At 72.4% G+C, this 57,671-nt stretch carries 47 protein-coding genes, 1 rRNA gene and 4 pseudogenes (1 of these 52 running past the window's edge); 13 read left to right on the top strand and 39 right to left on the bottom strand.

Going from position 1 to position 57,671, the window contains the following annotated elements; translation table 11 throughout:
- From ACFY2B_RS15335 to ACFY2B_RS15320, 4 genes are all read right to left on the bottom strand, one after another.
- On the bottom strand, positions 1–964 hold the 5' portion of the coding sequence (locus ACFY2B_RS15335; protein ID WP_390763611.1) for an LLM class flavin-dependent oxidoreductase. It extends 161 nt beyond the left edge of the window; only the first 964 of its 1,125 coding nucleotides appear in the window; it begins with the start codon at positions 962–964; its stop codon lies off the left edge, out of view.
- Between the two features lie 100 nt (positions 965–1,064).
- Positions 1,065–1,826 carry an amino acid ABC transporter ATP-binding protein gene (locus ACFY2B_RS15330; RefSeq protein ID WP_390763610.1) on the bottom strand — a complete coding sequence of 254 codons (762 nt, stop codon included), beginning with the start codon at positions 1,824–1,826 and terminating at the stop codon, positions 1,065–1,067.
- Positions 1,827–1,902: 76 nt separating this feature from the next.
- Positions 1,903–3,696: an FAD/NAD(P)-binding protein gene (locus tag ACFY2B_RS15325; RefSeq protein WP_390763609.1), complete on the bottom strand. Its 1,794-nt coding sequence runs from the start codon at positions 3,694–3,696 to the stop codon at positions 1,903–1,905.
- Positions 3,693–4,550, bottom strand: coding sequence for an amino acid ABC transporter permease (locus ACFY2B_RS15320; RefSeq protein WP_390763608.1), 858 nt, complete (start codon positions 4,548–4,550; stop codon positions 3,693–3,695). The genes ACFY2B_RS15325 and ACFY2B_RS15320 overlap by 4 nt, the downstream gene beginning before the upstream one ends.
- 517 nt (positions 4,551–5,067) lie before the next feature.
- Between ACFY2B_RS15320 and ACFY2B_RS15315 the strand changes: the two genes are divergently transcribed.
- The gene (locus ACFY2B_RS15315) at positions 5,068–6,024 is read left to right on the top strand and encodes an ABC transporter substrate-binding protein (protein WP_390763607.1); all 957 of its coding nucleotides are present in this window, start codon (positions 5,068–5,070) and stop codon (positions 6,022–6,024) included.
- Positions 6,025–6,048: 24 nt separating this feature from the next.
- Here the strand turns inward: ACFY2B_RS15315 and ACFY2B_RS15310 are convergent, their stop codons facing one another.
- A complete protein-coding gene (locus tag ACFY2B_RS15310) occupies positions 6,049–7,302 on the bottom strand; it encodes a DUF5685 family protein (protein ID WP_390763606.1) in 1,254 nt (417 codons plus the stop codon).
- A gap of 335 nt (positions 7,303–7,637) precedes the next feature.
- Between ACFY2B_RS15310 and ACFY2B_RS15305 the strand changes: the two genes are divergently transcribed.
- Positions 7,638–8,075 (top strand): cell division protein SepF, encoded by a 438-nt coding sequence (locus ACFY2B_RS15305; protein ID WP_390763605.1) that lies wholly within the window; start codon positions 7,638–7,640, stop codon positions 8,073–8,075.
- Between the two features lie 42 nt (positions 8,076–8,117).
- Here the strand turns inward: ACFY2B_RS15305 and ACFY2B_RS15300 are convergent, their stop codons facing one another.
- Positions 8,118–9,308 (bottom strand): acyl-CoA dehydrogenase family protein, encoded by a 1,191-nt coding sequence (locus ACFY2B_RS15300; protein WP_390763604.1) that lies wholly within the window; start codon positions 9,306–9,308, stop codon positions 8,118–8,120.
- A gap of 237 nt (positions 9,309–9,545) precedes the next feature.
- Positions 9,546–11,144, bottom strand: coding sequence for an MFS transporter (locus ACFY2B_RS15295; protein WP_390763603.1), 1,599 nt, complete (start codon positions 11,142–11,144; stop codon positions 9,546–9,548).
- A gap of 263 nt (positions 11,145–11,407) precedes the next feature.
- Here ACFY2B_RS15295 and ACFY2B_RS15290 point away from each other — a divergent pair, with 263 nt between their 5' ends.
- A complete protein-coding gene (locus tag ACFY2B_RS15290) occupies positions 11,408–12,685 on the top strand; it encodes a glycosyltransferase family 39 protein (protein WP_390763602.1) in 1,278 nt (425 codons plus the stop codon).
- Positions 12,686–12,923: 238 nt separating this feature from the next.
- The gene (locus ACFY2B_RS15285) at positions 12,924–13,928 is read left to right on the top strand and encodes a phosphatase PAP2 family protein (protein ID WP_390763601.1); all 1,005 of its coding nucleotides are present in this window, start codon (positions 12,924–12,926) and stop codon (positions 13,926–13,928) included.
- 51 nt (positions 13,929–13,979) lie between these two features.
- Here ACFY2B_RS15285 and ACFY2B_RS15280 read toward each other — a convergent pair whose 3' ends face one another.
- Entirely contained in the window at positions 13,980–14,195 is a 216-nt protein-coding gene (locus ACFY2B_RS15280) for an I78 family peptidase inhibitor (RefSeq protein WP_390763600.1), read from the bottom strand.
- Positions 14,196–14,603: 408 nt separating this feature from the next.
- Between ACFY2B_RS15280 and ctaD the strand changes: the two genes are divergently transcribed.
- The 3 genes from ctaD to ACFY2B_RS15265 all read left to right on the top strand — a co-directional run bounded on the left by ctaD (position 14,604) and on the right by ACFY2B_RS15265 (position 18,394).
- Positions 14,604–16,283: a cytochrome c oxidase subunit I gene (gene ctaD, locus ACFY2B_RS15275; protein WP_390763599.1), complete on the top strand. Its 1,680-nt coding sequence runs from the start codon at positions 14,604–14,606 to the stop codon at positions 16,281–16,283.
- A 704-nt stretch (positions 16,284–16,987) separates the two neighbouring features.
- Entirely contained in the window at positions 16,988–17,785 is a 798-nt protein-coding gene (locus tag ACFY2B_RS15270) for a hypothetical protein (protein WP_390763598.1), read from the top strand.
- Positions 17,786–17,932: 147 nt separating this feature from the next.
- Positions 17,933–18,394: a hypothetical protein gene (locus tag ACFY2B_RS15265; protein WP_390763597.1), complete on the top strand. Its 462-nt coding sequence runs from the start codon at positions 17,933–17,935 to the stop codon at positions 18,392–18,394.
- 113 nt (positions 18,395–18,507) lie between these two features.
- On the opposite strand, the gene der is transcribed toward ACFY2B_RS15265, so the two are convergent.
- The 6 genes from der to ACFY2B_RS15235 form a co-directional block, all read right to left on the bottom strand.
- Complete coding sequence (der, locus tag ACFY2B_RS15260; RefSeq protein ID WP_390763596.1) at positions 18,508–19,992, bottom strand: ribosome biogenesis GTPase Der; 1,485 nt, start codon at positions 19,990–19,992, stop codon at positions 18,508–18,510.
- A 57-nt stretch (positions 19,993–20,049) separates the two neighbouring features.
- On the bottom strand, positions 20,050–20,787 hold the full coding sequence (locus ACFY2B_RS15255) for a lysophospholipid acyltransferase family protein (protein WP_390763595.1): 738 nt from the start codon (positions 20,785–20,787) through the stop codon (positions 20,050–20,052).
- Positions 20,745–21,425: a (d)CMP kinase gene (gene cmk / locus ACFY2B_RS15250; protein WP_390763823.1), complete on the bottom strand. Its 681-nt coding sequence runs from the start codon at positions 21,423–21,425 to the stop codon at positions 20,745–20,747. The genes ACFY2B_RS15255 and cmk overlap by 43 nt, the downstream gene beginning before the upstream one ends.
- A gap of 89 nt (positions 21,426–21,514) precedes the next feature.
- The gene (locus tag ACFY2B_RS15245) at positions 21,515–22,609 is read right to left on the bottom strand and encodes a prephenate dehydrogenase (RefSeq protein WP_390763594.1); all 1,095 of its coding nucleotides are present in this window, start codon (positions 22,607–22,609) and stop codon (positions 21,515–21,517) included.
- Positions 22,606–22,968 (bottom strand): chorismate mutase, encoded by a 363-nt coding sequence (gene aroH / locus ACFY2B_RS15240; protein ID WP_390763593.1) that lies wholly within the window; start codon positions 22,966–22,968, stop codon positions 22,606–22,608. Before aroH ends, ACFY2B_RS15245 begins: the two co-directional genes overlap by 4 nt.
- A 57-nt stretch (positions 22,969–23,025) precedes the next feature.
- Positions 23,026–23,304, bottom strand: coding sequence for a hypothetical protein (locus tag ACFY2B_RS15235; protein WP_390763592.1), 279 nt, complete (start codon positions 23,302–23,304; stop codon positions 23,026–23,028).
- A gap of 302 nt (positions 23,305–23,606) precedes the next feature.
- Here ACFY2B_RS15235 and ACFY2B_RS15230 point away from each other — a divergent pair, with 302 nt between their 5' ends.
- Complete coding sequence (locus ACFY2B_RS15230) at positions 23,607–24,095, top strand: Rieske (2Fe-2S) protein (RefSeq protein ID WP_390763591.1); 489 nt, start codon at positions 23,607–23,609, stop codon at positions 24,093–24,095.
- Positions 24,096–24,117: 22 nt separating this feature from the next.
- Positions 24,118–24,840: pseudogene (locus ACFY2B_RS15225) on the top strand (DNA polymerase beta superfamily protein); the annotation flags it as partial.
- 54 nt (positions 24,841–24,894) lie between these two features.
- Here ACFY2B_RS15225 and ACFY2B_RS15220 read toward each other — a convergent pair.
- The 12 genes and pseudogenes from ACFY2B_RS15220 to ACFY2B_RS15165 all read right to left on the bottom strand — a co-directional run.
- Positions 24,895–25,080, bottom strand: a pseudogene (locus ACFY2B_RS15220) (nucleotidyltransferase domain-containing protein); the annotation flags it as partial.
- A gap of 90 nt (positions 25,081–25,170) precedes the next feature.
- Complete coding sequence (locus ACFY2B_RS15215; RefSeq protein ID WP_390763590.1) at positions 25,171–26,190, bottom strand: ADP-ribosylglycohydrolase family protein; 1,020 nt, start codon at positions 26,188–26,190, stop codon at positions 25,171–25,173.
- Positions 26,187–26,906 (bottom strand): NUDIX domain-containing protein, encoded by a 720-nt coding sequence (locus tag ACFY2B_RS15210; protein ID WP_390763589.1) that lies wholly within the window; start codon positions 26,904–26,906, stop codon positions 26,187–26,189. Before ACFY2B_RS15210 ends, ACFY2B_RS15215 begins: the two co-directional genes overlap by 4 nt.
- A gap of 90 nt (positions 26,907–26,996) precedes the next feature.
- Positions 26,997–28,064, bottom strand: a complete 1,068-nt coding sequence (locus ACFY2B_RS15205; RefSeq protein ID WP_390763588.1) for a pseudouridine synthase — start codon at positions 28,062–28,064, stop codon at positions 26,997–26,999.
- Positions 28,065–28,079: 15 nt separating this feature from the next.
- Positions 28,080–28,727, bottom strand: a pseudogene (scpB, locus tag ACFY2B_RS15200) (SMC-Scp complex subunit ScpB); the annotation flags it as partial.
- Positions 28,724–29,935, bottom strand: a complete 1,212-nt coding sequence (locus tag ACFY2B_RS15195) for a segregation and condensation protein A (RefSeq protein WP_390763587.1) — start codon at positions 29,933–29,935, stop codon at positions 28,724–28,726. The pseudogene scpB and the gene ACFY2B_RS15195, both read right to left, overlap by 4 nt.
- A 288-nt stretch (positions 29,936–30,223) precedes the next feature.
- Positions 30,224–30,826 (bottom strand): hypothetical protein, encoded by a 603-nt coding sequence (locus tag ACFY2B_RS15190; RefSeq protein WP_390763586.1) that lies wholly within the window; start codon positions 30,824–30,826, stop codon positions 30,224–30,226.
- Positions 30,811–31,947, bottom strand: coding sequence for a ParA family protein (locus ACFY2B_RS15185; RefSeq protein WP_390763585.1), 1,137 nt, complete (start codon positions 31,945–31,947; stop codon positions 30,811–30,813). The genes ACFY2B_RS15190 and ACFY2B_RS15185 overlap by 16 nt, the downstream gene beginning before the upstream one ends.
- A gap of 386 nt (positions 31,948–32,333) precedes the next feature.
- Positions 32,334–33,449 (bottom strand): alanine dehydrogenase, encoded by a 1,116-nt coding sequence (ald, locus tag ACFY2B_RS15180; RefSeq protein WP_390763822.1) that lies wholly within the window; start codon positions 33,447–33,449, stop codon positions 32,334–32,336.
- 144 nt (positions 33,450–33,593) lie between these two features.
- Complete coding sequence (locus ACFY2B_RS15175) at positions 33,594–35,669, bottom strand: tetratricopeptide repeat protein (RefSeq protein WP_390763584.1); 2,076 nt, start codon at positions 35,667–35,669, stop codon at positions 33,594–33,596.
- 373 nt (positions 35,670–36,042) lie between these two features.
- The gene (locus ACFY2B_RS15170; protein ID WP_390763583.1) at positions 36,043–36,669 is read right to left on the bottom strand and encodes an NUDIX domain-containing protein; all 627 of its coding nucleotides are present in this window, start codon (positions 36,667–36,669) and stop codon (positions 36,043–36,045) included.
- 82 nt (positions 36,670–36,751) lie between these two features.
- Positions 36,752–38,434, bottom strand: a complete 1,683-nt coding sequence (locus tag ACFY2B_RS15165) for a CTP synthase (protein WP_390763582.1) — start codon at positions 38,432–38,434, stop codon at positions 36,752–36,754.
- A 562-nt stretch (positions 38,435–38,996) separates the two neighbouring features.
- On the opposite strand from ACFY2B_RS15165, the gene ACFY2B_RS15160 reads away from it, so the two are divergent.
- A complete protein-coding gene (locus ACFY2B_RS15160) occupies positions 38,997–40,823 on the top strand; it encodes a glycoside hydrolase family 15 protein (protein ID WP_390763581.1) in 1,827 nt (608 codons plus the stop codon).
- A gap of 436 nt (positions 40,824–41,259) precedes the next feature.
- Positions 41,260–42,951, top strand: a complete 1,692-nt coding sequence (locus ACFY2B_RS15155) for a PucR family transcriptional regulator (RefSeq protein ID WP_390763580.1) — start codon at positions 41,260–41,262, stop codon at positions 42,949–42,951.
- Positions 42,952–42,957: 6 nt separating this feature from the next.
- Here ACFY2B_RS15155 and ACFY2B_RS15150 read toward each other — a convergent pair whose 3' ends face one another.
- The 6 genes from ACFY2B_RS15150 to ACFY2B_RS15125 all read right to left on the bottom strand — a co-directional run bounded on the left by ACFY2B_RS15150 (position 42,958) and on the right by ACFY2B_RS15125 (position 49,350).
- Complete coding sequence (locus ACFY2B_RS15150) at positions 42,958–44,094, bottom strand: glycosyltransferase family 4 protein (RefSeq protein WP_390763579.1); 1,137 nt, start codon at positions 44,092–44,094, stop codon at positions 42,958–42,960.
- 595 nt (positions 44,095–44,689) lie between these two features.
- On the bottom strand, positions 44,690–45,079 hold the full coding sequence (locus ACFY2B_RS15145) for a signal peptidase I (RefSeq protein ID WP_390763578.1): 390 nt from the start codon (positions 45,077–45,079) through the stop codon (positions 44,690–44,692).
- A 104-nt stretch (positions 45,080–45,183) separates the two neighbouring features.
- Entirely contained in the window at positions 45,184–46,935 is a 1,752-nt protein-coding gene (gene recN / locus ACFY2B_RS15140; RefSeq protein ID WP_390763577.1) for a DNA repair protein RecN, read from the bottom strand.
- A 231-nt stretch (positions 46,936–47,166) separates the two neighbouring features.
- On the bottom strand, positions 47,167–48,072 hold the full coding sequence (locus tag ACFY2B_RS15135) for an NAD kinase (protein ID WP_390763576.1): 906 nt from the start codon (positions 48,070–48,072) through the stop codon (positions 47,167–47,169).
- On the bottom strand, positions 48,069–48,884 hold the full coding sequence (locus ACFY2B_RS15130) for a TlyA family RNA methyltransferase (RefSeq protein ID WP_390763575.1): 816 nt from the start codon (positions 48,882–48,884) through the stop codon (positions 48,069–48,071). The genes ACFY2B_RS15135 and ACFY2B_RS15130 overlap by 4 nt, the downstream gene beginning before the upstream one ends.
- 7 nt (positions 48,885–48,891) lie before the next feature.
- Positions 48,892–49,350 (bottom strand): hypothetical protein, encoded by a 459-nt coding sequence (locus ACFY2B_RS15125; protein ID WP_390763574.1) that lies wholly within the window; start codon positions 49,348–49,350, stop codon positions 48,892–48,894.
- 42 nt (positions 49,351–49,392) lie between these two features.
- On the opposite strand from ACFY2B_RS15125, the gene ACFY2B_RS15120 reads away from it, so the two are divergent.
- Positions 49,393–49,740 (top strand): sterol-binding protein, encoded by a 348-nt coding sequence (locus ACFY2B_RS15120; RefSeq protein WP_390763573.1) that lies wholly within the window; start codon positions 49,393–49,395, stop codon positions 49,738–49,740.
- A 70-nt stretch (positions 49,741–49,810) separates the two neighbouring features.
- Here the strand turns inward: ACFY2B_RS15120 and ACFY2B_RS15115 are convergent, their stop codons facing one another.
- From ACFY2B_RS15115 to ACFY2B_RS15100, 4 genes are read right to left on the bottom strand one after another with little or no spacing between them, the layout of a single operon-like run.
- The gene (locus ACFY2B_RS15115) at positions 49,811–50,683 is read right to left on the bottom strand and encodes an ABC transporter ATP-binding protein (protein ID WP_390763572.1); all 873 of its coding nucleotides are present in this window, start codon (positions 50,681–50,683) and stop codon (positions 49,811–49,813) included.
- Positions 50,680–51,771, bottom strand: a complete 1,092-nt coding sequence (locus tag ACFY2B_RS15110; protein ID WP_390763571.1) for a FecCD family ABC transporter permease — start codon at positions 51,769–51,771, stop codon at positions 50,680–50,682. The genes ACFY2B_RS15115 and ACFY2B_RS15110 overlap by 4 nt, the downstream gene beginning before the upstream one ends.
- Before the next feature lie 11 nt (positions 51,772–51,782).
- Positions 51,783–52,829, bottom strand: coding sequence for a FecCD family ABC transporter permease (locus tag ACFY2B_RS15105; RefSeq protein ID WP_390763570.1), 1,047 nt, complete (start codon positions 52,827–52,829; stop codon positions 51,783–51,785).
- A 59-nt stretch (positions 52,830–52,888) separates the two neighbouring features.
- Entirely contained in the window at positions 52,889–53,917 is a 1,029-nt protein-coding gene (locus tag ACFY2B_RS15100; RefSeq protein ID WP_390763569.1) for an HAD hydrolase-like protein, read from the bottom strand.
- Between the two features lie 71 nt (positions 53,918–53,988).
- Here ACFY2B_RS15100 and ACFY2B_RS15095 point away from each other — a divergent pair, with 71 nt between their 5' ends.
- On the top strand, positions 53,989–55,272 hold the full coding sequence (locus ACFY2B_RS15095) for a DUF1015 domain-containing protein (protein WP_390763568.1): 1,284 nt from the start codon (positions 53,989–53,991) through the stop codon (positions 55,270–55,272).
- Positions 55,273–55,326: 54 nt separating this feature from the next.
- Here ACFY2B_RS15095 and ACFY2B_RS15090 read toward each other — a convergent pair whose 3' ends face one another.
- From ACFY2B_RS15090 to rrf, 3 genes and pseudogenes are all read right to left on the bottom strand, one after another.
- Positions 55,327–56,130: a hypothetical protein gene (locus tag ACFY2B_RS15090; protein WP_390763821.1), complete on the bottom strand. Its 804-nt coding sequence runs from the start codon at positions 56,128–56,130 to the stop codon at positions 55,327–55,329.
- 21 nt (positions 56,131–56,151) lie between these two features.
- Positions 56,152–57,450: pseudogene (locus ACFY2B_RS15085) on the bottom strand (hypothetical protein); the annotation flags it as partial.
- Between the two features lie 126 nt (positions 57,451–57,576).
- A 5S ribosomal RNA gene (gene rrf / locus ACFY2B_RS15080) occupies positions 57,577–57,671 on the bottom strand; the annotation flags it as partial.

Below are 57,671 nucleotides of genomic sequence, written 5' to 3'. Positions count from 1 at the left end.
CGGGGACCAGGTGGAAGCCGTCGACGGTGGACTCCGCGTGCCAGGCGGCGATCAGACGGGCCAGGTCGACGGGTCCGCCGCGGTACAGCGGACCCCGCGCGTCCGCCCCGGGTCCGGTGCCGGCCCGGCGCCCGGTCTCCCGGTCCCGGCCGGGCAGCGTGGACCCCCAGCCGGCCGCCACCGCGGGCTCGCCGCCGCCGAGGTCGACGACGAGGCTCGCCAGGATCCGCAGCGTGTCCGGGTCCCGTCCGTACCGGGCCGCGGCTGAACGGAGTTCCGCCCGTACGGCGGCCGCCCGTGCGCCGTCGGCCGCGCGCACCAGCGCCACGTCGGCGTACCGGGCCGCCGTCTGCCGGGCGGGCCGCTCGGTCGCGTCGACCACGCGCACCGGGTGGCCCTGGGGCGGGCGCGGCAGGACCGAGGGGCCACGGACCGAGAAGGTGGCGCCGGTGAAGTCGACGCGGTGCCGCCCGCCCCGGGCGCCCGGCCGGCCGGGTGCCGCGTCCGGTGGCCCGCCGCCGTCCGCCCAGCTGTCCCACAACCGCGCGGCCACGTCGGCGACTTCGCCCGCCTCCCGCCACAGCGCGTCGGCGCCCGCGGCGGGACGGCGGCCGAAGAGGCGGGCCTCGTCCTCGCCGGACGAGACGTCGAGCCACCAGCCGGCCCGGCCCCGGCTGACCCAGTCGAGAGTGGCGACGGCCGTCTGGACGTGGAAGGGCTCGGTGTGCGTGGTGGTCACCACGGGCACGAGTCCGATGCGCCCGGTCTCCGGCGCCACCCGGGCGAGGACCGCGAGCGCGTCGGGTCCGGGGCACCCGAAGCCGTCCCCGAGGGTGACGAAGTCCAGGCCGCCGCGCTCGGCGAGCCGCACCTGCTCGGTGTACGCGGCGGCGGCGGCGTACACCGACGGCTGGTCCACGGCGGCGGCCAGGTGCAGCAGCCCCCGGCTGGACGATGCGGTCATGTCCGGGACGACCTTTCTGGGGTGCGGCGGGCCTTTGGGCGACGCGGCGAGGACCGCACCGCGCCTCGGAACGGTCGCGCGGCGCCCCCGTGGAGCCGGCTCACAGCACCTTGGAGAGGAACGCCCGCGTCCGTTCGTGCCGCGGGGTGTCCAGCACCTCGGCGGGGCCGCCCTGCTCGACGATCCGCCCGTCGTCCATGAACACCACCGTGTCGGCGACCTCACGGGCGAAACCGATCTCATGGGTGACGACGATCATCGTGGTGCCCTGACCGGCCAGGTCCTTGATGACGTCGAGGACCTCGCCGACCAGTTCGGGGTCGAGGGCGGAGGTGGGTTCGTCGAAGAGGAGCAGCTTCGGTTCCAGGGCGAGGGCGCGCGCGATGGCGACCCGCTGCTGCTGCCCGCCGGAGAGCCGTTTCGGATAGGTGTCGGCGCGGTCGCCGAGTCCCACTCGCTCCAGCAGGGCGCGGGCGGTGGCCTCGGCCCGCGCACGGGGCCGCTTCAGTGCGGCCACGGGTGCCTCGACGACGTTCTCCAGCACGGTCAGGTGCGGGAAGAGGTTGAAGTTCTGGAAGACGAACCCGATCTGGGTGCGCTGCCGCAGCACCTCGCGTTCGGACAGCTCGTACAGCGTGTCGCCCGAGCGCCGGTAGCCGATCAGCGAGCCGTCCACGCTGATCGTGCCGCGGTCGATCTTCTCCAGGTGGTTGATGGTGCGCAGCAGCGTCGACTTGCCGGAGCCGGACGGGCCGAGGACGACGGCGACCTCACCGGTGCGCACGGTGAGGTCGATGCCCTTGAGGACGTCGAGCTGTCCGAAGCTCTTGTGCACGGACCTGATGTCGACCATGACGCTCATCGCGTGGATCCCTTGGTGGATGGGGGGTGAACGGGGCAATGGACGGGGCAATGGACGGGGCAATGGACGGGGTGGTTCACGCCGCGGCGCGCCAGGTCTTCTCGCGCAGCAGGACCAGGGCCGCGCGGGCGGTGGCGTCGTTCTGCCGGAACGCCGGGCCACCGGTGCGCGGCCGGGTGAAGGCGCCGGGGGTACGGCTGTCGGTGTAGGGCCCGAGCGCGAAGCGGCGGGGATGCGGCCGGCCGGCCCCGTCGAGGATCCGCCCGTCGGCGGAATCCACCCGCAGCAGCCCGTCGGGGCTCTCGGCGGCGCCGTCGGCGTGCAGTTCGCGCAGCAGTCCGTCGCGGGCGCGCCCGACGGTGGGTTCGGGCAGCCGCGCCTCGACCAGGGCGCGCGCCTCGACGTGGAAGCCGGGCACGGTGGGCGAGACCGCCCGAAACACCCCGTCCGCGGCGGTCACGGTCATGTCGGCGCCCATGAACCGGACGACGCCCGCCCGGGACAGGGCGAGCAACTGCCGCAGCCGGGGTCCGGGCGGTCCGGAGGCGAGGTAGCTGAAGAAGCCGTGCCACCACGGGCCGATGCCGCCGAGCCGGACCAGTTGCCCGTAGACCGACAGCAGAGCGAGGAACACCGCGAGGTCGGGGCTGTGCCGCGGGTCGTGCCGGCGGCCGAGGTCCGCCTCGACGTGGTCGCGCAGCCAGTCCTGGAACTCCTCGTGCGAGGCGAGGCGCACCCCGTCCAGGGGGTGGTCGAGGGCGTCGAGGTCGAGCCGGTCGGCGGGGTCGGGCACGGCGGCGGCGACCAGCGCCCGGATCTCGTCGGCGGTCTCGGCGGCGGCGTACTTCTCCTCGAAGTCGGCGCGGGCGACGGCCGTCCGCTCGGGGTGGGCGGTGAACAGCCGGTGATAGTGGGCAAAGCCCAGTTCCTTCGCCACCAGCGGCCACACGTCCCGCCGGAAGTCCACTCCTGCCCCGCTCCCGGTCCCGTCCGGTCGGAGAGCCCCCCGCCGCCGGGCGAGCAGCGCGTCGACCTCGGCGGGCCCGAAGAAACGGGGCAGCGGGAGGCGTTCGCCGCTCCAGTCGTAGCCGATCTTCGAGTGGTACGGCACTCCGCGGCGGGAGCCCACGTACAGCACCGGTTCACGCCCCGACGGTATGTACGCCTCGCCCTCGTACCGTCCGCCGCGGCCCTCGGTGAGCAGCACCATCAGGTCGACGAAGGCCAGCCCGAAGCCCCGTACCAGGACGGGTTCACCGGCCTTGAGCGGGGACAGGTCGCTGTCGGCGGTGAAGTCGGGCGGCAGGTGGAGCAGTCCGTGGGTGCGCGCGTACGCCGCCAACTCGGCCTGCTGGTCGTCGAGTTCGGCGTCGAGATGGCCGAGGGCGAGGACCACGGCATCGGCGAGCAGCGGACGCGGGCGGCCCTCCAGCCACACCTGCTGGCGCCCGTCGCGCGGGCCGCCGATCCGCAGGGCGCGCCGGGGGTGGTGGTGGACGGCGATGTCCGCGGGCAGGTCGGCGACGGCCCGGTCGTACACCATGCGCAGGTAGCCGCCCTGGGTCTGCCGGTCCGCGAAGGTACGGCCGTCGAGGCCCGCCCACTCGTGCAGGGTGGGCCCCTCCCGGACCGGGCCGGCCATCCGCACCGTCTCGTCGGTGAACATGGTGACGTCCTCGGCGTGCGAGTTCATCCACAGCAGCGGGGACTGTGCCGCGCGCCAGATGCGTCCGGCGCCCGGCGGGCAGGGGTCGACGAGGTGGATGTCGAGGCCCCCGCCGGCGTACAGCTCGGGCGCGTTGGCGGCGATGCGCTCCAGCAGACCGGTCCCCCGCGGACCGGCCCCGACGATCACCAGTTGCGGTCTCATCGGCGGGCCTCCGAGCCGCGGGCGTAGTACCGCTCCACGTAGTGCTGGCCGACGCCGAGCACCGAGGTGACCACGGTGTACCAGAGGGTAGCGACCATCAGCAGCGGGATGACCTGGTAGGTGCGGTGGTAGATCAGCTGCGCCGAGAACAGCAGGTCGCTCACCGCGATGACGCTCACGATGGAGGTGCCCTTGAGGGTGCCGATCAGCATGTTCCCGGCGGGCGGCACGATGGCGCGCATGGCCTGGGGCAGCACGATCCGCCGCCAGCGGCGTGCCCGGCTCAGGCCGAGTGCCTGGGCGGCCTCGATCTGGCCGCGGTCGACGGAGAGGATCCCGCCGCGCACCACCTCGGCGGCGTAGGCGGCCTCGTGCAGGGTCAGGCCGATGATCGCGACGGCGATCGGGGTGAGCAGGTTGACCGTCTTCACGCCGAGGATCTGCGGGTACAGGGCGCCGATGTTGAACCACAGCAGCAGCTGCACCAGGATCGGGATCGACCGGAACAGCCAGACGTAGCCCCAGCTCACCGCCCGCAGGACGGGGTTGGCGGAGAGCCGGAGCGCGGCGAGCAGGGTGCCCAGGGCGAAGCCGAGGGCCATCACCACCACGGTCAGCCAGAGCGTGAGCCACAGCCCGCGCAGTACCGAGTCCGAGGTGAAGTAGTCGGCGACGACGCCCCATTGGAACGCCTCGTTGCGCAGGACGGAGGTGAGGGCCAGGGCGAGCAGGACGAGGAGGGCGACGGCGGCGGTCCACTGCCCGAGCCGGCGTTGCGGGACGATCCGCAGGGTGTCCGCGTGCTCGGGAGTCTCCGGTGCCGCGGGGACTTTGGCGAGGGTGTCGGATGACATGCGAAGGCTCCGTGACATAGCTGGAACACGGTGGGCGTCTTCACACGCTTCGCCTCGCGGCGGCTGCGGCCGAGCCCCTCAGCAGGGCCGCCCGTCGAGAGTACGTGGGCGTTTCCGCCCGTTGTCAAGGGTGTCCATACTGTGAGCGGTACGTCTCAGGTCGGTTGACGCGGAACCGGGGACCTGTTCCACTTGGCCCATGCATCCACAGCAGTGGCTGGTCACCCGCTCCCACATCGACTTCGGTCGCGTGTGGTCCTCTTCCTGTTGAGCTGACCCACTGCGCGCCCGCCGTTCGGCAGGCGCCCGCGCGTTCTCCCCGCCGACCGGCGCACTTCCCGCTGTTCCGCGCGCTACCGCGCCCCCTTCCGGGTTCGCCTCCGCGTTCCCGTCCGGATTCACCTCCGCGTTCCCTTCCGGGTTCGCCTCCACCCTTCGCACCTCCGCCCCCGTCTTCACACGCGCACCCCCTCCCCTCGCGCTCCGCACTCTTCGGCTCACAGGAGACCGCTGCCCGATGCGCATATCCAGAAATGCCCGCCACACTCTTTTTGCACCGTTCCTGACCGTCGTCTCGGCCGCTCTGCTGCTCACCGGCTGCGGTTCGGGGTCCGACGGCTCGGCCGGATCCGGTGCCGCGGGCGTGGCCGCCGGGTCCGACGCGGTGCCCACCACGGACGTCGTCTCCGGCATCCCCAAGGACGGGGCCGCCGCCGCCCTGCTGCCCGCGGGCACCGGACGGCTGACCGTCGCGGTCAGCGTCGGCGGCACCCCGCCCAGCACCACCTACCTGGCCGACGGCAAGACCCTGACCGGCCAGGACGTCGACCTGACCAAGGCCGTCGGGAAGGTGCTCGGCATCGAGCTGTCGGTGGAACAGGCGTCCTTCGAGGCGATTCTGCCCGCCCTCGACAGCGGCAAGTACGACTTCGGCGCGAGCAACTTCGGCGTGACCGACGAACGCCGCAGGACGATCGACTTCGTCACCTACATCAACGACGGCCAGGGCTTCGCCGTCCGCGACGACAGCAAGCTGTCCAAGGTCACCGATCTGCGCCAGTTGTGCGGACTGAACGTCGCGACCGGCGCGGGCACCACCTTCGAGGCCACGCTGGAGGAGAACAAGCACGTCTGCACCGACGCCGGGAAGAAGGCGTACTCCGTGCAGACCTACAGCGAGCCCGGCGCGATCTGGTCCTCCCTCCAGCAGGGCCGCAGCGACATCGTGATGTCCACGATCAACGGCCTGCGGTACGCCGTGGCCCACCAGAGCGGGGTGAAGTTCCTCAACGAGTACCACCGCCTCGACGTCGGCTTCGCCTTCAAGAAGGGCTCGAAGCTCGCTCCGGCGTTCCAGGCGGCGGTGAACCGGCTCATCGCCGACGGCACGTACGACAAGATCCTCAAGAAGTGGGGCACGACCGGCTCGGCGATCACCAAGTCGCAGATCTCGCCGCCGGAATCGAAGGAGTAGCCGGTCGCGGGGTCAGGGCCGGCCCTAACAGTTGCAACCGCAGTCGCAGCCGTCACATCCGTCGCACCCGTCACAATTCCCGCAGCACTCACAGCAGTCACCGCAGCCGCCGCAGTCCCCGCAGTCGCACTTGGCGCAGCACCCCTCGCGCCGCTGCTGGGACCAGGGCCCCTCGAACTCGTCGGCGCAGCAGGCACGGCAGGTGCAGAACAGGCCGAGGGCCGCCGCACACCCCGCCCACATGCCCCGCCGGCCCCGGCGCGGCGGCTCGCCACCGGACGGGTCGCCTCCCGACGGGTCATCCGCGGACGGGTCGCCGTCCGGACCGTACGGACCGTCAGGTACCCGGGGTTCGTCCGGCGCCTGAGGGACGTGCGGGGTCCCGGGCGGTCCGGAGGCGGCTCCGGGCGCATGCCCGCAGGAGGCCGTCCCGAACGCCCGGTCCACCGAGCGGCGCAGTTCGTGCGCGAGCAACCGGTGCGCCAGCCTGCCGTCGGTGAACTCCACCTCGCGCAGCGCGAGCCGGATGCCGTGCAGCGCGTCGTCGGCCAGCCGGCGGGCCTCGGTGAGCGGGGTACCGGTGACGGTCAGCGGGTTCCAGGCATCTGACGCGGCGTCGGCTGCCTGGTCCTCCACGGCGTCCAGCAGATGCGCGAGCCGGCCGAAGAGCCGGCCGGCCTCGGCGAGCGGCGCCGCGTTGCCCGGCCGGCCGGCCAGCAGGGCCGTGTGCGCGAAGGCGGCGGCCGTCGCGGTCTCGGTCGGCTCGGTGACCGTGAGCACCGGTGTGCCCGGTCCGGCCAGCGCCTCGACGCCGGTCTGCCGGTCGACGGCGTCGACGAGGAGCGCGGTGTCGAATCCGACCAGCGACCCGCCGCGCGCTCCCGCCCGTCCCCAGTTCGCGGCGACCCGGCGCGCGGCGAGCGCCACCGGACGGCGTGCCAGCAGCCCGTCCCCGTCGGCGACATGGTCGCGCACCTTGGCCGAGGCGAGCACCAGCGAGACGGCCGCCGCGAGCCGCGCGCCCTCGCCCCGGGCGACGGACGCGGTACGCATGCCGCGCAGCGGACAGGGCCCCGCCGTGCGCCGCGCGTCCCCCGCCCGATCGGCCTGAGCCTCCGTCAGAACTGAGAGGAGCAGCCCGTCGTAGTTCGTCACGATCCGCGCGAACTGCCCGTGGTCCCCGCGCAGCGCGAGGCACAGCCCGCACAAGTGCGCCGTCCACTGCGCCCGAAGACCCGCACCGAGCCGGTGCGGACAGGGCCGTACGATCCCGAACACGACTTCCCCCCGCGCTGTCCTACGGCATTCGACCGTGCCGCAATACGACATTCAGCCGCGGCATCGTATCGGCCTACCGTCATCCCGGACCGGCCTCCGCGCTCACCCGGACGCACCACTTCTCACCCATACGCCGCGAAGAATCATATTTCACTCACAGTCAGCAGCCGTACGTGGCTGCACCCTTGGGGCGTCCGGGCTCTCGACGTCTGCGCTGTGCACCAGTAGCGTCACAAACCCCCCGCGCGGCGTCTGTCCACTTGGCGCGCCATCCGCATCATGGACGACCATAGGGGTGCGGAAAGCAAGAGGGACCGCTGTGAGAGGAGGCGTCCATGGGATCGGTACGCAAGGCGAGTGCCTGGCTTGGCCTCGTCGACGACAACGATGACGAGCGCTACTACGACGACGACTACTCCGAAGGGGCCGAGCCCGGGGAAGCCTGGGTCACCGACCCGCGGGTCAAGGTGGCCTCGGACACCGCCGAGGAGACGGGCCGCCGCATCGGCACGGTCACTCCGGACAGCTTCCGGGACGCCCGCGCGATCGGCGAGCTGTTCCGGGACGGGGTTCCGGTCATCGTGAACCTCACCGCCATGGAATCCACCGACGCCAAGCGCGTGGTCGACTTCGCGGCCGGTCTGATCTTCGGTCTGCGCGGTTCGATCGAGCGGGTCGCCACCCGGGTCTTCCTGCTGACGCCCGCGCACACCGAGATCGTCAGCGGTGAGCCGGCCGCGCACCGTTCGGACGGCTTCTTCAACCAGAGCTGAGGCAGGGCCGCTCGCCGGCCCCGCCCCGGCCCCTGGGCCGGATCAGCGGAAGGCGTCGAGTCCGGTGAGCGCCTTGCCCAGCACGAGCTGGTGCATCTCGACGGTGCCCTCGTAGGTGAGCACCGATTCGAGGTTGGTCGCGTGCCGCATCACGGGGTATTCCAGGGAGATCCCGTTGGCCCCGAGGATCGTCCGGGCCGTGCGGCAGATCTCGATCGCCTCCCGTACGTTGTTGAGCTTGCCGAAGCTGATCTGCTCGGGGCGCAGCCGGCCGGCGTCCATGCGCCGCCCCAGGTGATGGGCGAGCAGGATCCCCTTGTGCAGTTCCACCGCCATGTCGGCGAGTTTGGCCTGGGTGAGCTGGAAGCCTCCGATCGGCCGCCCGAACTGCTCCCGGGACTTCGCGTAGTCGACGGCGGTCTCGAAGCAGGTGCGGGCCGCGCCCATGGCGCCCCAGACGATGCCGTAGCGCGCGTGCGAGAGACAGCTCAGCGGGCCGCGCAGGCCGGTGACCTCGGGGAGCACGGCGTCGGCGGGCAGCCGTACGTCGTCCAGGACCAGTTCGCCGGTGACGCTGGCGCGCAGCGACCACTTGTGCTTGATCTCCGGGGCGGCGAAGCCGGGGGTGCCGGCCGGGACGAGGAAGCCGCGGATGCCGTTGTCGGTCTGCGCCCAGACGACGGCGACGCCGGCGACGGAGCCGTTGGTGATCCACATCTTGCGGCCGCTGAGCACCCAGCCCCCGCCGTCGCGCTTGGCGTACGTGCGCATCGAGGCGGGGTCGGAGCCGTGGTCGGGTTCGGTGAGCCCGAAGCAGCCGATGACCTCGCCGGCCGCCATCCGGGGCAGCCAGTGCCGCTTCTGCTCCTCGCTGCCGAACCGGTGGACGGCGTACATGGCCAGGGAGCCCTGTACGGAGACGAGCGAGCGGATGCCGGAGTCGGCGGCTTCCAGTTCGAGACAGGCGAGGCCGTACTGCACGGCGGAGGCACCCGCGCAGCCGTACCCGGTCAGGGACATGCCGAGGGCGCCGAGGGAACCGAGTTCGCGGGCGAGTTCCCGGATGCCGGGGAGTTCGCCGCTCTCGTACCAGTCGGCCACGTACGGCAGCACGCGGTCCGCGGCCCAGGTCCGCACGGTGTCCCGGACGGCCAGGTCCTCCGGGTCCAGCAGGTCGTCGATGCCGAGCGGGTCGGCCGGGTCGAACGGGGGCAACTTCGCGGACGCGGACATGGACACCCTCCGGGACACGGAACCAGCACCGCTGGTTGCACTTCGCCGTGACGCTACGACGCGGCGCGTGCGGCGTCCAGCCCACTCTCCCACCGGCCCGGCGGAGCACCCGGCCGACAGCCGGCACCGCCCGCCTTCACCCGCCGCCCGGCGACCGGCCGGGCCGTCCCCGCTGGGCGGGACCGCCCCTTGCCGGACCGGCGTCCACTGCCGGACGAGACCCCGGGCGTCGCCCCGTCACGCCGAGACGCGGGTCCGCTCGGCCTCCCTGGGCGCGGGGAGTTCCACCGGATCCGGTTCGCACTGCATGACCCGCGGCAGCCGCAGCGCCATCACCGCTCCGAGCAGCAGCAGGCCCGCGCTCACCAGCAGGGTCACGTGCAGACCGTGCACGAAGGAGTCCCTGGCCGCGCGGCGCAGCGCGGCTCCGGCCGGGCCGCCGATCCGCCCGGCCACGTCGTACGCCTCCCCCAGCGAATGCCCGGCCGCGGCGGAGGCCCGCGCCGGCACCCCGGGCACGGAGGCGAGGCCGGGCGCGTACGCCGCGTTCATCACGCTGCCGAGCAGCGCGATGCCCATCCCGGCCCCCAGTTGGTAGGAGGTCTCCCCGATCGCCGCGGCCCCGCCCGCCTGCCGGAGCGGAGCCTCGCTGAGCATGGACTCGTACGCGCCGAAGAGGGTGGTCTCCAGGCCGAAGCCCAGCAGGACGAAGCCGAACAGCAGCAGCCCGGGGTTGTCGCGCCCGCCCATCGCCGTCAGCGTCAGCACGGCGAGCGCGGTCAGGCAGAAGCCGGAGCACACCATGCGCCGTGGCCCGAAGCGGCGCAGCATCCTGGCCCCGGCCAGCCCCGCGGCCATCGCCGCGACCGTCAGCGGCAGCAGCCGCAGGCCCGTCTGGAGGGGCGACAGGCCGAGCACCAGTTGCAGATACTGCGCGGCGATCAGTTCGAGACCGACCAGCGCGAGCATCGCCAGCACGATGCACCCCACCGACGTACTGAACGCCGGCCGCGCGAACATGCTGAGGTCCACCAGCGGGCAGCGGCGCCGCCGCTGCCGGCGCACGAACCACACCACCAGCAGCACGCCCACCACCAGGGGCACCAGCGTGAGGGCGCTCGCCGGCTGCCCGCCGCCGAGCCGCTTCACACCGAAGACCAGTCCGAACAGGCCGGCCGCGGCCGTCAGTGCGCCGGCCACGTCCCAGGGTCCGTCCCGCTCCCCCTTCGACTCGGGCAGCAGCAGCCGCCCGACCGGCAGGCTGACCAGCATCAGCGGAATGTTGACGAGGAAGACCGAGCCCCACCAGAAGTGCTCCAGCAGGAAGCCGCCGAGCAGCGGGCCGACCGCGGCGCCCACCGCGGCCACCGCGCTCCAGACGCCGATGGCCAGTGCGCGCTCGCGCCGGTCGGGGAAGACCTGGCGCAGGATCGACAGGGTCGCCGGCATGATCATCGCGCCGCCGACGCCGAGCAGGGCCCGCGCGACGATCAGCAGCCCGGCGCTCGGTGCGACGGCGGCCAGCGCGGAGGCGGCGCCGAAGAGCGCGTAACCGAGCAGCAGGACCCGCCGGCGACCCACCCGGTCGCCCAGCGTGCCGAAGAGGATCAGCAGCGAGGCGCAGACCAGCGGATAGACGTCGACGATCCAGAGCAGTTCCGTGGCACCGGGCCGGAGATCCTCGGTGACGGCGGGCACCGCCACGTGCAGGACGGTCGCGTCGAGGGCGACGAGCAGCAGGCTGACGCAGAGGACGACGAGGACGACCCAGCGGTTGGCACCGGTCCCGGGCGCCCGACGGCGCAGCCCTGCGGCGGCCGGGGTCGTCTGGGACATGTACGTACCTCCAAGAAGTTCCCTCGCGTGCGGCGGACTGCGGCGGGGTGACCGGGCCCCGTCGTGCGGCCGGAGAGGAGCGGGGTCTCCGGCGGCGCGCGGTACGGACGCGAGTGACACGTCAGCGTACGCGAGTCCGTTCCGCCGGTACGTGGCGGAACTCTCACAGTCCACGCTCACTCACGTGACGTACACCACCTCTCAAACGCCTGACCACATACCGACCGTCCATGCGGTTCAGCGGCCGGTCGATAATCGAGCCCGTGACCGATCTTGAGACGCGCGTGGCACCTGCTCGCGCCACACCGTTGCGCCGGGCGGCTCCCGCCCTTCTCGGGTACGCCGCCGTCCGTGCGCTGGGCCTGATCGTGCTGGCGGTGTGGAGCGCGGCGCGCGGCAAGAGCGCGTACACGCTGCTCACCGCCCGCTGGGACGCGCTGTGGTACACGCGGGTCGCCGACCTCGGCTACGGCTACGAGGTGCGGCTGCCGAACGGCGACGTCCACTCCAACCTCGCCTTCTTCCCGCTCCTGCCCTGGCTGGAGCGGCTGCTGCACGCGCTCCTGCCGGTGTCGTACGCGGACGCGGGTTTCGTCGTCTCCCTGGTGGCCTCGCTCGCCGCGGCCTGGGGGATCTTCGCGGTGGCGGACCATGTGTACGGCGCCCGGGCGGGGGTCTGCGCCGTCCTGCTGTGGGCCGTGCTGCCCGTCGGGATCGTGCAGTCGATGGCGTACAGCGAGTCGCTGTTCACGGCGCTCGCCGCCTGGTCGTTGTACGCCGTGCTGACCGGACGCTGGGTGAGCGCCGGGGTGCTCGCCGCACTGGCCGGGCTGACCCGGCCGGTGGGCCTCGCCGTGGTCGCGGCGGTGTGGGCGGCGGGCGTTGCGCCGTTCGTGCGGCACTGGCGCGACAGGGCATCGGACGGCGCGCGGACCGCCGGACACGCCCCTGGGGCCGAAAGCGCCGCCCGCGCCCCGCGTGTTCCGACCGAGGAGGGCGCGGGGTACGCAACTCACGCCCCATCTGTCACGGACGGCGCGTCCCTGACCCGACGCGCCCTCGGCATGCTGATCGCTCCCCTCGGCGCGGCCGGCTATGTCCTGTGGGTCGGCCTGCGCACCGGCAAGGGCCCGCTCGGCTATCTGGATGTGCAGGCGGGCTGGCGCAACGGCTTCGACGGCGGATACGCCTTCGCCCGCTTCGTGGCCGACAAGTTCACGTCGTTCCCGTCGGCCCTCGCCGGTCTCGCGCTGATCATCGGGGTGATCCTGCTGGTCCGGCTGTACGTGACGGGCGTACGGGAGGGCCAGCCGCTCGCGCTTCTGGTGTACACGGGCGTCGTCACCGCGCTCGCCCTGTGCGCGTCAAGTTACTTCGGTTCCAAGCCGCGGCTGCTGCTGCCCGCCTTCCCGCTGCTGCTCCCCCTCGCCCGGGCCCTGGCCCGGCTGCGCACATCCCCTTCGGTGCTGGTCACAGCCGGTATTGCGGCGGCATCGGCGGTCTACGGCGCGTTCTGGCTGAACGGATCGGGACCTCCGTGATCACTCCCGGCCGTCCGATGAGCGGCAGGAAAATTCCACCCGATCTCCCGGTGAACGAATTCATAAGCGGCATAAAACGAACACCCGGCATGATCAAAGGAATTGCACGAGCCAACGACCGGGGATTGCGGAATCTTCGGGAATTGGCCGCCAGTTGAGAGGTTTCCCACATCACATCGTCATCACAAAGCCGCTGCTTCGCCCGGGCACACAGCTCACTCGCTGTAACGTCGATTGGGTGCGTACCGAACGAAACCTCACCCGTCTGGACCGGGTGTTCGCCAGGCTGGACCGTGAGCCGGAACGACCGGCCCACATCGATGTGCCGAAGATGAGCCGGCACCGGGTCGTTCTGTTCTCCGCGACCCTGGCTTTCTATCTGGCGATCGTATGGGCCGTAGTGACCACCTCGTGGCTGGTCCGGCTCGACTGGCAGGTCATGTTCTTCCGGCCCTACCAGCAATGGCCGGGGATCCACGCCTTCCTCGACTACTACGTGGTGCTCGGCCAGCGCGGCCCCACCGCCGTGATGGTCGCGGCCTGGCTGGGCTGGCGCTCCTGGCGGCAGCACACGCTCCGCCCGCTGCTGACCCTCGGCGCCTCGCTGCTGCTGCTGAACATCACGGTCGGCGCCGCCAAGCTCGGCATGGGCCGGCTCGGGCCGCACTACGCCACCGTGATCGGCTCGAACGAGATGGGCCTCGGCGGCGATATATTCCCCAGCGGCCACACCGCCAACGCGGTGGTGACCTGGGGAATCCTGGCATATCTGGCCTCCACCCCGAGAGCGCGCCGCTGGCTGTCCGCGGTGTCGGCGGTGACCTCGCTCGGCGTCGGCCTCACCACCGTCTACCTCGGTACGCACTGGCTGAGCGACGTGCTGCTCGGCTGGGCCGCGGGACTGCTGATCCTGCTGGCGCTGCCCTGGTTCGAGCCGCTGATCGCCAAGGCCGAGGTCGCGATCTTCGACCTGCGCGACCGCTGGCGCGTCCGCCGCACGCCGGCCGTCCCGGTGCCCGTCGTGCTCAAGCCGCGCGCCACACCCGCCGAGGAGACACCCGCGGCCCGCGAACCCGCACCTCCGGTCCGCACCGCCCGGACACCGATCCACCTGGCACCGGGCCCGCACACCACGCGCTCCGAACGCACCCCGGTCACCCCGGTGGGCAGCCGCCGCCCGCCGCACGCCGACCGCGTCCCGCGTGGCGGCGCCCAGGCGGCCCGCCCCATGACCGGCGGCTGACGCGGCGCGGCGGGGGGTCCGGTACGCACGACCGCCCGCCGCCGCGCCGTCTCAGCCCTTCCAGGCGCGCGCGACCCTGCCGTCCCGCACCTCGAAGTTCAGCCGGCCCGCGCGGTACTCCATGGTGATGATCGCACCCGGCGGCAGCGAACGCACGGTCGGCCAGCCGCGCCGCCGCGCCAGCCGCTCCGCGCCGGCCGCGTCGAGGCCGACGTACCCTTCCGGACTGTCCGCGGGCTCCGCCGGCGGAGTGGGAATCGGTGCCATACGGCCACGCTAGGCCCTGTCCGGCGAGCGGGGAAGCCGGAACGGCGGCGGATACTTCCGTATCCCTCTCCGGTCACACTTCTGTCACAGCATCACGACAAGCGTTCCAGTCGAACTCCGTCACACGTACGGGCGGTTCCTTACGCCTCAGCGGCCCATTCGAACGGAATTCCCGCGTGTTGGGATGCCCCTTCGAAAAGCACCAAGGAAAGTTCCCCGGAGTGCCGCTCGGGTTGGCCACGGGATCGCTTTCCCAGGTGAATCCAAGCGGTTTCACAGGAACTGACACCGCATAGGAATTTCACCGCGCCGACACAGGACCCCCGTCTGCCCGCCGGCCGGCCCGTCGCCGGGCGGACGGCACCGCCGCGGCGGACCCGGCGCGACGAGCGAAGGGGCGAAGCTGCCATGGGGACCGAGACCGCGACGGCGCCGGTGCACCCGGGGCCACAAGCACGGCCCGGCCGGGTGGTCGTGGACTGGCTCACCACCACCGACCACAAGAAGATCGGCCACCTCTACCTGATCACGTCGTTCGGGTTCTTCCTGGCCGGCGGGTTGATGGCCGTGATCATGCGGGCCGAACTCGCCCGCCCCGGGCTCCAGGTCGTCTCCAAGGAGCAGTTCAACCAGTTGTTCACGCTGCACGGCACGATCATGCTGCTGCTGTTCGCGACACCGAGCTTCGCGGGCTTCGCCAATGAGCTGATGCCGCTCCAGATCGGCGCCCCGGACGTCGCCTTCCCACGGCTGAACATGCTGTCGTACTGGTTCTTCCTGTTCGGCGGCCTCATCGTGCTCGGTTCGCTGGCCGTGCCGGACGGCCCGGCCTCCTTCGGCTGGTTCGCCTACGCCCCGCTCAACAGCGCCACGCACTCCCCGGGTGTCGGCGGTGACCTGTGGATCATGGGGCTCGCGCTGGCCGGTTTCGGGACGATCCTCGGCGCGGTCAACTTCATCACCACGATCGTCGGGATGCGCGCCCCGGGCATGACCATGTTCCGGTTGCCGATCTTCACCTGGAACACGCTCTTCACGTCGGTCCTGATCCTGATGGCGTTCCCGATCCTGGCGGCGGCGCTGCTGGTCCTGGAGGCGGACCGGCAGTTCGGCTCCCGGGTGTTCGAGGCGGCGAACGGCGGGGCGCTGCTGTGGCAGCACCTGTTCTGGTTCTTCGGCCATCCCGAGGTGTACATCATCGCGCTGCCGTTCTTCGGGATCATCACGGAGATCATCCCGGTCTTCAGCCGCAAGCCGATCTTCGGGTACCTGACCCTGGTCGGCGCGACGATGGCGATCACCGCGCTGTCCATCATGGTGTGGGCGCACCACATGTTCGCCACGGGCGCGGTGCTGCTGCCCTACTTCTCCTTCATGTCGTTCCTGATCGCGGTGCCGACGGGCGTGAAGTTCTTCAACTGGACCGGGACCATGCTGAAGGGGTCGCTGTCCTTCGAGACGCCGATGCTGTGGTCGTGCGGCTTCCTGGCGACTTTTCTGTTCGGCGGGCTGACCGGGGTGATCCTGGCGTCACCACCGATGGACTTCCATGTCACGGACTCGTACTTCGTGGTCGCGCACTTCCACTACGTCGTGTTCGGCACCGTTGTCTTCGCGATCTTCGCGGGTTTCTACTTCTGGTGGCCGAAGTTCACCGGGAAGATGCTCGACGAACGGCTCGGGAAGGTCCATTTCTGGACGCTGTTCATCGGGTTCCACACCACCTTCCTGGTACAGCACTGGCTCGGCGCGGAGGGCATGCCGCGCCGCTACGCCGACTACCTCGCCGCCGACGGCTTCACGGCGCTGAACACGGTCTCCTCGATCGGCGCCTTCCTGCTCGGCATGTCGACGCTGCCGTTCCTCTACAACGTCTGGCTGACCGCCCGGTACGGCGAGAAGGTCCACGTCGACGACCCCTGGGGCTACGGGCGCTCCCTGGAGTGGGCGACCTCCTGCCCACCGCCGCGGCACAACTTCATCACCCTGCCGCGGATCCGTTCCGAGTCCCCGGCGTTCGATCTGCACCATCCCGAGTACGCGGCCCTGGAGTCCGCCCGTCCGGCACCGGCACCCGGGGAGACGTGAGCGACACGCGCGTCGCACGCGCACGCCCCGCGCGGCAGTGGACCGGACGGGGAGGGCGCGGCGGTGCCGTGCAGAGCGCGAGGCGTCGGCCGGGCACGATCAGGTCGGGGTCGGCGCCGATCACGGCCATGTCGGCGGCGTAGATCCGCTGCCAGTCGCCGCCGTGCCGGGCGGCGATGCCGCTGAGCGTCGCCGGTGCGGACGGTGTAGTCACCACCGCCGGACGCGGCACGCAAAGAGCCAGGGGCGGTGCCGTCCTGCTGCCGGTGCCGAGATGGTGCCGGCCCGGTGCGGCGGCGGACGTACCCGAGCGGTGCTCGCTGCACAGCGGAGGAATCCAGGCAGCCGGGCGTGCCGGTTTCAACCAACTCCTCGTCATTCCGGGCCAGTTGACTGTTACCTCAGGTATCGGCGATTTTCGGACACCCATTTCATTCGCTGATTTCAGGATTTGTCGACCAGTCGCTCAGTAGACCCGTGATTCAGTTCACCGGCCCAAGTCCCGCCGCCTCACACAGAGTTGACCTGGAGTATGCGATTCCGCACGGAGCGTCACCACGTGCGGCAGATGGTTCGATTCCGTTCTCCTCGGAGCGTGACTCCCGCCGCAGGTCGCCCGTTGTCTTCTTCATGAGCCCACGACCCCGGGGCTCACGGGCCGGGCGTCACCCGGTCGCACCGCACCACATCCCGAGGGAGCCACCGTGCCGCGCATGCTCGACGTCAGCGACGCCGTCCGCGCCGAGATCGGCGACGAAGAAGCCGACCGGCTGCTCGCCGGAGAGAACGCCCCGGGCAGTTACGACTGCACGTCCTGCCGCACGCCGGGCGACTCCGAGCAGGAGCGCACCAGCACCGTCCTGTTCATCGGGGACGAGACCGCCGTCCTCGCCTTCGCCCACGCCAGTTGCCTGCCCTCGCAGGTCGTCCAGGTCACCGAGGAGCAGTTGCGCGGCGCGGTCCGCTCCATCAGCGGCGACTCCGTCGGCGGCGGCGCCTTCGCCGGCGAACCGCAGAGGGCGGTGCCGGAGCAGGCGGTGCTCGGAGTGACCAGCGGTCTCGTGCTGATCACCGGGGAGCTGCACCCGGCGCTCGTCGTGGAGCCGACCGCGCCGATCGTGCGCCCGGGCACGACCGGGGTGGGGGACGACTTCCTGCCGCTCCTCATCGAGCAGGGGTTCATGCCGCTGGTCGAGCTGACCGCCGTACCGCCGGTGCTGCACGGCTGGTCCGTGCTGCTCGCGGTCGGCCAGTTGCACGCCGTCCTCCAGCCGGGTCCGAACGGCGGGCAGCCGGTCGCCTGGTGGCAGGCGCACCAGCCGCTGCAGGTGACCGACGGCTGGCGGGCCGCGGCCAACAAGCACCAGCAGGTGCTGATGTTCGCCGCACCGGTGGGCTCCATCGGCCGGCAGCCCCGCGAGGACCTGCTGCGCGACGCGCTGGACAGGGCCGCGGCGCTCGGCAAGCTGGTCGCGGCCACGCTGCCGCTGGCCGGGACCTGACCGCGCCGCACTCCCCCGCACTCCCCCCGGAGCACCCGGGTTCACACGCGACCGCAGGTGGTGCGCGGCTCGTCGGGCGGTTCCGCGTGCCCCCAATGCCGCACCGCCGGGCCGCATCCCGAGCGGCTCCGGGTCGTTTGGACATACGTGCACGCATACGACGTTCATCCCCGCCGCCCGTCCTTCGCCCCCGTGCCGTCCGCCAGGACGAGCCCGGACTCCCCCGGCAGCCCCTCGGCCACCCCCATCTACGACTCGCTCATCGCGGAGTGGCTCAAGACCTTCCGGGCGCTGCCGGGTGACCGCAGCGGCGAGGAGGAGATGAAGTTCGTCGCCTTCGGGTTCACCCCGCACGGCACCGGCGCGCACGAGACGGGCTCGTACAGCACGGGCTCGTACGGCACGGGGCCCTACGGCACGGGCTCGTACGGCACCGGGTCGTACGGCTCGAACGCGTACACCGCCTACAGCGCGGGGGCCCACAGCGCCCGGCACGGCACCGGACAGCAGCAGACGCAGTGGCAGCGGGTCGGGTCGCTGGGGCGGCACGACACCGGGATGCACCATGTGCCGGCGGCGCTGCCGCCCGGGCCACGCCGGGGAGCATGACCGCAGGACGGCGGAAGGGCGGCCCGCACGGGAGCCGCCCTTCCGCCGTTCCGTCCGCCGCTTCGGCCGGTCCGCGCGGCTGCGCGCAGCCGCGCGGACCGGCCGGCTCCGCGCTACTTCTTCTTCGTGCCGCGCTTCTCGCGGACCCGCACCGAGATATGGATCGGCGTCCCCTCGAAGCCGAACTCCTCACGCAGCCTGCGCTCGATGAAGCGCCGGTAGCCCGCCTCGATGAAACCGGACGCGAACAGCACGAACCGCGGGGGCTTGGTGCCGGCCTGGGTGCCGAACAGGATGCGCGGCTGCTTTCCGCCGCGGATCGGATGCGGATGGGCCGCGACCAGTTCGCCGAGGAAGGCGTTGAGACGGCCGGTCGGCACGCGGGTCTCCCAGCCCGCCAGGGCCGTCTCGATCGCCGGGACCAGCTTCTCCATGTGCCGGCCGGTGCGCGCCGAGACGTTCACCCGGGGCGCCCAGGCGACCTGGCCCAGCTCGGTCTCGATCTCCCGTTCCAGGTAGTAGCGGCGCTCCTCGTCGAGGGTGTCCCACTTGTTGTAGGCGACGACCATCGCCCGGCCCGCCTCGACGGCCATGGTGACGATGCGCTGGTCCTGTACGGAGATGCTCTCGGCGGCGTCGATCAGGACGATGGCGACCTCCGCCTTCTCCACCGCCGCCGCGGTGCGCAGCGAGGCGTAGTAGTCGGCGCCCTGCTGGAGGTGGACCCGCTTGCGGATACCGGCCGTGTCGACAAACCGCCACGTCGTGCCACCGAGTTCGATCAGCTCGTCGACCGGATCCCGGGTGGTGCCCGCGAGTGCGTCGACGACGACACGCTCCTCACCGGCCACCTGGTTCAGCAGTGACGACTTGCCGACATTCGGCCGGCCGATCAGGGCGACCCGGCGCGGGCCCCCGACACCGCTGCCGCCGAAGCCCTCGCGCGGCGCCTCCGGCAGCGCTTCGAGGACGGCGTCCAGCATGTCGCCGGTGCCGCGGCCGTGCAGCGCCGAGACCGGGTGCGGCTCGCCGAGGCCGAGCGACCACAGGTAGGCGGCATCGGCCTCACCGCTCGGACCGTCGACCTTGTTGGCGCACAGCACGACCGGCTTGCCCGCCTTGCGCAGCAGCCGCACCACCGCCTCGTCGGTGTCGGTCGCGCCGACCTTGGCGTCGACGACGAAGACGACCGCGTCGGCCGCCTCGATCGCGTACTCGGCCTGCGCGGCGACGGAGGCGTCGATGCCGAGGACGTCCTGCTCCCAGCCGCCGGTGTCGACGACCTTGAAGCGGCGGCCCGCCCACTCGGCCTCGTAGGTGACACGGTCCCGGGTGACGCCGGGCCGGTCCTCGACGACCGCCTCGCGGCGGCCGATGATCCGGTTCACCAGAGTCGACTTGCCGACGTTGGGACGGCCGACGACGGCGAGCACGGGCAGCGGACCGTGGCCCGCCGCCTCGATGGCGCCCTCGACGTCCTCGACGTCGAAGCCCTCTTCCGCGGCGAGCTCCATGAACTCCGTGTACTCGGCGTCGCCGAGCGCCCCGTGCTCGTACTCGTGCTCGGCCGAGCCGTCGGGCTGGATCTGGTCGTTCATGAAGTCCGTACCTCGTTCATCGTGGTGATCGGTGGAACCCGCGCCGGCGGAGATCCACTACTCAGGTGTCGCCCGGCGCCCGGTGAGGTGCCTGGCGTTCTCCAGGTGTGCGGTGAGCTGCTTGCGGATGTGCTCGGTGGCCGCGTCGAGCGCCTTGCGGGTGCGCCGCCCGCCGGCCACGTCCGGACCCGCCGCCGCGTCGAACGCCTGGAACGGGTCACCGAAGACGACGTCGACCCGGGAGCGCAGCGGGGGCAGCGCGCCGATCAGCCGTCCCCGCCGCTCGGCGCTGCCCAGGACGGCGACCGGCACGATCGGCGCCCCGCTGCGGACGGCGAAGTAGGCGAGCCCGGCGCGCAGCGAGCCGAAGTCGCCCTCGCCCCGGGTGCCTTCCGGGAAGATGCCCAGCACGCCGCCGTCCGTCAGCACGCCGAGCGCCCGGGTGATCGCCGTACGGTCGATGGCGGCACGGTCCACCTGGAGCTGGCCGATGCCGGTCAGGAAGGTGCCGAGCGGGCCGGCGAACGCCTCCTTCTTGATCAGGAAGTGCGTCGGCCGGGGTGCCACGCCCAGGACCATCGGCCCGTCGATGTTGTGCGAGTGGTTGACGGCGAGGATCACCGGGCCGCTCGCGGGCACCTTCCAGGCACCGAGCACCCGCGGCCGCCACAGTCCGTACATCAGCCCGACGCCGATGCGCCGTCCGACCTCGGCGCCCCGGAGCGCAGGTGCCCCGTCCGCGGGTGCTGCGCTCACTTCGCGGCCCGCTTCTCCTCGACGAGCGTGACGACGCACTCGATGACCTGCGCCAGCGTGAGGTCCGTGGTGTCCACCTCCAGCGCGTCGCCCGCCTTCACGAACGGCGAGGTCTTCCGGCCGGCGTCCGCGGCGTCCCGCTTCAGCAGCGCGTCCCGGGTGGAGTGCACGTCGGCGCCCCGCAGTTCACCGCTGCGCCGGGCGGCGCGCGCCTCGGCCGAGGCGGTCAGGAACACCTTCACGTCGGCGTCGGGCAGCACGGTCGTACCGATGTCGCGGCCCTCGACCACGATGCCGCGCTCCGCCGAGCCGGCCAGCGAGCGCTGCAGCTCGGTGATGCGGGCGCGCACCTCGGGCACCGCGCTGACGGCGCTCACCCTGGCGGTGACCTCGTCGGTGCGGATCGGTCCGGCCACGTCGACGCCGTCCACGGTGATCGTGGGGCCGGCCGGGTCGGTGCCCGAGACGATCTCCGGCTTGCCGGCCACGGCGGCGATCGCGGACGGGTCCGTCACGTCGATCCCGTGGTGCACCATCCACCAGGTGATGGCGCGGTACTGGGCGCCGGTGTCCAGATAGCTCATGCCGAGCTGGGCGGCCACGGCCTTCGAGGTGCTCGACTTGCCCGTGCCGGAGGGGCCGTCGATCGCGACGACGACGGGCTGAGCGCTTTCCACGGTGAGGACGCCTTCCTGGTCCAGGGTGCGGGACGGGCGTGATACCGCCCTGGACAAGGTTACTGGGTGAATGTCACTCGTCCGGCCGTCTACTGCCGGATCGCCCAGCCCCGCTCCCGCAGCGCCGCCGTCAGCAGGGGCGCCGCCTTGGGCTCCACCATCAGCTGCACCAGACCGGCCTGCTGGCCGGTCGCGTGCTCGATCCGTACGTCCTCGATGTTGACGCCGGCCCGGCCCGCGTCGGCGAAGATGCGGGCCAGCTGGCCCGGCTGGTCGTCGATGAGGACCGCGACCGTCTCGTACACACGCGGCGCGCTGCCGTGCTTGCCGGGTACGCGGACCTGGCCCGCGTTGCCGCGCCGCAGCACGTCCTCGACGCCCGCGCTGCCCGCGCGCCGCTTCGTCTCGTCCGAGGACTGCAGGGCGCGCAGGGCGCGGACGGTCTCGTCGAGGTCGGTGGAGACGTCGGCGAGCAGGTCGGCGACCGGCCCGGGGTTCGCGGACAGGATGTCGATCCACATCCCCGGTTCGGAGGCGGCGATCCGGGTCACGTCCCTGATGCCCTGCCCGCACAGGCGCACGGCGGCTTCCTCGGCGTGCTCCAGGCGGGCGGCCACCATGCTGGAGAGCAGCTGGGGCATGTGCGAGACCAGGGCCACGGCCCGGTCGTGCGCGTCCGCGTCCATCACGACCGGCACCGCCCGGCAGTGCGAGACCAGCTCCAGGGCGAGGTTCAGCACCTCGGTGTCGGTGTCGCGGGTGGGTGTCAGCACCCACGGCCGGCCCTCGAAGAGGTCTTCCGTCGCCGCCAGCGGGCCGGACTTCTCGCGGCCCGACATGGGGTGGGTGCCGATGTACCGGGCGAGGACGGCCTCGTCGAGGCCCTGCTCCTCCAGTTCGCGGCGCGGGCCGCCCTTGATGCTGGCCACGTCGAGGTAGCCGCGGGCGACGCCGCGGCGCATGACGTCCGCGAGGACGGTGGCCACGTGGGCGGGCGGGGCGGCGACGATCGCCAGGTCGACGGGGCCGTCGGGGGCCTCGTCGGTGCCGGCGCCGAGGGCGGCGGCGGTCCGCGCCTGCCCCGGGTCGTGGTCGCTGAGGTGGACGACGACGCCCCGCCGGGTCAGGGCGAGCGCGGCGGAGGTGCCGATGAGTCCGGTGCCGATGACGAGTGCGGTCCTCACTGGGCGATGTCCTTGCGCAGGGCGGCGGCGGCACCGAGGTAGACATGGGCGAGACCGGCGCGGGGCCGGTCGGTCTCGATGTGCGCGAGGACCCGGACCACCCGGGGCATGGCGCCCGTGATGTCCAGTTCCTGGGCGCAGACCAGCGGTACGTCGACGATGCCGAGCCCCCGCGCGGCAGCGGCCGGGAAGTCGCTGTGCAGGTCGGGGGTGGCGGTGAACCAGACGCTGATCAGGTCGTCGGCGGTCAGTCCGTTCCGCTCGAGGAGGGCGGTGAGCAGGGCCCGGACCTGCTCGTCCATGTGACCGGCCTCGTCCCGTTCCAGTTGGACGGCCCCCCGGACCGCTCGTACCGCCACGGCGCTGCTCCTTGCTGTGATGAGGTGCCTGTCGGGCCCTTGGTCCGTCCAGCGTAGTCAGCCGCCGTCCGCCGGGGGCCGGGCGCCCGCTCGCTGAGACGGATCCGTCGCGTCGGCGGGCCGGTCCGGGGTCGGCGCGGGCGGATCGGGCGGCGCGGGCGGATCGGACCTGGCGAGTACGTCGAGCAGGTCGCACAGCGGGTTGGCCGCGTCGTCGCGCTGGGCCCGGCCGGCGGCGGAGAACAGGGCGCCGAGGGCGCCGCCGGGGGTGGGATCGTCGTCGCCCTCCTGGCTGAGGAGTCCGCCGAGCAGGCTGCCGGGATCGTGAGCCGCCATGGTCCCGCCTTTCGCGCGCGGCCGGGTGCCGGTGCGGACCCGACCTCCAGACCGCCAATGTCACGTGGATCGCCCACCCGCGCTACTCGGGGTGCCGAGGCGGGTGCGCTCCGTGCGGGTTGGGCTATCGGGTGCATGAAATACGGTTTTTGCTGTGCTTCACCCTGATTTGCGGCTTCGGATGTGCCTTCGGTGCCAAGATGCTGGTGCTGTGCTCCGCTCGGAGCGACTCCCCCACGACCCGGCTGCTGCCCGGTCCTTCCGCATGTTCGGAGTGACGACATGACGCACGGAGCGACGACATGACCCATGATTCGACGCGGCGCACGGTTCTGACGACGGGCGCGGCCGCGCTCGCCGCGACCGCGGTCGGCTGCGGCAGTGAGAGCGGATCGTCCTCGGCCACCTCCACCTCCGCCGCTTTCAGCACGACTCCCCCCAAGGGATCCGGAAGTCCCACGGGTGCCTCCGCGTCCCCGAGCACCTCCCCGAGCGGCGCCGCGGGGCAGGAGCTGGCGCGGACCAGCGACATCCCGGTCGGCGGCGGCAAGGTCTTCGCCGAACACAAGGTAGTGGTCACCCAGCCGACGCGGAGCGACTTCAAGGCGTTCTCGGCGATCTGCACCCACCAGGGCTGCACGGTCGACAGGGTGGCCGACGGGACCATCGACTGCCCCTGCCACGGCAGCCGGTTCGACATCGCCGACGGCTCGGTGGCGCACGGCCCGGCGACCCGGCCGCTGCCCACCGAGCAGATCAAGGTGGAGGGAAATTCGATCCGCCTGGTGTGAGAGGACGCGTACCCTCCCCGGCATGCAGCCCCTGGACCTGGTACGCGACCACACGGTCTACGCCTGCGTCATGGGTTCGCGTGCCTTCGGGCTGGCGACGGACACCAGTGACACAGACCGGCGCGGTGTGTTCCTCGCGCCCACTCCCTTGTTCTGGCACTTCGACAAGCCCCCGACCCATGTGACGGGCCCGGCGCCGGAGCAGTTCAGCTGGGAGCTGGAACGCTTCTGCGAGCTGGCACTGCGCGCGAACCCGAACGTCCTGGAGTGCCTGCACTCGCCGCTGGTGGAGCACGCGGACGACACGGGCCGTGAACTGCTGGCGCTGCGCGGGGCGTTCCTCTCCCGCCGGGTGTACGACTCGTTCACCCGGTACGCGGTGAGCCAGCGCAAGAAGCTCGAAGCCGATCTGCACCGGTACGGCGCCCCGCGCTGGAAGCACGCCATGCACCTGCTGCGGCTGCTCACCACCGCGCGCGATCTGCTGCGTACCGGAGTGCTGACGGTCGAGGTCGGTGACGAGCGCGCGTCCCTGCTGGCGGTGAAGCGCGGCGAGGTCCCGTGGCCGGAGGTCGAGGCGCGGATGGCCCGGCTGGCCGCGGAGACCGAGCGGGCCGCGCCCGGCACCCCGCTGCCGCCGGAGCCGGACCGCCGCCGTGTCGCGGACTTCCTGTTCCGGGCGCGCCGCGCCTCAGCCCTGCGCGCGGACGCCGTCGGGCCCGGAGCCGATGGGACCGGGGGCGTCGGGACCGGAGCCGATGGAACCCGAGCCGACGGGCCCGGAGCCGACGGGGCCGGTCCCGTCCAGTCGGGCGCGCACCACGAAGTCGTGCAGGGCGTCGTGAGCGCTGGGCACAGCGGGCAGCGCTGAGGCGGCCTGCGCCTCGTCGAGCACGGCGTGCAGCCGCTCCACGTCGGCCACCACGCGCGCATGGTCGACGTCGGCGGCCCCGTGCTCGTGCCGCGCCTTGGCGGCGATCAGGCCGGCAAGCACCCGGGGGCCTCGAACAGCACGGGGTCGGGCTGATCGGTGACCACGGCGGTCAGGTCCATGCCGAGTATGTCGATCACGGGTCTAATCGTCCCAGAGGGCGCCCAGCGTCAGCAGGTCGCTGTGGTACTCGATCCGGTCCGCCCACTCGGCCGGCCAGGCGCCCGCCCCCAGCCAGGCGCCCGCGAAGGCCCCGGTGAGGCAGGCGATGGAGTCGGAGTCGCCGCTGGAGCAGGCCGCGCGGCGCAGCGCGGTCACCGGCTCCTCGGGGAAGATCAGGAAGCACAGCAGGCCGGTCGCCAGGGCCTCCTCGGCGATCCAGCCGGCCCCGGTGGCCAGGCACGGGTCGTCCTCCGGCGCGGGCGTGCGCAGGGCGTCCCGGAGGCGGTCGAGGACCGCCAGGCACTCGTCCCAGCCGCGCGCGGCGAAGTCCTCGGGCGTGGGGTCCCCGGTGCGGGTCCACAGATCGCCGAGCCAGCTGTGGTGGTAGCGGGTGCGGTTGTCGTGGGCGTACGCGGCCAGTTGGTCGAGCAGTGCGGCGGGCGCGGTGTCCTGGGCGAGCAGCCGTACGGCGTGGGCGGTGAGGTCGGAGGCGGCCAGGGCGGTCGGGTGCCCGTGGGTGAGCGCGGCCTGCAACTGGGCGGCGCCTGCGCGCTGTTCGTCGCTCAGGCCCGGGGTGAGCCCGACGGGTGCCACCCGCATGTTCGCGCCGCAGCCCTTCGAGCCGGTCTGGCTGGCCTCCTGCCAGGCCCGCCCCTGCTCCTTCAGCAGGTTGCACGCGGTCAGGCAGGTGCGGCCCGGGGCCCGGTTGTTCTCCGGTGACTGGTACCAGTCGACGAACTCCTCGCGCAGCGGCCGCTCCAGGCGCTTCGGCGCGAGCACCCCGCGGTCCATGGCCGTGCGCAGCCCGCGTCCCAGGGCGAGCGTCATCTGGGTGTCGTCCGAGACGAGGGCCCGCCGCGGCAGTTCCATCTCCCGCCAGGGCCCGCACTTGGCGAGGATCGACGGGACGTCGTTGAACTCGGTGGGGAAGCCGAGCGCGTCCCCGAGGGCGAGGCCCAGCAGGGATCCGGTGGCGGGCTGTTTGGAGACGGCGTCGGTCATGCGGGGTGTCCTTCCCTGGACGGTCGCAGCAGCGGTGGGTGCAGGGCGGTGGCGCCGCCCGCGCGGTAGAGGGCGGCCGGTTTGCCGCGGCCGCCGGTCAGCCGGGTGGCGCCGGAGGCCGGTTCGACGAAGCCGGGCACGGCGAGCACCTTGCGGCGGAAGTTGGGCCGGTCGAGCGGGACGCCCCAGACCGCCTCGTAGACCTGCTGCAGTTCGCCGAGGGTGAAGGCGGCCGGGCAGAAGGCGGTGGCGGCACAGGTGTGTTCGAGCCGGGCGCCGACCCGGTCCCGGGCGTCGGCCAGGATCCGGCCGTGGTCGAAGGCGAGCGGCGGGGCCGTGTCGTACGGCAGCCAGCGCGCCTGGGCGGCGTCGCCGCCGCCGCGTGGTTCGGGCGCGTCGGGCAGCAGCGCGGTGAAGGCGACCGAGACGACCCGCATCCGCGGATCCCGTCCGGGCTCGCTGTAGGCGCGCAGTTGTTCCAGGTGCGGCCCGGTGACGTCGTCGAGTCCGGTCTCCTCGGCCAGTTCGCGCCGGGCGGCGGTCTCCGCCGACTCGTCGGGCAGCAGGAAGCCGCCGGGCAGCGCCCAGTGGCCGGCGTACGGCTGCTGCCCGCGCTCGACGAGCAGCACCCGCAGGACGCCCTCGCGGACCGTCAGCACGGCCAGGTCGACGGTGACGGCGAAGGGTTCGTACGCGTGCTTGTCGTAGCCCCGCACGGGAACACCCCCTCTTTAATAGTCACTGAGACTATAAAGAGGGGGTGTCCGGCGCGCAAGCCTTCGGCGGCCCTCAGCCTGCGGAGGTCCTCAGAGGTCGACTTCCTGCATCAGCATCCCGACCTCGGTGTTCGACAGGCGGCGCAGCCACCCCGACTTCTGGTCACCCAGGGTGATCGGCCCGAAGGCGACCCGCACCAGCTTGTCGACCGGGAAGCCCGCCTCGGCGAGCATGCGCCGCACGATGTGCTTGCGGCCCTCGTGCAGGGTGACCTCGACCAGGTAGTTCTTGCCGGTCTGCTCGACGACCCGGAAGTGGTCCGCGCGCGCGTACCCGTCCTCCAGCTGGATGCCGTCCTTGAGCTGCTTGCCCAGGTCGCGCGGGATCGGACCCACGATGTGCGCGAGGTAGGTCTTCTTCACGCCGTACTTGGGGTGGGTCAGCCGGTGCGCCAGCTCGCCGTGGTTGGTGAGCAGGATGACACCCTCGGTCTCGGTGTCGAGCCGGCCCACGTGAAAGAGCCTGGTCTCCCGGTTGGTGACGTAGTCGCCGAGGCACTGGCGGCCCTCGGGGTCCTCCATGGTGGCCACGACACCGGCGGGCTTGTTGAGCGAGAAGAACTGGTACGACTGCGTGGCGACGGTCAGTCCGTCGACCCTGACCTCGTCCTTGTCCGGGTCGACCCGTTTGCCCTGCTCGGTGACGATCTCCCCGTTGACCTCGACGCGGGCCTGGTCGATCAGTTCCTCACAGGCCCGCCGCGAGCCGTAGCCCGCGCGCGCGAGGACCTTCTGCAGCCGCTCGCCCTCCTGCTCCGCGCCCGGGAAGGTCTTGGGCGGCTTGACGTCCTTCTTGCCCGCGTACCGGTCCCGGTTGCGCTCCTCGGCCTGTGCCTCGTACTCACGGGAGCGCCCCGGAGCCGTACGCCCGCCACCGTCCTGCCGGGCCTGCCGGGGCCCGCCCTTGGCGCCACCGCGCGCGGCACCGCCGCGCCCGGACTTGGGGCCGTCCTTCGTCGCGCCGGGGCCGACGTCGTAGCGGCGCTCCTCGGGGCGGGGGTTGCGGGGACGGCCCTGCCCCTGCCGGTCGTCCCTGTCGTTGCCGGCACCACGGTAGTTGCCGCGCCCGCCGTTCCTGCCGCTGCCGCTGCTTCGCATCAAAATTCCGTCTTAGTCGTCTGCGTCCTGACCGCCGGGCGCATCGGGAGCGTCCGGGTCGAACGACGGTACGCCCTCCTGGGTCTCGGCCTCGATCGCCTCAGCCTCCGGGAGGAAGGGCGCGAGTTCCGGTAGCTCGTCCAGGCCGCGCAGGCCCATCCGCTCCAGGAAGTAGTTCGTCGTCCCGTACAGGATCGCACCTGTTTCGGGTTCCGCGCCCGCCTCCTCGATCAGCCCGCGCTGCAGGAGGGTGCGCATCACGCCGTCGCAGTTGACGCCGCGTACGGCCGAGACGCGGCTGCGGCTGACCGGCTGGCGGTAGGCGACCACGGCCAGGGTCTCCAGCGCGGCCTGGGTGAGCCGGGCCTGCTGGCCGTCCAGGACGAAGCCCTCGACGGCGGCCGCGTACTCGGGGCGGGTGTAGAAGCGCCAGCCGCCGGCGACGAGCCGCAGCTCGAAGCCGCGGCCCTGCACGGTGTACTCGTCGGCCAGCGCCCGCAGCGCGTCCCCGATCTGCCGCTTGGGCCGTTGCAGGATCTTGGCCAGGTGCTCCTCGGTCGCGGGCTCGTCCACGACCATGAGGACCGCTTCCAGGGCGGGCCTGAGTTCCAGCTCCGCGACGGTGGACGCACCCGCCGGGAGCCCGGTGGTGTCCTCGCTCACGCCTTCTTCTCCTCCTTGGGCTCCTCGGGCGGCCGGTCGAACTCGTCCGTCACCGTCGGTGCGTCGTCGCTGTCGCCGCCGGTCCAGCGCACGACCAGCTCGCCGAGAGCGGTCTCCTGGTCGAGTGCGACGGCCTTCTCGCGGTACAGCTCCAGCAGCGCGAGGAAGCGGGCGACGACGGTCAGTGTGTCGTCGGTGTCCTCGACCAGCGTCCGGAAGCTGGCCTCGCCCAGGTCCCGGAGCCGGGCGACCACGATCCCGGCCTGTTCCTGCACGCTGACCAGCGGCGCGTGGATGTGGTCGACGTACACCTGGGGCTTCGGCCTGGGCTGCATCGCCTTGACCGCGAGCCGGGCGAAACCCTCGGGTCCGATGCTGATGACGACCTCGGGCAGCAGCTCGGCGTGGTGCGGTTCGAGGCCCACGGTACGGGGGTGGCGCAGGGCCTCCGCGTCGAGGCGGCGGTTGAAGATGTCGGCGATCTGTTTGTAGGCGCGGTACTGGAGCAGCCGGGCGAACAGCAGGTCGCGGGCCTCCAGGAGGGCGAGGTCGGCCTCGTCCTCGACCTCGGCGGCGGGCAGCAGCCGGGCCGCCTTCAGGTCGAGCAGGGTGGCGGCCACGACCAGGAACTCGGTCGTCTGGTCCAGGTCCCAGTCCGGCCCCATCGCCCTGATGTGCGCCATGAACTCGTCGGTGACCTTGGAGAGCGCCACCTCGGTGACGTCCATCTTGTGCTTCGAGATCAGCTGGAGCAGCAGATCGAAGGGCCCCTCGAAGTTGGCGAGCCGGACCTTGAAGACGCCGTCCGGCGGCTCGTCCCCCTCGGCGTCGGCACCGGCACCGGCGTCCGCCACGACGGCCACGTCCCCGGGTACGACGGCTTCCGCGCCCGCCGCGCCTTCCTCCGGTACGACGGCCTCGGTGCCCCCCGCAACGGTCTCCGGCACGACGGCCCTCGCTGCCTCCGTGACGTCGTCAGGCCCGGCAGCGACATCATCCGGCTCGGCGGCGGCGACGTCCGGCTCGGCAGCGACGGTGACCGCGGTCCGGTCAGGGGCGATCGGCTCGGAGTTCTCCGGCTCGGGAGCCGGCACGGTCGCCACGGGCGGCTCGGCCGGTGGAGCCGACGGCGCGGCGCCCGGGCCCCGGCCCAGCGAACGCCGACGACCGGCGGATGCGCCGTGGGAGGAGGGGGCATTCGAGGTCATGGCCCCCGCAGGCTATCGCCAAACCCCCCGAACCAGGTCGGCCACGGACCGACAGCACCCCCAAAGGGGCACGGGAACCTACACCCCCGCAGCGAAGCGGCGGCCTACGCAGCAAACCCATCCCACAGGGGCGCGGGGAACCGCGCGACACACCACAACGAACCCGCAGCCGAAGAACGACAGCGACCACTCAGCGCCCCCTCAGGGGCGCGGGGAACCGTGCAACACACCACGACCAACCCGCAGGCGAAGGACGACAACACCCCGCCAACGGTCTCAGCTCAGCGCTCAGCGCCCCCGCAGGCGACGCACGAGAATGCTCGCGTCCCCACGGGACTCCAGGTCGGCCAGTACCACGGCGACCGCTTCACGCACGATGCGCCCGCGGTCGACGGCCAGCCCGTGCTCGCCCCGCAGGACCAGACGTGCATGCTCCAGGTCCATCAGTTCCTCGGCGGACACGTACACGGTGATCTTCTCGTCGTGCCGCTCGCGCCCGCTGGGCCGGCGCGCCGCGGCACGTCCGCGCTTGCGGGACTGCGCGCCCGCAGAAGGCGCCGCAGGGGAAGGCGCACCGGCGGCGGAGCCTTCCGGTGCCGCCGCCTGGCGCCGCGCCGGGCGTTCCGCGGCGGCGGACCGGCTGCGGGACTCGCCCGCGTCGGCGGGCTCCGCCTCCGCCGCCACGTGCTCCGCGCCGTCGCCGTCGCCGCCCTGTGCGGGCACGGAGTGCGGCGCGTCCTCGGCGGCGGCCGCCGCGTCGCTCTCCCCCGCGGGGGGCGGCACCCTGGCCTCGCCGTTGGCCTGGCGCCGGGGAGTGGACGCCTGGAGCGCCATCCCCCCTGTCGTTCGGAACAGTTCGTCGGCACCGGGCAGACTCACTCGGCGTGACACCGGGCGAGCACCTCCCTGGCGAGCTGGCGGTAGGCGGCGGCACCGACGGAGTTGGAGGCGTACGTGGTGATCGGCTCACCGGCGACCGTGGTCTCCGGGAAGCGGACCGTGCGGCCGATCACCGTGTGGTAGACGTGGTCGTCGAACGCCTCGACGACACGCGCGAGCACCTCACGGCTGTGCACGGTGCGCGAGTCGTACATCGTGGCCAGGATCCCGTCGAGCTCCAGCTCCGGGTTGAGCCGCTCCTGGACCTTCTCGATGGTCTCGGTCAGCAGGGCCACACCGCGCAGGGCGAAGAACTCGCACTCCAGCGGCACGATGACCTTGTGCGCGGCCGTCAGGGCGTTGACGGTGAGCAGGCCGAGCGAGGGCTGGCAGTCGATCACGATGTAGTCGTAGTCGGGCAGCAGCGGCTTCAGGGCGCGTTGCAGCGTCGACTCGCGGGCGACCTCGGAGACCAGCTGGACCTCGGCGGCCGACAGGTCGATGTTGCTCGGGAGCAGGTCCATGTTCGGGACCGCGGTCTTCAGCAGGACCTCGTCCGCGGACATGCCCCGCTCCATGAGCAGGTTGTAGACGGTGAGGTCCAGCTCCATCGGGTTGACGCCGAGGCCGACCGACAGCGCGCCCTGCGGGTCGAAGTCCACGAGCAGCACCCGCCGGCCGTACTCCGCGAGCGCGGCACCCAGATTGATGGTCGACGTCGTCTTGCCGACGCCGCCCTTCTGGTTGCACATCGCGATGATCTTCGCGGGTCCGTGGTCGGTCAGCGGACCCGGGATCGGGAAGTACGGCAGCGGACGCCCGGTCGGGCCGACGCGCTCGCGGCGCTGGCGGGCAGCGTCGGGCGCGAGCGTGGCCGCGTACTCGGGGTCGGGCTCGTATTCGGCATCGGGGTCGTAGAAGTGCCCCTCGGGCAGTTCGTCGTAGTCGGCGAAATGGTTGTGGGGCGCGCCACTTCCGTCGCCGGCCATGGCGTTCACGTGATGGCCATCCATGCTCTGGTGTGCTGGCTGAGTCACCCCAGGAATCCGGTGACTCTGGTGGGCTGCGAAGGTGCGCACAGCAACGGAGCCGACAGCCTCGAACCCCGCGGCACCCTGGCCCCGTACGGGCATTCCTGGTTGACCACCCCCGGGAGAAAATGTCGACTCATTCACAAGTCGTCTTACCTCCTTGGTGACCAGGGAACTTCTAGACAGGTCAGCGTGGCACCATGCCGACGGTTGGCGACTCTATGGCGTGTCGGCGGTCCGCAGCAACACAATCCGCCGGACCCGGCAGGATGTGTCGGCAATGGAACATCCCTCTGTCAAGGGCGTACGGCCGTCGCACAGCAGGTTTCACCGGTGTACGAATCGGTCGAAGGGTTACGTTCGAGGCGAGTTGACCGAGAGCCGCAAAGTGACCATACACACATCCGGCCGGACCCTGTGGACAAGGTCCGGCCGGATGTGTGCGGTTGACCCGCCGAGTTGACGTATCGCCTTTACGAAAAGGTGACTTAGCCGATCAGGGTCTCCAGCGCCACGTGCTCCAGGCCGTGCGCCTCGGCGACCTGCCGATAAACCACCTTGCCGTCATGGGTGTTCAACCCCTTGGCCAGCGCGGGGTCCCGGCGCAGCGCCTCGGCCCAGCCGTTGTTCGCGAGCGACACGATGTACGGCAGGGTGGCGTTGGTCAGCGCGTACGTGGAGGTGTTGGGCACCGCGCCCGGCATGTTGGCGACGCAGTAGAAGACCGAGTCGTGGACGCGGAAGGCCGGCTCCGCGTGCGTGGTCGGGCGGGAGTCCTCGAAGCAGCCGCCCTGGTCGATCGCGATGTCGACAAGGACACTCCCCGCCTTCATCCGGGAGACCAGCTCGTTGCTGACCAGCTTCGGGGCCTTGGCGCCCGGGATGAGGACGGCGCCGATCACGAGGTCGGCCTCCAGGCACGCCTTCTCCAGCTCGAAGGCGTTGGAGACGACGGTCCGGATCTTCGTCCCGAAGATCTTGTCGGCCTCCTTGAGCTTGTTGATGTCCGTGTCGAGGAGGGTCACCTGGAAGCCCATGCCGATGGCGATCTGCACGGCGTTCCAGCCGGAGACGCCACCGCCGATGACGACGGCCCTGCCGGCCAGCACCCCCGGCACGCCACCGGGCAGCACACCGCGCCCGCCGTGGGCGCGCATCAGGTGGTAGGCACCGACCTGCGGGGCCAGCCGGCCCGCGACCTCGGACATCGGAGCGAGCAGCGGCAGGGCGCGGCCCGGCAGCTCGACGGTCTCGTAGGCGATCGCCGTGGTGCCGGACTCCAGCAGGGCGTCGGTGCACTCCTTGGAGGCGGCCAGGTGCAGATAGGTGAAAAGCGTCTGGTCCTTGCGCAGGCGGTGGTACTCCTCCGCGACCGGCTCCTTGACCTTCAGCAGCAGGTCGGCGGCGGCCCACACGTCGTCGGCGGTCGGCAGGATCTCGGCGCCGGCGGCGACGTACTCGGCGTCCGGGATCGACGAGCCGACTCCGGCGGCCCGCTCGACGACGACCTGGTGACCGCCGCGCACCAGCTCGTGCACGCCGGCGGGGGTGATGGCCACCCGGAACTCATTGTTCTTGACCTCGCGAGGGATGCCGACCTTCACATGGATCACGGTCCTTGGCTCAGTGGGTGTGGGGGCATAACAAAATATTCCGGGCATGACGGGGCACACCAGGAGACACCGCAGGAGAACGTGCAGCAGAGCCAGTTTAATGAAGGTGTTCCGGCTGTCTAGCCTTCTATTGCATCAATCTTCGCCGGATGTACTACGGATTTCGCAGGCGTTAGCGTCGTGTTCCGGGTCTGTCCCATCCGCACGGCTCTCCGGGAGGTCCGGCTCCTCCTCACCCAGCATGCGCTCGGCGGCGCTGCGGTGCAGTCGCGCCGCGGCGCAGTCGCCGAGGCGGTCCAGGGTGTCGGCGAGCCGCATCTGCAAGGCAGCCTGCAACCGCACGTCCTCGGCACGGCGCGCCCACTCCACCGCCTCCTGGCAGGTGCGCAGCGACTCCTCGGGCCGTCCCGCGTACTCCTGGACCCGGGCCAGTTCGCTGAGCGCCCGCGCCCGGGCGGCGACGTCGCCCGCCTTGCGGTATCCGGCCACGGCCGCGCGCCAGTTCCGCAGCGCCTCGCCGTAGCGGCCCGCGTAGGTGTGGGAGGTGGCGATGCGGCCGTAGAGCCGGGCGGCGTCCGTGCGCTCGTCGCGGGCCAGGCGCTGGGCGAGGGCCCGTCCGAACCAGTCGGCGGCTCGGTCGTGGTCCCCCAGCTCCTGGTGCGTGCCGCCCACGGATTCCATCGCGCGGCCGGTGGCATACGGGTCGTGCGCCTCGCGTCCGGCGTCCAGCGCGGCCCGGTAGCGGACCAGGGCCTCGTCCGTACGGCCGGTCCGGGCGTCCAGGTCGCCCAGGTTCAGCAGCGCGGCGGCCCGCTCCCTGGGCAGGTTCCGGCGCTCGGCGACATCGAGGACGAGGCCGTGGATGCCGTACAGATCGTCGGCCGCCTCCTGGGTGCCGACATGCGCCACCATGGCCCTGACCAGCTGGGACATCAGCCGACGGGCCAGGGTGTCCAGTTCCCCGTCGGCGACCGCGAGGCGGGCGGAGGCCAGCAGCGCGGGCTTGCGCACGCCCAGCCAGTCGGCGGCGGCGCGGGGGGTCGGGAAGCGCAGGGTGCGGGGCAGGCCCTGGAGTTTCGCGCGGACCTCGGGCTGGTCCGTCTCGGTGATCGCCCGGCAGGAGTGGAGCAGCCGTACGGTCCGCTCCAGCATCCGGGCCCGGGCCAGTTGCAGTTCGCCGGGCCGGTCCTGGGACTCGGCGAGGGCCTTGAGCATGGGGTGGAGGCAGCCGGGGACCTCGTACTGCGGCAGCGGGGCGGCGGCCCTCCGCAGCAGGCCGAGGGCGACGAAGTCGTCCAGGGTGGTGTGGGCGGCGCCGACCGAGCAGCCGGCCAGCGCGGAGGCGGTGTGCGGGTCGGCCAGGCCCGCGGGGGCCAGGGAGAGCAGGCGCAGTATCCGGGCGGCCGGGCCGGGCAGGGTGTCGTACACGAACCGGAAGACGCGGCCGAGCCCGGTCCCCTCGTCGTCCCTCGCGTTCAGGCGCTTGACCAGGTCGGCGACGGCCGCCTTGGGGCGGGCGGCGAGCCAGCCGCCGGCCAGGATCAGGGCGGCGGGCTGGGCCCGGCACGCCTCGACCAGGTCCTCGGCGGCGCGCGGGTCGACCGTGATGCGCACCGAGCCGGTGTACCGGGTCAGCAGTTCCAGGGCCGATTTGGTGTCGAGCCCGCCCACGGTGCACGGGCGGACGTCCGCGATCCCGGTGAGCGGGCCCTGCGACACGGCGACGACCAGGCAGTCCGGGCTGTCCGGGAGCAGCGCGTCGACCTGCTCGGCGCTGCCCGCGTCGTCCAGCAGGAGCAGCGTCCGGCGTCCGGCCAGGGCATCGCGCAGATCGGCGGTCAGGTCGTCCTCGGCGGCTCCGGGCACCGTGGGCAGCCCGAGTGCGGCCAGCAGTTCGCGGGCGGTCCGCTCGACCGGGACGGGGGTGCCGTCGGGCTCCCCGAGCCGGGCGCGCAGCACCCCGTCGGGATAGCGGTCGGCGACCTGCCGGACCAGCTCCGCGGCGAGTTCGCTGCGGCCGGAGCCGGGCCGGCCGGCGACGAGGAGCACCCGGGCACGGGGGGCCTTGCGGCCGGCGATGGTGTCGAGCCCCGCGCGCTCGATGTCGGCGCGCAGTTCCTTCAACTCCCTTGCGCGGCCCAGGAACTGCCCCTCAGCGGCCGGGGGTCCGGACACCTGCACGCCGTCTGTCTCCACCGCCTGATCCGTCACGGGCCACGCTCCCGTCCCACCGCACACGCCGGCCCACCGGGTCGTTTCCGGGCGCCGCGCCTTCTCTTCGGCTCATCCGCGAGGAGCCTAGTTCACGCTCAGCGACGTACCGGGCGGAGCACGGCGAACGGGTCGCCCGATCGGATCAGGCGATCGTCACACCGGAGCCGGACCACTCGATTCCGGGCGTTCGGGTCCTGGTGTTTCGGTTCCGGGCGTCCGGTTCCGGGCGTCCGGTCCAAGAACGGCGCGGCAGCCGGCGCAGGGACGCGCCGGTGCGCGGCGTCGAGGGACCGGGTGCCTGGCTCCGGGGCACCGGTGAGCGGTTTCCGGGCGCCGGCACGCGGTTCCGGGGCCGGGCGGCGGGCGCGGCTCAGGACTCGAAGGGGCGCGCGGGCCAGGGAGCGTCGGCCGGGCGCAGCGCGTCGAGACCGCCGCCCGCCCGGGCGGCGGTCAGCGACAGGACGCCCACCGCGAGGCAGTTGTTGTGCAGTTCGCCGGCCAGCACGCCGCGCACCAGCTCGGCCACGGACACCCGCGCGTACTCCAGATCGATCTCCTCGTCCTCGGCGGCGAAGCGCTCGCCGTCCGCCTCGGACAGGTTCCGGGCCAGGAAGATCCGTACGGCCTCGTCGCAGCCGCCCGGCGTGGTGTACACGTCGGTCAGCACCCGCCAGTCCTCCGCCTTGACGTGGGCCTCCTCGTACAGCTCGCGCTGGGCGGCGTGCAGCGGGTTCTCGCCGGGCACGTCGAGCAGGCCGGCCGGGATCTCCCACAGCTTCTGCCGGACCGGGTGGCGGTACTGGCGGATCAGCAGGACCCGGTCCTCGTCGTCGAGGGCGAGGACGGCCACCGAGCCGGGGTGGACCTGGTAGTCGCGGCGGGCCACCGTGCCGTCGGGCATGACCACGTCGTCCGTGCGGACAGAGGTCTTGTTCCCCACGAAGGGGGTCTCGGTCGCCCGGATCTCCCACTCCTGCGGGGTGTCCTTGATCGTCATGCCCTGTCCTTCCACGTGCGCACGAGAAACCGGGGCGCCCCCTCCGCGGGTGGTGCACCCCGGCCACCGTACCGCCGCTGTGTTACCCGGAGTTCCGCTCCGCCTCGACCGACCGCGCCACCGCGGCCTTCACGAGGCCGGCGAACAGCGGGTGCGGCCGCGTCGGGCGTGAGCGCAGCTCGGGGTGCGCCTGGGTAGCGACCAGGTAAGGGTGCGCATCGCGCGAGTACTCGACGTACTCGACGAGCTTGCCGTCGGGCGACGTCCCGGAGAACACGATGCCCGCCTTCTTCTCCAGCTCGGCGCGGTAGGCGTTGTTGACCTCGTACCGGTGCCGGTGGCGCTCCTCGACGTACTCCTTGTCGCCGTAGACCTCGCGCACGATGGAGCCCTCGGCCAGCTTCGCCGGGTACATGCCGAGCCGCATGGTGCCGCCCATGTCGCCCTCGCCCGCCACGATGTCGAGCTGTTCGGCCATGGTGGAGATGACCGGGTGGGCGGTGGCGGAGTCGAACTCGGTGGAATTGGCGTCCGGGATGCCGGCCAGGTTGCGCGCGGCCTCGATGACGATGCACTGGAGGCCCAGGCAGAGGCCGAGCAGCGGGATCCGGTTCTCCCGGGCGTAGCGGATCGCGCCGACCTTGCCGAGCACGCCGCGGTCGCCGAAGCCGCCCGGGATGCAGATTCCGTCGACACCGGCGAGCTGGGCCTGGGCGCCGGCCGGGGTCTTGCAGTCGTCCGAGGTGACCCACTTGATCTTCACCCGGGCCTTGTTGGCGAAGCCGCCCGCGCGCAGCGCCTCGGTGACCGAGAGGTAGGCGTCCGGCAGGTCGATGTACTTGCCGACCAGCGCGAGGGTGACCTCGTGGTCGGGGTTGTGGACGCGGTCGAGCAGGTCGTCCCAGGTCGTCCAGTCCACGTCGCGGAAGGGCAGGTCCAGCCGGCGCACGACGTAGGCGTCCAGGCCCTCGCCGTGCACGGTCTTCGGGATGTCGTAGATCGAACGGGCGTCCGGGCAGGCGACCACGGCGGCCTCGTCGACGTCGCACATCAGCGAGATCTTCCGCTTGATCGCGGTCGGCACCTCGCGGTCGCAGCGCAGCACGATCGCGTCGGGCTGGATGCCGATGTTGCGCAGGGCGGCGACGGAGTGCTGGGTCGGTTTGGTCTTCAGTTCGCCGGACGGACCGATGTACGGCAGCAGCGAGATGTGCACCACGAAGACGTTGTCCCGGCCCACCTCGTGGCGCACCTGGCGGACGGTCTCCAGGAACGGCAGCGACTCGATGTCGCCGACGGTGCCGCCCACCTCGGTGATCACGACGTCCACCTCGTCGGTGGCCATGCGCCGGATGCGGTGCTTGATCTCGTTGGTGATGTGCGGGATGACCTGCACCGTGTCGCCCAGGTACTCGCCGCGCCGCTCCTTGGCGATGACGGTGGAGTACACCTGGCCGGTGGTGACGTTGGCGGTTCCGTCCAGGTCCCGGTCGAGGAAGCGCTCGTAGTGCCCGATGTCCAGGTCGGTCTCGGCGCCGTCGTTGGTGACGAAGACCTCACCGTGCTGGAACGGGTTCATCGTGCCCGGGTCGACGTTCAGGTACGGGTCGAGCTTCTGCATCACGACGCGCAGTCCCCGCGCCTTGAGGAGCATGCCCAGGCTGGAGGCGGTGAGGCCCTTGCCCAGCGAGGAGGCGACACCCCCGGTGACGAAGATGTGCTTGGTCGTCGTGGCTGTGCTGTTTCGGAAAGCAGCGGGCGGCATGGCCAAGAGGGGGCTCCCGTGGTCGCGGTCTGGAGTGCGGTGCGGCTCCTGGTCCGGAGGTCTCCGGGGTGCCGTCGCTGCGGTTCTCGGGGGACCCCTGTTGTCTGCGGAGTTTGTCGCGTTTGTCGCGTTTCCGTCGGGGGCGCCCACCGGCCCACGGGCTACCAGGGTATCAGCGCCGGGAGGGCGTCGGCTTCCGGCCACGCTCCGCGCACACGTCGATACGGGCGCGCACTGCTTACCCGGTTCTCACCCATTGGTCACTCGTTCGGCTCATACGGGTTGCCCAGAGCGGCACGCAGATCATCTACGTGCGTCGTATCCTGCTCGGACACTCACTGCCGAGCCCCGCCGGAAACCAGGGCACACCCCCGCCCGTCTCCACCGGAACAACGCGTGCTCGTCAGTCCGTCGAGTTGTGATCGTCGTTTTGCCTCGGGGCCGAGCGGCTGCTTTGCTTCAAATCTCAACGACGCATGACGCGACTCACAACGCGACGCATAACGACGCATAACAACGAACCCCTTGACCGCACAGAGCGATAACCCCTTCGTGGGGTGACGTGGCCGTTCGACTGGAGTTGCACGTGGCCGGGCGCATCGAAGATTACGCACTCATCGGAGACATGCAGACAGCTGCGCTGGTCTGCCGGGACGGCACAGTCGACTGGCTGTGCCTGCCCCGCTTCGACTCACATGCCATCTTCGCCGGTCTACTGGGCACCGAAGAACATGGATTCTGGCGGCTCGGTCCGGCCCACGCGGCCGACGCGCAGCCGCCCACGGCGGCCCGGCGCACCTACCGCGGCGACTCGCTGATCCTGGAGTCGGAGTGGGACACCCCGCGCGGCACCGTTCGTGTGACGGATTTCATGCCTCCGCGTGACGGCGCCCCGCAGCTGATCCGCATCGTCGAAGGCGTCACCGGCCGGGTGCCGATGCGCTCCGCCCTGCGGATGCGCTTCTCCTACGGCCGGGTCGTGCCCTGGGTGCACAAGTACGACGGGCGTACGGTCGCGGTCGCCGGCCCGGACTCGGTGTGGTTCGACACCACCGCGGAGACCTACGGCAAGTCGCTCACCACCTACGCCGACTTCACCGTCGCCCCCGGCGACCGCATGGCCTTCACCATTTCCTGGCAGCCTTCTCACCGGGAGCCGCCCGGGCTGCCGGAGCCGGAGCAGTCGCTGGAGGCGACCGAGGAGTTCTGGCGCGAGTGGGTCGAGAACTGCACGTACCACGGGCCGTACCGCGAACCGGTGATCCGCTCCCTGATCACGCTCAAGGCCCTCACCTACGCCCCGACGGGCGGCATCGTCGCCGCGCCCACGACCTCCCTGCCGGAGGACATCGGCGGCGTCCGCAACTGGGACTACCGCTACACCTGGCTGCGGGACGCGGCGATCACCCTGTCCTCGCTGCTGCGCACCGGCTATCGCGAGGAGGCCCGCGCCTGGCGGGAGTGGCTGCTGCGGGCGGTGGCGGGCGACCCGGAGAACCTCCAGATCATGTACGGCATCGCGGGTGAGCGCGAGCTGGGCGAGGCGGAGCTTGACTGGCTGCCCGGCTACGAGAAGTCCGCCCCGGTCCGGGTCGGCAACGGCGCCGCGCACCAGCTCCAGCTGGACGTGTACGGCGAGGTCACCGAGGCCCTGCACCTGGCCCACATGACCGGCCTGGCCCGCAACGACTACGCCTCGCTGCTCCAGTTGAAGCTGATCCGCTACCTGGAGGACCACTGGGACGAGCCGGACGAGGGCATCTGGGAGGTGCGCGGCCCACGCCGGCACTTCGTGCACTCCAAGGTGATGGCCTGGGTCGCGGTGGACCGCACCATCAAGCTGATCGAGTCCGGGGACGCGGACGGACCGCTGGAGCGGTGGCGCGAACTGCGCGACGACATCCACCGGGACGTGTGCGAGAGGGGCTACGACAAGGAGCGCAACACCTTCACCCAGTCCTACGGCTCCAAGGAGCTGGACGCCTCGCTGCTGCTGATCCCGCAGATGGGCTTCCTGCCGCCGGACGACAAGCGGGTGATCGGCACCATCGAGGCGATCCAGCGGGAGCTGTCCACTCCGGACGGCTTCATCCTGCGCTACCCCACCGAGGGCGAGCACGAGGGCGTCGACGGCCTCCCCGGCGACGAGGGCGCCTTCCTCGCCTGCTCGTTCTGGATGGCGGACGACCTCGCGATGATCGGACGGGTGGACGAGGCCCGCAAGCTGTTCGAGAAGCTGCTGGCCCTGCGCAACGACCTCGGTCTGCTGGCCGAGGAGTGGGATCCCGTCCGCAAACGGCAGGTCGGCAACTTCCCGCAGGCTTTCAGCCACGTCCCGCTGATCGACACGGCCCTGCGCCTGACGGCCTCGGGGGCGTACGGCGGCTGAGCCCGCGCCGGGCGGCTCCCGGCACGTCCCGGTGTCCGGGGCCGGCCGGGCGGGTCAGGCGCGGCCCCGGTGCGGAAAGGGGGCGGCCGTGGAGCGGTCCCGCTGCGGAAGACGGCCTCGGCGTCCCGTTCGCGGGGGCGCGGCCTCGGCCGTGCCGTGGTCGGCGCCGTGATCGACCACGGGCCGACGGTGATCGCCGGTGCGCCGACGAGAACGACGTGCTCAGCGCCGTACGCCTCGGCCAGGACCCCCGGCTGCGGATCGCCGTGCGCGGCGGCGGGCACCGCGTCGCCCGAACTGCCCCCGGCGGCAGCACGCCGGTGATCGGCCCGCGCCGGTGGCAGTGGGCGACCGCGGATCCGGCCGCCGCGGCGGTGATCGAGCCCGTCCGCCAAGGAGATGCCCCGGAGGCGTCCGCGCAGGTAGCGTCCGCTCCATGGACAGCCGTACGGACAGCAGGACGGGCAACGCCTTCGACACCGAGGGCGCCGGGATCACCGTTCGGCGGGCGCTCGAACTGCCTGGGCTGCGCAGCGGGCTCCCGGAGATCCTGGCCGGCGCCGAGGGACTGGGACGCACGGTCCGCTGGGTGCACGCGGGCGAGGTGCCCAACATCGCCTCCCTGCTCAAGGGCGGCGAACTGCTGCTGACCACCGGATACGGCCTGGGCACCCGGCCCGCCGAGCAGCGGGCGTTCGTCCGCACCCTCGCCGACCGCGGCATCGCCGCCCTGGTGGTGGAGCTGGGCCCGCGCTTCGACCGGCTGCCCGTCGCGGTGGTGGACAGCGCCCGCGGCGCCGGGCTGCCACTGGTCCAGCTGCACCGTGAGGTGCCGTTCGTGACGGTCACCGAGGAGATCCACACCGAGATCGTCAACGGCCACTACGCGCTGCTCCAGCGGGCCGAGGAAGTGCACCGGCGCTGCACCCAGGCGCTGCTGGGCGGTGGCGGCGTACCGCAGGTGCTGGAGATCCTGGCCGGCTTCAGCGGAAATCCGGTCTTCCTCGAGACCCCGGACGGCCGGCTCCTGTACGCGGCCGGGGCCGGCCCCGAGGGCGCGGACCCGCTCCAGGTGTGGGAGGGACTGCGCGGTCAGCACCAGGACGTCCCGCCGCCCGCCGGTTCGGTGCTGGTGGACGTGCCGGGGAGCGGGCCGGGCCCGGGCTCGGTACGGGCCCGGCTCGTGCTGCTCCCGGTCCGCTCGCCGCTGGCGCCCGTGCACCGGATGGCCGCCGAGCGGGCCGCGGCCGTCCTGGCAGTCGTGCTGATGCAGGCCCGTCAGGAGGAGGAGCTGGCGGCGCGCGGCCGCGGCGACTTCCTCACCGACCTCGCCGAGGGCCGCGTCAGCGCCGAGGACGCGCCCGCACAGGCCCGGGTGCTGGGCTTCAAACCGGGCCACAGCCCGCTGCTGCCGGTGGTGATGCGGCTGGCCGGCACCCTCACGCCGGGCGGCGGCACCGCCCGCTCCGGCGGCGTGGAGAGCGGCGGCGGCTGGGCCGTCCTGGCACGTGCCGTCGCGGAGGAGCTGGCCTCGCTGGGCATGCCGGTGCTGCTGGGCGTGCGGCCGGTCGAGGGCCGCGTCCCGCTGCTGCTGGGGCTGCGGTCGGCAGCGGAGCGGCCGGCGGTCGCGGACCGGGTCGCGGCGGCGCTGCGGGCCGGGGTGGAACGGGCCGGGATGCACCGGCCCGGAGCCCGGCCGCCCGTGGTGGTGGTCGGGGCGGCCGGGGGCTGGGCGTCCGCGTCGGACGGGCTGCGGCACGCCGCGGAGACCGCGGCGGCGGCCCAGGGCCTCGCGGACCGCCCGTGGTACGACGCCCGCCGGCTGGACATCGACCTCCTCCTGTGGCGGCTGCGCGACCACCCGGACCTCGCGGCCTTCGTGGACCGGGCGATCGGCCCGGTGCGCGAGCACGACAGCCGGGCCAAGCCGCCGCTGCTGCCGACGCTGGAGACCTATCTGGCGCATGCGGGCCGCAAGGCCGAGACCGCCCGCGAGCTGCACCTCAACCGGCAGACCCTCTACAACCGCCTCGCCCGCATCGGGGAGCTGCTGGGCACCGACCTCGACGACCCGCAGACCGTACTGGCGCTGAGCCTGGCCCTGCGCGCCCGCCGGCACGTGTCCTGACGGCGCTCAGACCATCGGGCCGGGCTGGGTCAACTCGTCGTAGACGCTGAGGACCTGGGCGACCGTCTCGTCCTCGGTGGGCCAGCCGGCGGCCTGCCGCGCCCCCCGCTCGGCCAGCTGCTCGCGGCGCTCGGAATCGCCGAGCAGCCGTACGACGGCGGCGGCGAGCGCGTCCGCGTCGCCGTACGGGACGAGTTCGGCGGCCTCGCCGACCAGGTCGGGGATGCCGCCGACGGCGGTCGCGACGAGCGGTACGCGCGCGTGCAGGGCCTCCTGGGCGAGCACGGAGCGGGACTCCCAGCTGCTGCACAGGAGCGCAAGGTCGGCGGCGGCGAGCAGCCCGTCGGTGTCCTCGCAGCGGCCGAGGAGCCGTACCGGCAGGTCCTCGTCCTCGATCCGGCGGGTCAGCTCGGCGCGCAGCGGGCCCTCGCCCGCGACGACGAGCAGGGGTACGGGGTCGAGATCCCGCCAGGCGCGCGCCGCGTCCAGCAGGACTTCGTACCCGCGGTACCGGTCGAGGGAGCCGATGGCCACCAGCAACGGGCGGCCGATGGCGCCGAGTTCGGCCCGGGCCTTGGGGCGCAGCGGGTCGGGGGCGTCGGGTGCCGCGGGGAGGCGCGGGCGGGGCAGGGAGACACCGGCGAGCCGGGCGTCCCGGGCGCCGGCCCTGCGGGCCTGGTCCACCAGGTCGGAGGAGGTGCCGAGGACCACGGCGGCGGCCTTGGCGACCCGGCGCTCCAGCAGCCGGAGCAGATGGCCGCGGGCGCCCTCGGCCTGCGCGCGGTCGTGCCAGGTGACGAGGAACGGGGTACGGCGTCCGCCGAGCGCCAGCACCGTGCGGAAGGAGGCGTGCAGCCCGTGCGCGTGCACCAGGTCGGCGTCGGCGCAGGCCGCGCGCAACGCGGCGACGGACGCCGGGGCGCTGCTGCGCGGGACGTGGACGTGGTCGGCGCCGACGCCGGTGAAGTCGTAGCGGTCGTCGGCCTCCGCGGGGGCGCACACCGTGACCCGCACACCGCGCGCGACGAGACCCGCGGCCAGCGACCGCACATGCGCGCTGCTGCCGGCATCGCCCCCGCCCAGCACCTGCACGGTGCGCAGCGGCGACTGTCCGTGCGGTGCGGTGCTGCTCGCGGGGCTCACGCGTCCGGGACTCCTGGTTCGGCGTGGGAAGGGCACGAAGATACGTACAGAAGGTATCGGGTGGAGGGGAAGCACCGCGCGCCTGCCCCGCGCACCGCGTTCCCTGCCAAGGATGCCAGCAGATACGGGTGTTACGGGCACCGCGGGGAGGCGCGGAACTCGCTGGGACGGGGCAATGCTCCGGAGTGCGTCACCCACACGAGTGAGGACCCCGAGCGCCGGACGAACACGCGTACGGCCGGCTCGGCCCGACTTCCCGGAGCGGACGCACAGCCGCAGGTGACGGACACCGTGACGGCCGCGCTCAGCGCGACTTCGCTGGCGGAAAACCAGGTGGCTTACTCGGGGTGGGACACCTCCGCCTACGGCCAGGTGCGGTATACCCGGGGTGGGATGCATACAGGGCCGAACACCTCCGTGCCCCAGCAGCCCCTCACCTCGGTGACCGGGGAGTACTCGCCCCAGGCACTGTTCGCCCACCAGGGCACACGGGGGCGACCAGCCGCCGCCGGCCCGGCAAGCGCCGACGCATCACGCACAGCGTTCCTTGCGAAGGTGAGGTCGGAGACGGGTCGCCGGGGTCGCTCCGCCATCGTCACGTCCGCGGTCGCACCTGACCCCTGTCCGTCACCGCGTAGCCGGGCACGGACGGCCACCGGACGGTCAGTACCACTGACTCTTCTTCCGCCAGCCATGAGTGATCGACTCCGCGGCCCCACACCACGTAATCACCCTGCTCTTCCAGAAGAACGCTGCGACCCGGGAATTCGACGCGGAAGCGGCCGCTGATGAGAGCCAGGAGAGCCGTGCGGTCCTCGCCCTCCACCCACTGCGATCGCTCATCGCCCCGGGGGTGGACGCCCCATTTGATCTCCACAGCCTCGCTGTGGCGTGGATCGCCGGCGTCCTTGAAGTGGCCCAGGAGCCATCCCCGGTCCAGTGCCCCGTCCTTGCCCGCGTTGCCCACGTACACCTTGTCGTTCACGTGGCCGGACGCTAGCAGCTCCTCTCGTGCGTGCCGTCGGCTCTTTCGACCACGCCCCAGTGCAGCGGGTCCGGCCGGAGACCGGTAGGCGCGCGGGCCGCCCGCTATCCGTCGGCCCGTGCCGTGGCCAGCAGTTCCTCCGCGTGCGCGCGGGCCGTCTCGGAGTTCTCCTGACCGGCCAGCATCCGGGACAGCTCCCGGACGCGGTCCTCGCCCTCCAGCACCTTCACCCCGGACCGGGTCACCGATCCGTCGTTGGTCTTCTCGACGAGCAACTGCCGGTCGGCGAAGGCGGCCACCTGCGGCAGGTGGGTGACGACCACGACCTGCGCGGTCCTGGCGAGCCGGGCCAGCCGCCGCCCGATCTCCACCGCGGCCTTCCCGCCGACACCGGCGTCGACCTCGTCGAAGAGGTACGTCGGTACGGGATCCGTGCCGGCGAAGACGACCTCCACGGCGAGCATCACCCGCGACAGCTCACCGCCGGACGCCCCCTTCGCGATGGGCCGGGGCGGCGCGCCCGGGTGCGGGGCGAGCAGCAGTTCCACCTCGTCGGCGCCCGACGGCCCGTAGGCGACCGGGCGCCCGCCGACCTCGACGCCCTCGGGGTCCTCGGTCTGCCGGATGGCGAACGACACGCGCGCGTGCGGCATGGCGAGCGAGGCCAGTTCGGCGGTGACCGCGGCGGCGAACCGTTCCGCGGCCTGGGTGCGCGCGTCCGTCAGTGCCTGGGCGAGCGCGCCCAGCTCGCCGCGCAGCGCGTCCCGTTCGGCGGTCAGTTCGTCGATCCGCTCGTCGTCGCCGTCGAGTTCGGTCAGCCGCGCGGCACCCTGCTCGGCCCAGGCGAGCACGGAGTCGATCTTCTGACCGTACTCGCCGTACTTGCGGGTGAGGGCGCCCAGCGCGGCCCTGCGCTCCTCCACGGCCGCCAGGCGCAGCGGATCGGCGTCCAGATCGTCCGCGTAGCCGGCCAGCTCTCCCGCCACGTCGCCCAGCAGGATCCCGACCTCGCCGATCCGGTCGGCCAGCGAGGCGAGCGCCGAGTCGTGGGAGCGGACGGCTTCCAGGGCGCGGTGCGCGCCCGCGACCAGGGTCGCCGCGTCAATGCCCTCGGGGTCCTCGGGATTGCCCGCGAGGGCGGCGTGCGCGGCGGTGGCGGCCGAGGACAGCGCCTCGGCGTGCCCGAGCCGCTCCGCCTCCTCCGCGAGTTCCACGTCCTCGCCGGACCTCGGTTCGACACCGGCGATCTCGTCGAGCCCGAAGCGCAGCATGTCGGCTTCCTGGGCGCGTTCACGCGCGCGCGTGACGATCTCCTCCAGTTCGGCCGCGACCGCCCGCAACCGCCGGTAGGCACCCGCGTACTTGGCGAGCGGTCCGGTGACCGCCGCACCCGCGTACCGGTCCAGCGCCTCCCGCTGCCGGGACAGTTTCAGCAAGCCCTGCTGGTCGGTCTGCCCGTGCACCGCCACCAGTTCGTCGGCCAGTTCGGCCAGCACGCCGACGGGCACGCTGCGTCCGCCGAGATGCGCCCGCGAGCGCCCCTCGGCAGACACGGTACGGCTGATGAGCAGCGCCCCGTCGTCCAGTTCCGCTCCGGCCTCCTCGGCGCGTACGGCGGCGGACGCGTCCGAGGCGACGGTCACCCGCCCCTCGACGACGGCCTTCTCGGCCCCGATCCGCACCAGCGCCGGATCCGCGCGCCCGCCCAGCAGCAGCCCCAGGCTCGTGACCACCATGGTCTTGCCGGCGCCCGTCTCACCGGTCACGGCGGTGAAACCGGGCGACAGCTCGACGACGGCGTCGTCGATGACTCCGAGCGACCGTATCCGCATCTCCTCCAACACGGACACGACCATACGAGGTCCGGGCGGAGAAGCGCGACGGCCCCCGCCCCCATCGTGTGAAGGTGCAGGTGACGATCGTGCATCGCGGTCGGCTGTCACCCGGGTGAGTGCCGTGCCCCGCGGGCCGACCGCGTCCGGGGTCCCCCTGTTCGAGCGAAGCCGAGAACCTGGGGGGAGCGACCAGCCACGGCGGCGCCGCGGACGCGCGCCACGGCACATCGGCGGCATTTCCCAGCGGAGCGCCTAGTGCGGCGCCCCCCGCCATCCGGAGACCGGCAGCGCGAACTTCGCCACCAGCCGGTCGGTGAAGGAGGCGTGGTGCAGCCGGGCCAGCCGTACCGGCACGGCGCCCCGGCGGACCTCGACCCGCGCCCCGGGCGGCAGCTCGATGGTCCGCCGCCCGTCGCACCAGAGCACCCCGGGCTGGATGTGCGGCAGGACCTCCACCGCGAGCACCGAGTCCGGCGAGGTCACCAACGGCTTCGCGAACAGCGCGTGCGCGGAGATCGGCACCATCAACAGGGCCTCCACCTCCGGCCACACCACGGGCCCGCCCGCCGAGAAGGCGTACGCGGTCGACCCGGTCGGCGTCGACAGCACGATCCCGTCGCACCCGAAGCCCGTCACCGGCCGCCCGTCGATCTCCAGCACGACCTCCAGCAGCTTCTCGGCGGACACCTTCTGCACGGCGGCCTCGTTCAGCGCCCAGTCCGTGTGCACGACGTCCCCGTTGCGGAGCACGACGACATCGACGGTCATCCGCTCCTCGACCTCGTACGCCTTGCTCACCACCCGGTCGACGACCTTGTCGAGGTCGTCCCGCTCGGCCTCCGCGAGGAAGCCGACGCTCCCGAGGTTGACGCCGAGCATCGGCACCCCGGAGGCCCGCGCGAACTCGGCACCGCGCAGCAGCGTGCCGTCACCGCCCAGGACGATCAGCAGCTCACAGCCGTCGAGGCACTGCGGGGTCGCCTCCTTGACCAGCCCCACCTCCTCCGGCAGCGGCAGGTCGACCGCCTCCTGCTCCAGGACGCGCACGCCGATGCCGGACCGCAGCAGCCCCTTGACCACCAGCTCGGCGCTGCGGATCGCCGCGGGCCGCCCGGTGTGGGCGAGCAGGAAAACAGTACGAGCGTGGTTCTGTGTCAACGCGGCCCCTCCGCCACTGCACGGTCAACGTCGGCCGGGTCCAGTTCCGGTGCCCCGGCCCGCAGCCAGAGAAAGTACTCGACATTGCCGGCCGGCCCCGGCAGCGGACTCGCGGTGACCCCGCAGGCCCCGAGTCCCAGCTCCCACGCCTGCCGGGCCACACCCCGCACGGCCTCGGCCCGCAGCTGCGGGCTGCGCACGACGCCCCCGCTGCCCAGCCGTTCCTTGCCCACCTCGAACTGCGGCTTGACCATCATGACCAGGTCGGCGTCCGGCGTCACGCACCGCTTCAGGGCGGGCAGTACCAGCCCGATCGAGATGAAGGACAGATCTCCCACGACCAGATCCACCGGCTCCCCGCCGATCGCGTCGAGCGTCAACTCCCGTACGTTCGTGCGGTCCTTGACGGTGACGCGTGCGTCGTTCCGCAGCGACCAGGCGAGTTGTCCGTATCCGACGTCAACGGCGACGACGTGCGCGGCGCCCGCCCGCAGCAGGACGTCGGTGAAACCGCCGGTGGACGCGCCCGCGTCCAGTGCCCGCCGGCCCTCGACGGCGAGCCCGCGCGGCACGAAGGCGGCCAGCGCCCCGGCGAGTTTGTGACCGCCCCGGGAGACGTACTCCGGGTCACCGTCGTCGGCGGCCACGACGATCGCGACGGCGGTCTCCACCTGGGTGGCGGGCTTGGTGGCGACGGTCTTGCCGACGGACACCCGCCCGGCGGCGATCAACTGGCCCGCGTGCTCACGCGAGCGCGCGAGCTTCCGGCGGACCAGCTCCGCGTCGAGACGGCGGCGTGCGACTCCTGCCACGTTCGGTTCAGCTCCTGACTTCGTACGGCGGACGGAACGGCCGGCCCGCGGGGCCTCGTTGCGCCGAGGCGGCCGGGTGGTGGGCGGGAGCCTGCGGACCCGGGCGGGCGTCGAGCGCGGTGAGCGCGTCGCGCAGCCCGCCGTGTACATCCTCGTACACCTCGATGTGTCCGTCCGTGGTGAGGTGGTCGGCGTCGGCCAGCCGCTCCAGCCGGCCGTCGACCTCGGCGTTGCCGGTGGGGGTGCGCGGCACGCCCAGCGGGGCCGGCGCGCCCGGCTCGGGGTCCCGGTCGAGGCCGGGGCCGGCGTCGGTCCCGGCCTCGCTGCCACCGCCGCCCTCGCCCTCCTGGTGGTCATCGGGGCGCGCGTACGGCGTTTCGGCCACGGGCTGCGGCTGCGGCTGCGGCTGCGGCTGCGGAACCGTCTCGTCCGGGCGGGCCCCGGTCTCGGGCGCAGAGTCGTTCATGCCCAGACGCTACCCCGAAGCCCTGCGGTACCGTCGGTCGCGATGGCCACGATCGAGGAGTGCCGCGTCGCACTCGAAAAGCTTTCGGACAATATGCAGGCGGCCGAGGGCGACGTCCGCGCCGCCGCTGCCCTGGACCGCTCGGTGAGCTGCCACATCACCGACCTGGACGTCACCTTCGCCGGGCGGATGACCGGCGGCCGGATCGAGATCGACGACACCCACCAGGGGCCGCCGGCCACGAAGGCGCAGATCGGGCTCGCCATGACCGGTGACGACCTGGTGGCCCTGGTCGACGGCGGACTGAACTTCGCCAGGGCTTGGGGTTCGGGCCGGGTGAAACTGGAGGCCGCCCTGCTCGACCTGTTCCGGCTGCGGAAGCTCCTCTAGGGGCCCTGCCCGGACACCTCGCCGGCCTTCCGCCGCCCGGACACCTCGCCCGACAGGACGCCTGGGACGCCTAGGACGCCTCTCCGGCCGGGACGCGCTCGCGTGCCCTGCGGGCCGCCGGCACCACCAGCGGGGTGCCGGTCTCCGGGTCGTCGATCACCTGGCAGCGCAGCCCGAAGACCTCCTCGACCAGTTCGGCGGTGACCACGTCGTTCGGCGCGCCCTCGGCGACGACCCGGCCGGAGCGCAGGGCGATGAGATGGGTGGCGTACCGGGCGGCGTGGTTGAGGTCGTGCAGGACCGCGACCAGGGTGCGGCCCTGCTGCTCGTGCAGTTCGGCGCACAGGTCGAGGACGTCGATCTGGTGCTGGATGTCGAGGTAGGTGGTGGGTTCGTCGAGCAGCAGCAGGGGGGTCTGCTGGGCGAGGGCCATGGCGATCCACACGCGCTGACGCTGGCCGCCGGACAGTTCGTCGACATAGCGGTCGGCGAGTTCGGCGACGCCGGTCTGGGCCATGGACTCCTGCACCACCCGCTCGTCCTCGGCCGACCACTGCCGCAGGATCCCCTGGTGCGGATACCGGCCGCGGCCCACCAGGTCGCCCACGGTGATCCCGTCGGGCGCGATGGACGACTGGGGCAGCAGGCCCAGCGTCCGCGCGACCCGCTTGGCGGGCATCGACTGGATGACCTGCCCGTCCAGGAGCACCCGGCCAGTGGTCGGCCTCAGCATCCGCGACAGCGCCCGCAGCAGGGTCGACTTGCCGCACGCGTTCGGGCCGACGATCACCGTGAACGAGTTGTCGGGGATCTCCACCGACAGCTGTTCGGCGATGACGCGCTGGTCGTAGGCGAGGGTGACGTTCTCGGCGGACAGGCGGTTCACGGTGCTCCTTCGGGTGTACTCGTGCGGTGCGCCGCTGGTGTGGTGAACGCCGCTCATATCCGGCCCGCCCTGCGCTCGGCGACCAGCAGCCACAGCAGATACACACCGCCGAGGACGCCGGTGACCACCCCGACGGGCAGTTGGTCGGCCCCGAACAGACGCTGCGAGACCCAGTCGGCGGAGACCAGCAGGGCGGCGCCCATGCACAGCGAGGGCACCAGGTTGGGACCCGGCATGGGGCGGCTTCCCGCGCCCTTGAGGCCGCGGGGGAGGGTCAGGCGCCGGGCGAGCTGGGGCGCGGTGAGCGCCACGAAGCTGACGGGTCCCGCCGCGGCGGTCGCGCCCGCGGTCAGCAGCACGGCCGCGACCAGCAGCAGCATCCGCAGCCGCTCGACGCGCACCCCGAGGGCGTTTGCGACGTCGTCGCCCATCTCCATCACCCTGAGGCCCCGCGAGCCCGCGAGGACGAGCGGTACGAGGACGGCGCACATCCCGAGCAGCGGCCAGACCTGGGTCCAGTCACGGCCGTTGAGGGACCCCGTCATCCACACCACCGCACGGGTGGCGTCGACCAGGTCGGCCTTGGTGAGCAGATAGCCGTTGACGGCGGTGACGATCGCGGAGATGCCGATACCGACCAGGACCAGCCGGTATCCGTGCACGCCCCGCTTCCAGGCGAGCAGATAGATGGCGAGCCCGGTCAGCAGGCCGCCGACGAGCGCCCCGAGGGTGACCGCGGTGGCGGATCCGGACATCAGCACGATCACGACGAGCGCGCCCGCCGTGGAGCCCTGGCTGAGGCCCAGCACGTCCGGGCTGCCCAGCGGGTTGCGCGCCACGGACTGGAACAGGGCACCGCCGAGGCCGAGCGAGGCGCCGACGAGCAGCCCGACCAGAACCCGCGGCAGCCGCAGCTCGTCGACGATGAACTCCTGGAACGCGGTGCCGTTCCCGGTCAGGGTCTTCAGCACGTCGGCGGGCGGGATCTCGGCGTCGCCGGTGCCGATCAGCAGCACGCTCGCCACGCCGGCGGCGACGAGCAGCACGACGACGACGGTCAGGGCCCGCGGGTCCAGCCGCACCGAGAGCCCGCCGGGGGTGCGCACGGTGCGGCTCGTGCGGCCGGGGCGGCCTGTGCGGCTCATGGGACGGGTCTTCACAGCTGCGCAGTCCTCCGCCGTCGTACGAGATGGATGAAGACCGGGCCGCCGATGATCGCGGTGACGATGCCGACCTGGAGTTCCGAGGGGCGCGCGACGACCCGCCCGAGGATGTCGGAGCCGAGCAGCAGCACGGGCGACAGGACGGCCGCGTACGGCAGGATCCAGCGCAGGTCGGGGCCGGTGAAGGAGCGTACGACGTGCGGCACCATCAGGCCGACGAACACGATGGGCCCGCAGGCCGCGGTCGCGGCACCGCACAGCACGGTCGCCGCGAGCATGGCCAGCGCGCGGGTGCGGTTGAGGTCGGCGCCGAGGGCCCGGGCGGTGTCGTCGCCCATCGTCATGGCGTTCAGCGGCCGGGCGAGCAGCAGCGCGAGCACCATGCCGACCACGAGAAACGGCAGCACCTGCACGATGGTCGAGGCGGTGGCCGAGGCCAGCGAACCCACCGTCCAGAAGCGCATCTTGTCCAGCGCCGCGCCGTCCGTGATCATCACGGCCTGGAGATAGCCGTACAGCGCGGCGCTGATCGCCGTACCGGCGAGCGCGAGCCGCACCGGTGTGGCACCCCGGCTGCCGCCGAGGAACCAGACCAGCGCGCCGACGGCGGCGGCACCGGCGAACGCGAACCACACGTAGCCGCTCAGGCTGCCGACGCCGAAGAAGGAGATCGCCGTGACGACCGCGGCCGAGGCGCCCGCGTTGATGCCGAGCAGCCCGGGGTCGGCCAGCGGGTTGCGGGTGAGCGCCTGCAGCACGGCTCCGGAGAGACCGAGCGCGGCGCCGACGAGCAGTCCGAGGACGGTGCGCGACAGCCGCTCGTCGACGACGACGTCGCCGTAGGTGCCCGAGTCGTGGAACAACCCGTGCCAGACCTGCGCCAGGGACAGCTCTTTCGCCCCGACCGCGATGCTCACCAGGACGACCAGCAGCAGGATCGCGAGGGCGACGAGGAGCCCAAGGCTCCGCACCGCGCGGCGGGTTGGGGGCGCGGCACAGGCGTGTTCCACGCGCTGTTCGGGAGGACTGTCGACCAACACGGAGGTTAGGTTAGCCTACCCTGCCATCATCGATCGATGCCGCGTCCGTGCTTCGTCCCTCAGAGTCCTAGCCGCGCCAGCGCCTTCCCCCCGTCCAGCTCACAGGAGCCCTCCCCGGCCGCCGTCCAGGCCGCCGCGCACAGCGCACGCAGCCCGTCCAGGGCCTCGCCGTCGCCCGCCAGCTCCAGCCGGCCGTCGGCGGTCGTCGCCGTCCAGCCCGCGCACCGGAAGCCCGCACCGTCCTCGCCGACCTCCGGCTGCCCGGTGAGCAGGCCCCGCAGGTCGGCGTCCACATAGGTGGGCCGGTGCCGGGGCGGCGCGGCCAGCAACTGGGCCGCGTCGGTGACGCCCGTCAGTACGAGCAGCGAGTCGACGCCGCCGTTGAAGGCGCCCTCGATGTCCGTGTCCAGGCGGTCGCCGACGACCAGCGGACGCACGGCGGCGGTCCGCAGGATCGTCTCCCGGTGCATGGGCGGCAGCGGCTTTCCCGCGACCTGCGGCTCGGCGCCCGTCGCGATCCGCACCACCTCCACCGCCGCGCCGTTGCCCGGGGCGATCCCGCGTCCGCTCGGAATCGTCAGATCGGTGTTGGAGGCGAACCACGGCACCCCGCGCGCGATGGCGTAGCACGCCTCCGCGAAACGGCCCCAGGCCAGATCCGGGCCGCCGTACCCCTGCGCGACCGCGGCCGGATCGTCGTCCGCCGACTCCACCGGCCGCAGCCCGCGCTCGCGCAGCGCCACCCGCAGCCCCTCACCGCCGACCACCAGCACCCGCGCACCCGGCGGCACCTGCTCGGCGATCAGCCGCGCGACCGCCTGCGCGGAGGTGATGACGTCCGCGGCCCCCGTCGGGATCCCCAGTTCGGTCAGGTGCGCGGCCACGGAGTCCGGTGTCCGCAGCGCGTTGTTGGTGACGTACGCCAGCCGCATGCCGTCGGTGCGGGCCGCCGCCAGCGACTCGACCGCGTGCACGATGGCGTTCCCACCCGCGTACACCACCCCGTCCAGGTCGAGCAGCGCCGTGTCGTACGCCTCGCTCAGGAGCCGTCCACTGCCCTCGGGCCTGGTCCTGACGCCCTGGCTCATTCCGCATCGCTCCTCGTCACGCCGTTTCCTCCGATCATCCCGCATGCCACTGACACACGTACGATGCCGAAATGAACACTGCAGGTCACCCGGAAGCAAAGACGCGCCGCGGCCTGGAAATCACCCCGTTCCGCGGCCTGCGCTACGACCCCGAGCGGGTCGGAAGTCTGTCCGCAGTGACGTCCCCGCCGTACGACGTCGTGGTGCGTCCCGACGGCGTGCGACACCTCCAATCGGCCGATCCGTACAACATCGTTCGGCTGATTCTTCCGCAGGCCGACACGCCCACGGAAAGCAACAAGCAGGCGGCCGAGACCCTGCACCGCTGGCTGGCCGAGGGCGTGCTGGCCGAGGACCCCGAACCGGGCCTGTACGTCTACGAACAGCGCGACGGCGACGGCATGCTCCAGCGCGGCATCATCGGCGCCCTGCGGGTCTCGGACCCCTCCGAAGGGATCGTGCTGCCGCACGAGGAGGTCATGCCGCCCATCGTCGCGGACCGCGCCGCCCTGATGCGCGCCACCTCCGCCAACCTCGAACCGCTGCTGCTGACCTACCACGGCAACGGCGCGGCGGCCGACGTCATCGAACGCACGGCCGAGGACGCCCCACTGCTCGCCGCGACCACCGAGGACGGCTTCCGCCACCTGCTCTGGTCGGTCACCGACCCGGACGACGTGGCGCGCGTCCAAACCGATCTCGCCCACCACCAGGCGCTGATCGCCGACGGCCACCACCGCTGGGCGACCTATCTGTGTCTACGCGCGGAGCACCCTTCCCCCAGCCCCTGGGACCACGGTCTGGTCCTCCTGGTGGACACGGCCCGCTATCCGCTGCGCGTCCGCGCCATCCACCGGCTGCTGCACGGCCTGCCGGTCGCGGACGCACTGACGGCCCTGGACGGCCTCTTCCGGGTACGGCACCTGTCGACGCCGCTCCCGGACGCCCTCGCGGCGCTGGCCGAGGCGGCGGACACCGGCAACGCTTTCCTGCTGGCCGGCGACGGCGCCTTCCACCTCGTCGACCGCCCGGACCCCGGCCTGCTGGCCCGCACGGTCCCCGCCGACCGCCCCGCCGCCTGGCGCACCCTGGACGCGACGGTGCTGCACTCCACGCTCCTCGACCACGTCTGGCACATCCCCGAGGACTCCCCCGCGCACATCGCCTACATCCATGACACGGCGGCCACCGTCGCCAAGGCGGAGCGCGACGGCGGTACGGCGGTCCTGATGCACCCGGTCCACGAGGACGTGGTCCGCGATCTGGCCCGCCAGGGCGTGACGATGCCCCGCAAGTCGACGTCGTTCGGCCCGAAACCGGCGTCGGGGCTGGTGCTGCGGGTGCTGGCCACCTGACGGGAGCCCGAAGGGGCAGGCCCTGGACCGGACCCGCCCCTTCGACACGCGACGTCAGCCCTGCTCGGCCCCCCGCTCGGACGCCTGGCCGGCATCCTCGTCCCGCTGCTCGTCCGCGTCCCGCCGCTGCTCTTCCGCGTCCTGCTGCTCGTCTTCGTCCTGCTGCTCGTCCTCGTCGTCGCCCAGTGCGTCGACGAACTCCACGCCGTCCAGTTCGGCCAGCCGGTCGGAGGCGTCCGTGCTGCCGTCCCGGTCGGCCTCGACGGCCTTGGCGAACCACTCGCGGGCCTCGCTGTCACGTCCGACGGCGAGCAGCGCGTCGGCGTAGGCGTAGCGCAGCCGCGCGGTCCACGGCTGCACGGAGTTGGACGCCAGTTCCGGGCTCTGCAGCGTCACGATCGCCGCGTCCAACTGACCCATGTCGCGCCGGGCCCCGGCCGCGACCAGCCGCATCTCGACCTGCCCGGCCTTGTCGAGCTTGTGCACCTCGGGCGCACCGGCCATGTCGAGCGCCTTCTCCGGTCGGCCCAGCCCGCGCTCGCAGTCGGCCATCACGGGCCACAGATCGGTGTTCCCCGTCATCCGCCGCGCGGCCCGGAACTCGGCGAGCGCCTCCCCGTAGTTCTGAGTGGCGTACGCCGCGAATCCCGCCGCCTCCCGAACGGCGGCGACACGCGAGGCCAGGCGCAGGGCCACCCTGGAGTAGCCGTACGCGCCCTCCGGGTCCTCGTCGAGGAGCCGGGCCACCATCACCAGGTTCTTGGCGACGTCCTCCGCGAGCGTCTTGGGCAGGCTCTGCAGTTCCTGCCGTACGTCCTTGTCGATCTCGTCGCCCGTGACGTCCTCCGGGATCGGCAGCCGCTTGATCGGCTCCCGGTCCCGCTCACGCTCCCGCTCCTCGCGGAAGCGCCCACCGCCGCCACGCCGGTCGTCCGGCCGCCCACGGAAACCGCCGCCGGGACGCCCACCACGATCATCCCGCCGCGGACCACGCCCACGGTCGTCGCGTCGGTCGTCGCGCCGGTCATCCCGGCGGAAGCCACCGCGGTCCCCGCGGTCGTCACGCCGGTCGTCACGCCGGAAACCACCACCCTCACCACGGCCGCCGTCACGGCGATCATCACGGCGGAACCCACCACGATCACCACGGTCATCACGCCGGTCATCACGCCGGAAACCACCGCGGTCACCACGGTCATCCCGGCGGTCGTCACGGCGGAAGCCCCCACGGTCGCCGCGGTCGTCACGGCGGAAACCGCCGCCTTCACCACGGTCATCCCGGCGGTCGTCACGGCGGAAGCCCCCACGGTCGCCGCGGTCGTCACGGCGGAAACCGCCGCCTTCACCACGGTCGTCGCGCCGGTCATCCCGGCGGAAGCCACCGCGGTCCCCGCGGTCGTCACGCCGGAAACCACCACCCTCACCACGGCCGCCGTCACGGCGATCATCACGGCGGAACCCACCGCGGTCACCACGGTCATCACGCCGGTCATCACGCCGGAAACCACCGCGGTCACCACGGTCGTCACGGCGATCATCACGCCGGAAACCACCGCGGTCACCACGGTCGTCACGGCGATCATCACGCCGGGAGTCCGAACGCTCGCCGCCCCGCCGGTCACCGGGACGCTCGTCCCGCCCGCGGAACCCGCCTCGGTCACCGCGCTCACCGCGCTGATCGCCCCGATAGCCGCCCCGGCTGTCGTCACGCCGGAAACCACCGCGGTCACCACGGTCATCCCGGCGGTCGTCACGCCGGAATCCGCCACCCTCGCCACGGTCGTCGCGGCGGAATCCGCCGCTCTCACCACGATCGTCACGGCGGAAGCCCCGGCCGCCGTCGTCCCGGCTGCGATAGCCACCGCGGTCGTCGCGGCGCGGATATCCGCCGCGATCCCCACGGTCGTCGTCCCGGCGGTAGCCCCGGCGGTCGTCGTCACGCCGTTCGCTCCGCTGGTCCCGGTCATCACGGCGATACGGCGGCCGGCTCCCCTCCCGCCGGAAGCCGCGGTCCCGCTCACCGGCGCGGTCGTCGTCCCGACGCGCATAACTGCCACGGTCACCGCGGTCGTTACCGTGCCGCTGGCCGCTGCGGAAGCCGCCACGCTCGCCACGGTCACCACTGTCCCGTCGCCGCTGGTCGCGCTCCGGTCGATCGTCGGGAGAGTTGGTGGACATCGGTGACTCCTGTCTTCGGTACCGCAAGTCATTGTCGCGCAGTCGGAGGTACCCGGCGCACTTGGGAAAAACAAAAGGACCCCTGGTCCCAGCTGAACGCTGGTGACCAGGGGTCCTCCAAAGATTGTTCGGCGGCGTCCTACTCTCCCACAGGGTCCCCCCTGCAGTACCATCGGCGCTGTAAGGCTTAGCTTCCGGGTTCGGAATGTAACCGGGCGTTT

This window comes from Streptomyces sp. NPDC001270 (assembly GCF_042896695.1).
Lineage (GTDB): Bacteria > Actinomycetota > Actinomycetes > Streptomycetales > Streptomycetaceae > Streptomyces.
The sequence above is the reverse complement of the archived record's forward strand: the minus strand, read 5'-3'. Positions and strand labels throughout refer to the sequence as shown.

What these genes read in the sequence shown, in the direction of transcription:
- ACFY2B_RS15165 (WP_390763582.1), bottom strand. Translation starts at nt 38,434, where the DNA reads ATGCCGCCCGCTGCTTTCCGAAACAGCACAGCCACGACGACCAAGCAC.
- ACFY2B_RS15230 (WP_390763591.1), top strand. Translation starts at nt 23,607, where the DNA reads ATGACCCATGATTCGACGCGGCGCACGGTTCTGACGACGGGCGCGGCC.
- ACFY2B_RS15325 (WP_390763609.1), bottom strand. Translation starts at nt 3,696, where the DNA reads ATGAGACCGCAACTGGTGATCGTCGGGGCCGGTCCGCGGGGGACCGGT.
- ACFY2B_RS15305 (WP_390763605.1), top strand. Translation starts at nt 7,638, where the DNA reads ATGGGATCGGTACGCAAGGCGAGTGCCTGGCTTGGCCTCGTCGACGAC.
- ACFY2B_RS15170 (WP_390763583.1), bottom strand. Translation starts at nt 36,669, where the DNA reads ATGACGATCAAGGACACCCCGCAGGAGTGGGAGATCCGGGCGACCGAG.
- ACFY2B_RS15155 (WP_390763580.1), top strand. Translation starts at nt 41,260, where the DNA reads ATGGACAGCCGTACGGACAGCAGGACGGGCAACGCCTTCGACACCGAG.
- recN (WP_390763577.1), bottom strand. Translation starts at nt 46,935, where the DNA reads ATGGTCGTGTCCGTGTTGGAGGAGATGCGGATACGGTCGCTCGGAGTC.
- ACFY2B_RS15110 (WP_390763571.1), bottom strand. Translation starts at nt 51,771, where the DNA reads ATGAGCCGCACAGGCCGCCCCGGCCGCACGAGCCGCACCGTGCGCACC.
- ACFY2B_RS15315 (WP_390763607.1), top strand. Translation starts at nt 5,068, where the DNA reads ATGCGCATATCCAGAAATGCCCGCCACACTCTTTTTGCACCGTTCCTG.
- ACFY2B_RS15295 (WP_390763603.1), bottom strand. Translation starts at nt 11,144, where the DNA reads ATGTCCCAGACGACCCCGGCCGCCGCAGGGCTGCGCCGTCGGGCGCCC.
- der (WP_390763596.1), bottom strand. Translation starts at nt 19,992, where the DNA reads ATGAACGACCAGATCCAGCCCGACGGCTCGGCCGAGCACGAGTACGAG.
- ACFY2B_RS15120 (WP_390763573.1), top strand. Translation starts at nt 49,393, where the DNA reads ATGGCCACGATCGAGGAGTGCCGCGTCGCACTCGAAAAGCTTTCGGAC.
- ACFY2B_RS15100 (WP_390763569.1), bottom strand. Translation starts at nt 53,917, where the DNA reads ATGAGCCAGGGCGTCAGGACCAGGCCCGAGGGCAGTGGACGGCTCCTG.
- ACFY2B_RS15115 (WP_390763572.1), bottom strand. Translation starts at nt 50,683, where the DNA reads ATGAGCGGCGTTCACCACACCAGCGGCGCACCGCACGAGTACACCCGA.
- ACFY2B_RS15330 (WP_390763610.1), bottom strand. Translation starts at nt 1,826, where the DNA reads ATGAGCGTCATGGTCGACATCAGGTCCGTGCACAAGAGCTTCGGACAG.
- ACFY2B_RS15235 (WP_390763592.1), bottom strand. Translation starts at nt 23,304, where the DNA reads ATGGCGGCTCACGATCCCGGCAGCCTGCTCGGCGGACTCCTCAGCCAG.
- ACFY2B_RS15125 (WP_390763574.1), bottom strand. Translation starts at nt 49,350, where the DNA reads ATGAACGACTCTGCGCCCGAGACCGGGGCCCGCCCGGACGAGACGGTT.
- ACFY2B_RS15205 (WP_390763588.1), bottom strand. Translation starts at nt 28,064, where the DNA reads ATGCGAAGCAGCGGCAGCGGCAGGAACGGCGGGCGCGGCAACTACCGT.
- ACFY2B_RS15280 (WP_390763600.1), bottom strand. Translation starts at nt 14,195, where the DNA reads ATGGCACCGATTCCCACTCCGCCGGCGGAGCCCGCGGACAGTCCGGAA.
- ACFY2B_RS15095 (WP_390763568.1), top strand. Translation starts at nt 53,989, where the DNA reads ATGAACACTGCAGGTCACCCGGAAGCAAAGACGCGCCGCGGCCTGGAA.
- ACFY2B_RS15185 (WP_390763585.1), bottom strand. Translation starts at nt 31,947, where the DNA reads ATGCCCGTACGGGGCCAGGGTGCCGCGGGGTTCGAGGCTGTCGGCTCC.
- ctaD (WP_390763599.1), top strand. Translation starts at nt 14,604, where the DNA reads ATGGGGACCGAGACCGCGACGGCGCCGGTGCACCCGGGGCCACAAGCA.
- ACFY2B_RS15215 (WP_390763590.1), bottom strand. Translation starts at nt 26,190, where the DNA reads ATGACCGACGCCGTCTCCAAACAGCCCGCCACCGGATCCCTGCTGGGC.
- ACFY2B_RS15300 (WP_390763604.1), bottom strand. Translation starts at nt 9,308, where the DNA reads ATGTCCGCGTCCGCGAAGTTGCCCCCGTTCGACCCGGCCGACCCGCTC.
- ACFY2B_RS15195 (WP_390763587.1), bottom strand. Translation starts at nt 29,935, where the DNA reads ATGACCTCGAATGCCCCCTCCTCCCACGGCGCATCCGCCGGTCGTCGG.
- ACFY2B_RS15320 (WP_390763608.1), bottom strand. Translation starts at nt 4,550, where the DNA reads ATGTCATCCGACACCCTCGCCAAAGTCCCCGCGGCACCGGAGACTCCC.